General features: G+C 71.2%; 48 protein-coding genes and 2 pseudogenes (1 of these 50 only partly in view). 21 read left to right on the top strand and 29 right to left on the bottom strand.

Annotated features, from left to right (window positions below; genetic code table 11):
• Positions 1-557 carry the 5' portion of a TetR/AcrR family transcriptional regulator gene (locus BG482_RS21475; protein ID WP_069770691.1) on the bottom strand. It extends 103 nt beyond the left edge of the window, so 557 of the gene's 660 nt are visible here — the first part of the coding sequence; its start codon is at positions 555-557; its stop codon lies beyond the left edge, outside the window.
• A 74-nt stretch (positions 558-631) separates the two neighbouring features.
• On the opposite strand from BG482_RS21475, the gene BG482_RS21470 reads away from it, so the two are divergent.
• Positions 632-1960 (top strand): alpha/beta hydrolase, encoded by a 1329-nt coding sequence (locus BG482_RS21470; protein WP_069770690.1) that lies wholly within the window; start codon positions 632-634, stop codon positions 1958-1960.
• Positions 1961-2094: 134 nt separating this feature from the next.
• On the opposite strand, the gene BG482_RS21465 is transcribed toward BG482_RS21470, so the two are convergent.
• Entirely contained in the window at positions 2095-3363 is a 1269-nt protein-coding gene (locus BG482_RS21465) for a hypothetical protein (RefSeq protein WP_069770747.1), read from the bottom strand.
• Between the two features lie 377 nt (positions 3364-3740).
• On the opposite strand from BG482_RS21465, the gene BG482_RS21460 reads away from it, so the two are divergent.
• From BG482_RS21460 to BG482_RS45325, 5 genes are all read left to right on the top strand, one after another.
• Positions 3741-5108 carry a diacylglycerol kinase family protein gene (locus BG482_RS21460; RefSeq protein ID WP_069770689.1) on the top strand — a complete coding sequence of 456 codons (1368 nt, stop codon included), beginning with the start codon at positions 3741-3743 and terminating at the stop codon, positions 5106-5108.
• Between the two features lie 349 nt (positions 5109-5457).
• Positions 5458-5925, top strand: coding sequence for an SHOCT domain-containing protein (locus BG482_RS21455; RefSeq protein ID WP_069770688.1), 468 nt, complete (start codon positions 5458-5460; stop codon positions 5923-5925).
• Between the two features lie 321 nt (positions 5926-6246).
• On the top strand, positions 6247-6435 hold the full coding sequence (locus BG482_RS21450) for a hypothetical protein (RefSeq protein WP_069770687.1): 189 nt from the start codon (positions 6247-6249) through the stop codon (positions 6433-6435).
• 65 nt (positions 6436-6500) lie between these two features.
• Positions 6501-6794, top strand: a complete 294-nt coding sequence (locus BG482_RS21445; protein WP_069770746.1) for a hypothetical protein — start codon at positions 6501-6503, stop codon at positions 6792-6794.
• 105 nt (positions 6795-6899) lie between these two features.
• Positions 6900-7490 carry a hypothetical protein gene (locus tag BG482_RS45325; RefSeq protein WP_256096430.1) on the top strand — a complete coding sequence of 197 codons (591 nt, stop codon included), beginning with the start codon at positions 6900-6902 and terminating at the stop codon, positions 7488-7490.
• Between the two features lie 45 nt (positions 7491-7535).
• On the opposite strand, the gene BG482_RS21435 is transcribed toward BG482_RS45325, so the two are convergent.
• The 3 genes from BG482_RS21435 to BG482_RS21425 form a co-directional block, all read right to left on the bottom strand.
• Positions 7536-10169: a glycosyl hydrolase gene (locus BG482_RS21435; protein WP_069770744.1), complete on the bottom strand. Its 2634-nt coding sequence runs from the start codon at positions 10167-10169 to the stop codon at positions 7536-7538.
• A 165-nt stretch (positions 10170-10334) separates the two neighbouring features.
• On the bottom strand, positions 10335-11135 hold the full coding sequence (locus BG482_RS21430) for a hypothetical protein (protein WP_256096429.1): 801 nt from the start codon (positions 11133-11135) through the stop codon (positions 10335-10337).
• Complete coding sequence (locus BG482_RS21425) at positions 11132-12784, bottom strand: serine/threonine-protein kinase (protein ID WP_069770686.1); 1653 nt, start codon at positions 12782-12784, stop codon at positions 11132-11134. The genes BG482_RS21430 and BG482_RS21425 overlap by 4 nt, the downstream gene beginning before the upstream one ends.
• A gap of 190 nt (positions 12785-12974) precedes the next feature.
• On the opposite strand from BG482_RS21425, the gene BG482_RS21420 reads away from it, so the two are divergent.
• Positions 12975-13373 (top strand): nuclear transport factor 2 family protein, encoded by a 399-nt coding sequence (locus tag BG482_RS21420; RefSeq protein WP_069770685.1) that lies wholly within the window; start codon positions 12975-12977, stop codon positions 13371-13373.
• A 5-nt stretch (positions 13374-13378) separates the two neighbouring features.
• Here the strand turns inward: BG482_RS21420 and BG482_RS21415 are convergent, their stop codons facing one another.
• The 3 genes from BG482_RS21415 to BG482_RS21405 form a co-directional block, all read right to left on the bottom strand.
• Positions 13379-13939 carry a snapalysin family zinc-dependent metalloprotease gene (locus BG482_RS21415; RefSeq protein WP_069770742.1) on the bottom strand — a complete coding sequence of 187 codons (561 nt, stop codon included), beginning with the start codon at positions 13937-13939 and terminating at the stop codon, positions 13379-13381.
• 425 nt (positions 13940-14364) lie between these two features.
• A complete protein-coding gene (locus BG482_RS21410) occupies positions 14365-15525 on the bottom strand; it encodes an MFS transporter (protein WP_069770741.1) in 1161 nt (386 codons plus the stop codon).
• Positions 15526-15560: 35 nt separating this feature from the next.
• Positions 15561-15788 (bottom strand): Chromate resistance protein ChrB, encoded by a 228-nt coding sequence (locus BG482_RS21405; protein ID WP_176741437.1) that lies wholly within the window; start codon positions 15786-15788, stop codon positions 15561-15563.
• A gap of 19 nt (positions 15789-15807) precedes the next feature.
• Here BG482_RS21405 and BG482_RS41280 point away from each other — a divergent pair.
• Together BG482_RS41280 and BG482_RS21400 are read left to right on the top strand one after the other, a co-directional pair.
• Positions 15808-16098 (top strand): annotated as a pseudogene (locus BG482_RS41280) (hydroxyurea phosphotransferase); the annotation flags it as partial.
• Between the two features lie 130 nt (positions 16099-16228).
• The gene (locus tag BG482_RS21400; RefSeq protein WP_256096428.1) at positions 16229-16966 is read left to right on the top strand and encodes a flavodoxin family protein; all 738 of its coding nucleotides are present in this window, start codon (positions 16229-16231) and stop codon (positions 16964-16966) included.
• Between the two features lie 146 nt (positions 16967-17112).
• On the opposite strand, the gene BG482_RS21395 is transcribed toward BG482_RS21400, so the two are convergent.
• Positions 17113-18243 (bottom strand): S8 family peptidase, encoded by a 1131-nt coding sequence (locus tag BG482_RS21395; protein WP_256096427.1) that lies wholly within the window; start codon positions 18241-18243, stop codon positions 17113-17115.
• A 536-nt stretch (positions 18244-18779) separates the two neighbouring features.
• Between BG482_RS21395 and BG482_RS21390 the strand changes: the two genes are divergently transcribed.
• The gene (locus BG482_RS21390; protein ID WP_069770682.1) at positions 18780-20090 is read left to right on the top strand and encodes a glycoside hydrolase family 30 beta sandwich domain-containing protein; all 1311 of its coding nucleotides are present in this window, start codon (positions 18780-18782) and stop codon (positions 20088-20090) included.
• 68 nt (positions 20091-20158) lie between these two features.
• Here the strand turns inward: BG482_RS21390 and BG482_RS21385 are convergent, their stop codons facing one another.
• Together BG482_RS21385 and BG482_RS21380 are read right to left on the bottom strand one after the other, a co-directional pair.
• The gene (locus tag BG482_RS21385) at positions 20159-20914 is read right to left on the bottom strand and encodes a hypothetical protein (protein ID WP_141746649.1); all 756 of its coding nucleotides are present in this window, start codon (positions 20912-20914) and stop codon (positions 20159-20161) included.
• 543 nt (positions 20915-21457) lie between these two features.
• Positions 21458-22054 (bottom strand): hypothetical protein, encoded by a 597-nt coding sequence (locus BG482_RS21380; protein WP_069770680.1) that lies wholly within the window; start codon positions 22052-22054, stop codon positions 21458-21460.
• A 127-nt stretch (positions 22055-22181) separates the two neighbouring features.
• On the opposite strand from BG482_RS21380, the gene BG482_RS21375 reads away from it, so the two are divergent.
• Both BG482_RS21375 and BG482_RS21370 read left to right on the top strand, forming a co-directional pair.
• Positions 22182-22727, top strand: a complete 546-nt coding sequence (locus BG482_RS21375) for a PadR family transcriptional regulator (RefSeq protein WP_069770679.1) — start codon at positions 22182-22184, stop codon at positions 22725-22727.
• Between the two features lie 176 nt (positions 22728-22903).
• A complete protein-coding gene (locus BG482_RS21370) occupies positions 22904-23176 on the top strand; it encodes a DUF3253 domain-containing protein (RefSeq protein ID WP_069770740.1) in 273 nt (90 codons plus the stop codon).
• A gap of 359 nt (positions 23177-23535) precedes the next feature.
• Here BG482_RS21370 and BG482_RS21365 read toward each other — a convergent pair whose 3' ends face one another.
• Genes BG482_RS21365 through BG482_RS21350 form a run of 4 tightly spaced genes read right to left on the bottom strand, consistent with a single transcriptional unit; the run spans position 23536 to position 28334 of the window.
• Complete coding sequence (locus BG482_RS21365; protein WP_069770678.1) at positions 23536-24657, bottom strand: XdhC/CoxI family protein; 1122 nt, start codon at positions 24655-24657, stop codon at positions 23536-23538.
• Positions 24650-26773: a xanthine dehydrogenase family protein molybdopterin-binding subunit gene (locus BG482_RS21360; RefSeq protein ID WP_069770677.1), complete on the bottom strand. Its 2124-nt coding sequence runs from the start codon at positions 26771-26773 to the stop codon at positions 24650-24652. The genes BG482_RS21365 and BG482_RS21360 overlap by 8 nt, the downstream gene beginning before the upstream one ends.
• Positions 26770-27762, bottom strand: a complete 993-nt coding sequence (locus BG482_RS21355) for a xanthine dehydrogenase family protein subunit M (RefSeq protein WP_069770676.1) — start codon at positions 27760-27762, stop codon at positions 26770-26772. The genes BG482_RS21360 and BG482_RS21355 overlap by 4 nt, the downstream gene beginning before the upstream one ends.
• Positions 27759-28334: a (2Fe-2S)-binding protein gene (locus tag BG482_RS21350; RefSeq protein WP_069770675.1), complete on the bottom strand. Its 576-nt coding sequence runs from the start codon at positions 28332-28334 to the stop codon at positions 27759-27761. Before BG482_RS21350 ends, BG482_RS21355 begins: the two co-directional genes overlap by 4 nt.
• A gap of 246 nt (positions 28335-28580) precedes the next feature.
• Here BG482_RS21350 and BG482_RS21345 point away from each other — a divergent pair, with 246 nt between their 5' ends.
• A complete protein-coding gene (locus tag BG482_RS21345; protein WP_069770674.1) occupies positions 28581-29180 on the top strand; it encodes a TetR/AcrR family transcriptional regulator in 600 nt (199 codons plus the stop codon).
• Between the two features lie 81 nt (positions 29181-29261).
• On the opposite strand, the gene BG482_RS21340 is transcribed toward BG482_RS21345, so the two are convergent.
• Both BG482_RS21340 and BG482_RS21335 read right to left on the bottom strand, forming a co-directional pair.
• Positions 29262-30104 (bottom strand): hypothetical protein, encoded by an 843-nt coding sequence (locus tag BG482_RS21340; protein WP_069770673.1) that lies wholly within the window; start codon positions 30102-30104, stop codon positions 29262-29264.
• Between the two features lie 126 nt (positions 30105-30230).
• A complete protein-coding gene (locus tag BG482_RS21335; protein WP_069770672.1) occupies positions 30231-30644 on the bottom strand; it encodes a DUF4345 domain-containing protein in 414 nt (137 codons plus the stop codon).
• 90 nt (positions 30645-30734) lie between these two features.
• On the opposite strand from BG482_RS21335, the gene BG482_RS21330 reads away from it, so the two are divergent.
• Positions 30735-31343: a TetR/AcrR family transcriptional regulator gene (locus tag BG482_RS21330; RefSeq protein ID WP_069770671.1), complete on the top strand. Its 609-nt coding sequence runs from the start codon at positions 30735-30737 to the stop codon at positions 31341-31343.
• Positions 31344-31649: 306 nt separating this feature from the next.
• Here BG482_RS21330 and BG482_RS21325 read toward each other — a convergent pair whose 3' ends face one another.
• Together BG482_RS21325 and BG482_RS21320 are read right to left on the bottom strand one after the other, a co-directional pair.
• The gene (locus tag BG482_RS21325; protein ID WP_069770670.1) at positions 31650-32846 is read right to left on the bottom strand and encodes a flotillin family protein; all 1197 of its coding nucleotides are present in this window, start codon (positions 32844-32846) and stop codon (positions 31650-31652) included.
• A gap of 11 nt (positions 32847-32857) precedes the next feature.
• Positions 32858-33109, bottom strand: coding sequence for a hypothetical protein (locus BG482_RS21320; RefSeq protein ID WP_069770669.1), 252 nt, complete (start codon positions 33107-33109; stop codon positions 32858-32860).
• A 482-nt stretch (positions 33110-33591) separates the two neighbouring features.
• Here BG482_RS21320 and BG482_RS21315 point away from each other — a divergent pair, with 482 nt between their 5' ends.
• Positions 33592-33993 carry an excalibur calcium-binding protein gene (locus tag BG482_RS21315; protein WP_069770668.1) on the top strand — a complete coding sequence of 134 codons (402 nt, stop codon included), beginning with the start codon at positions 33592-33594 and terminating at the stop codon, positions 33991-33993.
• A 228-nt stretch (positions 33994-34221) separates the two neighbouring features.
• On the opposite strand, the gene BG482_RS21310 is transcribed toward BG482_RS21315, so the two are convergent.
• Positions 34222-34902 (bottom strand): bifunctional 2-polyprenyl-6-hydroxyphenol methylase/3-demethylubiquinol 3-O-methyltransferase UbiG, encoded by a 681-nt coding sequence (locus tag BG482_RS21310; RefSeq protein WP_069770739.1) that lies wholly within the window; start codon positions 34900-34902, stop codon positions 34222-34224.
• Positions 34903-35242: 340 nt separating this feature from the next.
• Here BG482_RS21310 and BG482_RS21305 point away from each other — a divergent pair, with 340 nt between their 5' ends.
• Entirely contained in the window at positions 35243-35485 is a 243-nt protein-coding gene (locus BG482_RS21305; protein WP_069770667.1) for a DUF6411 family protein, read from the top strand.
• A 99-nt stretch (positions 35486-35584) separates the two neighbouring features.
• On the opposite strand, the gene BG482_RS21300 is transcribed toward BG482_RS21305, so the two are convergent.
• Entirely contained in the window at positions 35585-37036 is a 1452-nt protein-coding gene (locus BG482_RS21300; RefSeq protein ID WP_069770666.1) for an amidase, read from the bottom strand.
• A 194-nt stretch (positions 37037-37230) separates the two neighbouring features.
• On the opposite strand from BG482_RS21300, the gene BG482_RS21295 reads away from it, so the two are divergent.
• Positions 37231-40239: a glycoside hydrolase family 3 N-terminal domain-containing protein gene (locus BG482_RS21295; protein WP_069770665.1), complete on the top strand. Its 3009-nt coding sequence runs from the start codon at positions 37231-37233 to the stop codon at positions 40237-40239.
• 198 nt (positions 40240-40437) lie between these two features.
• Here BG482_RS21295 and BG482_RS21290 read toward each other — a convergent pair whose 3' ends face one another.
• From BG482_RS21290 to BG482_RS21280, 3 genes are all read right to left on the bottom strand, one after another.
• Positions 40438-42162, bottom strand: a complete 1725-nt coding sequence (locus BG482_RS21290) for an acyl-CoA dehydrogenase family protein (RefSeq protein ID WP_069770664.1) — start codon at positions 42160-42162, stop codon at positions 40438-40440.
• 109 nt (positions 42163-42271) lie between these two features.
• Positions 42272-42829: a PadR family transcriptional regulator gene (locus BG482_RS21285; protein WP_069770663.1), complete on the bottom strand. Its 558-nt coding sequence runs from the start codon at positions 42827-42829 to the stop codon at positions 42272-42274.
• A 285-nt stretch (positions 42830-43114) separates the two neighbouring features.
• A complete protein-coding gene (locus tag BG482_RS21280) occupies positions 43115-43489 on the bottom strand; it encodes a hypothetical protein (protein WP_069770662.1) in 375 nt (124 codons plus the stop codon).
• A 371-nt stretch (positions 43490-43860) separates the two neighbouring features.
• Between BG482_RS21280 and BG482_RS21275 the strand changes: the two genes are divergently transcribed.
• Complete coding sequence (locus BG482_RS21275; protein ID WP_256096426.1) at positions 43861-45096, top strand: hypothetical protein; 1236 nt, start codon at positions 43861-43863, stop codon at positions 45094-45096.
• A gap of 134 nt (positions 45097-45230) precedes the next feature.
• On the opposite strand, the gene BG482_RS21270 is transcribed toward BG482_RS21275, so the two are convergent.
• The 4 genes from BG482_RS21270 to BG482_RS21255 all read right to left on the bottom strand — a co-directional run bounded on the left by BG482_RS21270 (position 45231) and on the right by BG482_RS21255 (position 51233).
• Positions 45231-47828, bottom strand: a complete 2598-nt coding sequence (locus BG482_RS21270; protein WP_176741436.1) for a SpoIIE family protein phosphatase — start codon at positions 47826-47828, stop codon at positions 45231-45233.
• A 112-nt stretch (positions 47829-47940) separates the two neighbouring features.
• Positions 47941-49401, bottom strand: a complete 1461-nt coding sequence (locus BG482_RS21265; RefSeq protein WP_069770660.1) for a nitrilase-related carbon-nitrogen hydrolase — start codon at positions 49399-49401, stop codon at positions 47941-47943.
• An 87-nt stretch (positions 49402-49488) separates the two neighbouring features.
• The gene (locus BG482_RS21260; RefSeq protein ID WP_069770659.1) at positions 49489-50151 is read right to left on the bottom strand and encodes a response regulator transcription factor; all 663 of its coding nucleotides are present in this window, start codon (positions 50149-50151) and stop codon (positions 49489-49491) included.
• Complete coding sequence (locus BG482_RS21255; protein WP_069770658.1) at positions 50145-51233, bottom strand: histidine kinase; 1089 nt, start codon at positions 51231-51233, stop codon at positions 50145-50147. Before BG482_RS21255 ends, BG482_RS21260 begins: the two co-directional genes overlap by 7 nt.
• A 700-nt stretch (positions 51234-51933) precedes the next feature.
• On the opposite strand from BG482_RS21255, the gene BG482_RS21250 reads away from it, so the two are divergent.
• From BG482_RS21250 to BG482_RS45320, 3 genes and pseudogenes are all read left to right on the top strand, one after another.
• Complete coding sequence (locus BG482_RS21250; RefSeq protein WP_141746648.1) at positions 51934-52578, top strand: hypothetical protein; 645 nt, start codon at positions 51934-51936, stop codon at positions 52576-52578.
• 740 nt (positions 52579-53318) lie between these two features.
• On the top strand, positions 53319-56012 hold the full coding sequence (locus tag BG482_RS21245; RefSeq protein ID WP_069770656.1) for an RICIN domain-containing protein: 2694 nt from the start codon (positions 53319-53321) through the stop codon (positions 56010-56012).
• 117 nt (positions 56013-56129) lie between these two features.
• A pseudogene (locus BG482_RS45320) lies at positions 56130-56225 on the top strand (keto-deoxy-phosphogluconate aldolase); the annotation flags it as partial.
• Between the two features lie 375 nt (positions 56226-56600).
• On the opposite strand, the gene BG482_RS21240 reads toward BG482_RS45320, so the two are convergent.
• On the bottom strand, positions 56601-57252 hold a 652-nt coding region (locus tag BG482_RS21240; protein ID WP_141746647.1), incomplete at its 5' end, for an aldo/keto reductase.

Genomic DNA, 57252 nt, shown 5'->3' with positions numbered 1-57252 from the left:
AGCGTGGCGTGAACGGTCGAGTGGAACGCGGCCTCGGCCGTGGTGGCGTCGAGGGCCCCGGCCAGTTCGAGGGTCACGAGCCCGTGCAGGGTTCCCCAGATCGACAGGGCGATCGACGTCGCGTCACCGGCGAGCACGGACGCCGTCAAGGCGTGATCGATCGCCGCGAGAAGCGGACGGATCGGGTCACTGGCGCCGATCCGCCCCGACGGGTCGAAGGACTGCACCCCACCGAACAGCACTGTGTACAGGTGGCTGTGTCCGCGCCCCCAGCGACGGTAGGCGACGGCCAGCGCACAGAGGTCGGCGAGAGGGTCCGCGGACGTCTGCACCGCCGCCAGGTCCCGGAACAGGCCGGCGACGGCTCTGTCGCGCACGGCGCTGATCAGCCCGTCCTTGCCGCCGAACAAGGAGTACACCGCCGTCGTCGACGCCTCGGCGGCAGCGGCCACGGAGCGGACCGTGACCGACTCTCGCGGACGGGTGGCGAGCATCTCGGTCGCGCACTCCACAAGCCGCTCTTTGACGACCTCGTCGTTTGTTCTCGGTCTCCCCACGGCCAGCAGCTTACCTCCTCTGATAACGTCGTTTTGAAACAGAGTTCTGAAACTGTCGGAGGTCCGCCGTGCCCATGTCCGCCATACGCTTCGTCCGCTTCACCGGACGCTTACTGTCGGCCCTCGCCGCCGTCGCGACGCTGGTCGTCGTCTTTCTCGCACTGACAGCCCTCACGGACGGGACGGGTTCGGGGGTCGCCGCGTGGTCGACGACCCTCGGGGCCGGGACCGCCCTCGCGCTGTGGCAGGGCCGGCGCCGCGCCGGGCCGACGCGGCTCATGCCGTTCCTGCCGGTGGTCGTCGCGGCGGCGTTGACGGCGACGGTCTGCGTCCCGACCGCGCCGACGGCCCGGCGGTACCCGCCCGACCTGCCCTTCGTGGTCACGCAGCACTGGAGTCTGAGCACGGGCAGCCGGGTGGCGGTGTACCACTACCCGCCCACCGGCTCCGGCCCCCGGCATCCCGTCCCGCTCGTGTACCTCAACGGCGGACCGGTCCGCGGCATCTCGCTCCTCGACCACCGGTTCCTGCGGCTCCTGGCAGGCCAGGGCTACGACGTCTACACCTACGAACAGGCCGGTGGCGGACGAAGCGACCTGCTCCCCATGAGCCAGTACACGATCTCCAGGTCGGTGCGCGACCTCGCCGCCTTCGTCGACCGTCTGGACAGGGGCAAGCCCGACGTCCTCGGATTCTCCTCGGGCGGGGTCGTGCTCACCCGAGCCCTGGCCGCCCCGCGCGTCGCCGCCCGCCTGCACCGGGCGGTCGTCGCCGAGCCCGGCCCCATGGACGGCCCCACCGCACAGATCACCGGGCACAAGGGGCGGAAATCCGCACGGGGCCTGGCGCCCGCCACGACCGGGCCGCGATCCACGCACGTCCCCCGGTACGGCGTGGCGTTCGGCCTCATGCGACTCGGACTCCTCAGTCCCGGCACCGGACTGATCGGACAGGCCGAAGGCGACAACGCCTTCACCGCCGCCGACCTCGGCAGCGACACCGCGTCCGCCTACTGCGCGCGCGACGCACACCGCATCCCCGCCGAGGACACCGCACAGAACTTCTCCTTCAGCCCCGCCGCCAGCCTGCGCATCCAGCAGACGGTCAAGGACTCACCCTCCATCGCCCCGCAGCTGAAGCGCTCCCGGACCCCCGCGATGCTGATGATCGCCGAGTGCTCCTCCCAGCTCCGCCAATGGGCTACCGCCGTGCTCGCCCACGACCCCGCCATCCAGCGAACGCAGTACATGCCAGGGGTCGGACACCACATGTGGAACGGCCTCGACGGCAACGACGACCGGGCCGTCGCCGTCATCAGCGCATTCCTCCAGGGCAAGCCGGCGCCCCTGCCGAACCACCCGACCCGCGACGAGATCCCCGCCTTCCTGCGTGACCACGAATGAGGTCGGAAGAGGTCCCGCAGAGGTCCGGACCGACCGGCCACAGGAAGGCCCTCCACGGTCCGTCCGAAGCGCCTGCCCGACCCCACCGCGACGACGCCTCGGCCGTCTGGCCCGGCCCCGGGACGAGCTGACCCTCAGGGAGCCGCGGTGGCGCGGGAGTCGGTGGGCGGAGGTGCGGAGCCGGTGTCCAGGAATTCGCGGATCGCGAAGGCCACCAGCACGATGACCGTGGTCCACACCACGACCATCGTGGTCGGGTAGTTCCAGGTGAACAGGACGATCGCGGCGACCGCCACGATCGTGACGCCGATCCAGTGCTTGAAACGGTGCACGAACCGCCCGACGGCCCCCAGTCGAAGGCCGCCGGAGAGCGCCACGCCGCGCATGGCGCCGATGCCGCTGCCGCACCCCTTGCGAACGAGGACGGCGGGCCGGGCCGGGCCGCTGAGGAACGCGCCGACGGCGGTGATGAGGGCGACGGCGCCGAGCGCCCGCACGGCGGCGCGCAGGAACTTGATCAGCGCGTCGTACACCGCCCCGGCGGCGGCCGGCGACGCGCCCGAGGGCAGATGGTCCAGGTACACGTCACGGAAAACCGTGAGCGTGATGCCGAGGATCAGCATGGCCGCGAACACCGCCAGCGCCACGCCGATCAGGGCGTGTCGGCGGTTGAACGCCGTGTACACCCCCGCCGCGGCCACCAGCAGGGCGATGACCGGCAGCCAGCCGCCCAAGATCTCCAGGACCCGCATGTAGGTCCTGACCTTGCCGAGGTCCTTCGACTGGACCACCACGAAGTTCGTGTGGACATCCGGGATCTTCGCGGCCACTGCGAGGCCGGCGCCGACCAACCGCTCCTTGACCTGCGCCACGATCGGCGCCACGTCGATGGCCACCTGGTCGTTCTCCAGCGAGACCGCACCGCCGCCTTCGCCCGTGAGGGCCTTGTCGACGGCCGAGTGCACCCTCCGGTTGCCCTCCACCCAGACCGTCTCGAAAGCACCGCTGGTGACAACCCGCTCCACGACGCCGCTGACCAGCTGCTTCAGGCCGCTCGTGATCGGGGCCTCCAGATGGCCGAACAGCTGGGCCGTCTTCGGCGGGACCCCCTTCTGCGACACGGCGTCCTGCAGCTGTTTGACCAACACGTCGACGTCGATCTGCGCCAGCACCACGTCGGTGACCCGGTTGGTGACCGCCTTCTGCACATCCGGATCGGAGGCCAGGGGCCCCACCGTGGCGACGTAGCGGTCCGTGTCCCGCACGATGCTGTTGGCCCAGACGGCGACGACGGACAGCAACGACAACAGGGCCGCGAAGAGGATCAGCAGGACGGAACCCGCGGACCGCAACGGGTGGTGCCGTGCCGCACGAGGGTGCGTGCCGCTCTCCAGCACTCCCATGCGGTGCCGCAGTTCGTCCAGTTCTCTGCGCTCCCGGTGCGAGAGCGGCTCGCCGCCTGTGTTGGCCATGGACACCAGCAGATGTCCGCGCCGCCGGACGCGCGAGGCGGGTGGGCCCGACGGGTGAACCGCGCCGGACGTGCGACCGGTGCGGTGCGGTGCTGCAATGGCACTGGGGCAGTCGGCACGAGCCCATGCCCGACCGGCCCGGGTCGCCCGATCCGGCGGCGCACGACGGGACCGCAATCGCCCTGAGGAGGGAGCGAACTCCGCGGTCATCCCCGTCGATTCCCGTGGTGTCGGCCTGGTGACGGACCGGTGACCGTGCCGGACTGGTGGCCGCCGGTCTCCGGAGCACCCCGCGCGCGGGAGGCCGCATGAAGACAGCAGAGCACGCGAGGAGACGTCCGGCTCCTCGCTGGTTCGCGCGGCTTGCCCTGGTCACGGGAACATCGGCGGCGGTGGTCCTGCTGCTGTTCGCCGGACTGCGGAGCCTCCTGCTGGTGGGCCTGGGACTTGCCGGGCTGGTGATCGCGGCCGCGGGCGTGTGGTGGGCGCTGGCGCGCACCGGCCCGGCCAGGGCGATGGCCGTCGCGCTGGCCTGTGCCGCGCCCGTCGCCGTGGTTGTGCTCTACGCGGTGGCCGGACTGCTGTGGGTCGCGCTGGTCTCGCTCGCGCTGTGGGCGCTGGCCGTCCTCTGCGGCCGGACCGCACTGGCCGTCGACCTCGCAGCCGACCGCGGGCCGACCGGCGTGCGCGAACACACGGTGGACGCCCCCCGGCGGGCCTTCCTCATCATGAACCCGCGCTCGGGTGGCGGAAAGGTCGGGGCGTTCCACCTGGACGAGAAGGCGAAGGCCCTCGGCGCGCAGGTCGTCGTCCTGGACCCGGACCGGCGTCAGGACGTCGTCGCGCTCGCCCGGCAGGCGGCCGACGAGGGCGCCGACCTGCTCGGCGTCGCCGGTGGCGACGGCACCCAGGCCCTGGTCGCGGGAGTGGCGGCCGAGCGTGGTCTTCCGTTCATGGTGATCTCCGCCGGCACCCGCAACCACTTCGCCCTGGATCTCGGTCTGGACCGCGACGATCCCTCCCGCTGCCTGGACGCGCTCACCGACGGCGTCGAACTCCGCGTCGACCTCGGACGCATCGGCGACCGCGTCTTCGTCAACAACGCCTCCTTCGGCGCCTACGCGACCGTCGTCCAGAGTCCCGCGTACCGCGACGACAAGGCCCGGACCGCCCTTCAGCTCCTCCCCGACCTGCTGACCCGTCACAGCGGCCCGCGCCTCACGGTCCGGGCGCGGGGCGCGGGCGGTGAGGCGGCCGTCGAGGCGCCGCAGGCCGTGCTGGTGAGCAACAACCCCTACCGGACGGACGACCCGGCGGGGCTGGGCCGTCGCGACCGACTGGACTCCGGCGCCCTCGGAGTGCTCGGCATCACGGTCGACAACGCGGCACAGGCCGCGGGACTGCTCCGCGGGACGCGCTCTCAGGGCCTCGCCTCGCTCACCGCCCGGGACGTCGTCGTGGACGCCGACGCCCCCAGCGTGCCCGTGGGCGTCGACGGCGAGGCCCTCGTCCTGCCGACACCGGTCCACTGCCGGATCGAACCGCGCACCCTCCGCGTGCGCGTGCCCCGTGACCGTCCCGGCGTCCCCCGCGGCAAACCGCCCATGAACTGGCGCCGGGTGGGACGGCTGGCGCGGACGATGGGACGGACCGCGGCGGGGCGTCTTCCCCACTGACGCCCGGAACCGCGGTCGGTCACCGACGCGATCCCGGCGTCCCCCGCCCGTCGGAGCCCGTGACCGGCGATCGGGGGGTGGTCGTCCAGGGAGTCTCCTCGTGTGCGGGCACAAGCGTCTCTGGCCGCAATCCCATCCTGCGGCCCGGGCACGCGCCGCAACACGCCCGGCGCCCACCGGGCCGCCGCGCGGTGACCGGGCGCAACCAACGGACGGACGGGCGGGGCGGGGCGGGATCGATCGCCCGCAGGATCACCCGCGAAGGGTGAGGCATCCGGCGCCGGCCTTGCCCACGCTGAGGTCAGCACCCAACGGCGACCGGGCGAGTGCCCGGGACGGAGGAGGAGCAATGAGTGCGCAGACCTACCTTGCGTACGACTATCCCCTGCTGAGCGTGTTCTGGAGCATGCTCGTGTTCTTCCTGTGGATCATGTGGTTCGTGCTGCTCTTCCGCGTCGTCGTCGACATCTTCCGCGACGACGAGATGAGCGGGTGGGCGAAAGCCGGGTGGCTCGCGTTCACCATCCTGCTGCCCTTCCTGGGCGTCTTCGTCTACGTGGTCGCCCGCGGCAAGAACATGGGCCGCCGGGAGATGGCGCAGGCCCGGGCCCAGCAGGACGCCCTCGATGCCCGCATCAGGGCGGCGGCGGGCGGCGGGGGCCGGTCCAGCAGCGTCGACGAACTCTCCCGGCTGTCCGAGATCCGCGCACGCGGCGACATCACGGACGAGGAGTTCAGCCGGGCGAAGGAACTGATCCTGACCGGCCACGGACCGGCCGGCGGCACGGGCGCCGCCACCTCCTCCTACGGGCGCTGAGCGGGCGGGCGGAACTCCGCGGACGGACGCCCGAAGCGCTCGCGCGGCTGAGCCCGGCGGGGCGCGAGGACCTGGCCCGGCCGACGGCGCACAGGACACCGTCCTGTGCGCCGAGATGCTGCGCGCGGGGTCATCGGGCCGGACAGTCCGCTCGCCGCCCCCTGCCGCGGAGTCACCTTTGGCGCGCTGCTGTTGCGCCCCAGTACGGATCTGCTCGCCAAGGGCCGGGGTCCGCTCGACGGCAACGCAGACGCCCGGAGCATCAACGCGCGAGCCCTGGGTACTCCGCAGCCCTCACCGTCCACCCCGCCCGGGAGAGTCATGACGCAGCAGAGTGAGAACGACGAGGGCAACCGATTCTGCAAGGCGTGCGGCACGCCGGCCGAAGACGGGAGGCTGTGCGGCCGCTGCGGCAGCGTCCTGGAACTCCCGGACGAAGCAGGGCTCGTCGACGACCAGGGCGCGGCGGTACGGCGCGACCTGGAAGGCCGCACCGATCACCGACGGTAGAGGCGAACGGAACGACCGGCCGAACCTGATCGGCTGAACAGCGAACATGGGGGTACATGGTGGCCATGGCACCGAAGACTGATCACCCGGTTTCCCTGCGGGCCGTGCGTCAGCTGCGCCGGATCCGCGCCTTCTACGCGGCGGGAGTCCTGTTGTGGACGGCCGCGGCGGCCTGGACAGGATGGACCCACCCCGCGAGCCGGCAGATGTGGGTCTCCGTACTCCTGCTGGCGGTCTTCACCGGCCTGCTGGCGGCGGCCTCACTGTGGCTGCAACGCCTCCAGCCTGCCGTGGCGAACAGGCAGGCGCACCGTGGCGCACGGCGACACGCGGTCGCCCCGCGCCACGCCAACGCCTGAGCCCGGCGGCCACGGCACCGCGCGAGCGCGGTGCCACGCCGCTCCGTCGCCCGAGACGGTGATGGGGCATGCTGGGAGCCGGACCGGTGGACCGGGAGGTGGCAGATGCGGTGGTGGGCCGCAGGACGGATCGTGCCCGTGGTGGTCGTCCTGGCCGCATGCGGCACGTCGCCCGGCGGGGGTTCGGACGGAGGGGCGGCCGAGAGCCGCTCGACCGAGCCGCCGCGCACCGCGCCGACGAGCAGCTCCGCTTCACCCGCCTCGCCCGCGCCCGGCTCCCCGAACTCCACCCGCGCCGCGAGCCCGGCGGGGCCGAGTCCGTCCGCGCCCGCCGTCTCGTCCTCGGCTCCGGCCGCCGCCTGTGTCGCGGGACGGACGGAGGTGAGCATCGCTCCCGGCGACGCGCCCCGACGGCAGCTGTGCGTGCGGCCCGGGACCGTGGTCTCACTGGTGCTCCAGGCTCGCAAGGATGACAAGCGGTGGACGGCCGTGCGCAGTTCCGCGCCCGTTCTCGTCCTGGTGTCCGGGTGGCGGGTGGACGCCGACGGCACCGCGCACGCCTCGCTGCGGTCCGCGGGCGCCCGCGGCGGCAGCGCCCGGATCACCACGCTGGCGAAGGCGCCGGACGTGGCGGGAGCGGCGCGGGTCGCGTTCACCCTCGACATGACCGTGACCCCGCAGACGCGGGAGGGGTGACCCCGGAGAACAACGGGGTCACCCCTCCTCGGCACGCGGTGTGCGTCAGCCGCAGTCGCGCACCCTGATGGTGTAGATGCCGCGGCCGTGCGTGGCCGCGTACAGGGTCTTTCCGTCGGGGCTCAGCTTGAGCTGGAGCACGGCGACCGCCGGGAGGCTGCCGACGCGCTGCCACTTGGTGCGGCCGGGCGCGCGGTAGACGACGCCCAGGTCGGTGGCGACGGCGAGGCCGCCGTTCGGCGTGACGATCGCGGAGTCGGTCGGCACGTCGGGCAGGTTCGCCGAGATGTCCTTCCAGGTGGTGCCGCCGTCGATGGACTCGAAGACGTGGCCGACGCCCGCGCCGGGGCCCTCGGTCCAGTGCCGGGAGAAGCCGTTGACGGCGAGGAAGACGTGGTCGGCGTTCTTCGGGTCGACGGCGAAACCGCTGAGGTAGCGGTTGGGCACCGCCCCGCCGACCGGCAGCGTGACATCGTGCCAGCCGGTGCCGTCCGCGTTGCCGACGGAGATGCCGCGGGCGAAGCCCTGGTTGTTGCAGGGGCCGCACCAGGCCGCGTAGACCTTGCCGCCCGAGGCCGCGACGGCGGTCGCGGTCCGGCCGGCGCCCAGGTCGTACACGCTCTTCCACTCGGCGCCGCTGCGGATGGCGTAACCGTGCGTCTGCACCCACACGTGCCGGCCGCCGGCGATCCACGTCGAGCTGCTCTTCAGGTCGGCGGCGAGCGGCGCGATGAAGCGGGCCTCGCTCGTGGCGTTGTCGGCGGGGGCGACGTTGTACGACGTGGCCTTGCTCGGATCGGCGACCCAACTGCCGTCGTTCACGGCGCAGTTCTGGGTCACCTGGACGGCGAGGTAGACGTACTCCTCCGCGATGTCGCAGCCGTCGGCCGGGTCGGTGAGCGTGTCGCCGCCGTCGCCGCCGAAGTTGGAGCCCATCACCTTGTCGTTGCTGCGCAGGACGGACTGACCGTTGTCCTGCAGACCGCCGGTGACGGAGAAACCGCCGTGGTCCAGGTCCTTGCCGACGCCGACCGAGTAGTACTGCAGGGTGTCGATCGTGCCGTCGTTGAGGGATGCCCAGTCGGTGGCGTGGCCGGAGGCGTCCTGGGAGCCGTTGACGGGGCGTTTGTAGACGCCGCCGTCGTTGCCGACGTACACGAAGCTCTTGCCGTGATAGCGGCCGATCGCGACGCCGTGCTGGTCGGAGTGGGTGGTCCGGTTGCAGTCGCCGGTCTGCTTGGCCGGGTCGATGGACCAGCAGGGGAAGGTGAAGTTCCAGTACGGGCCCACGGTCGACCAGGTGCCGCCGCCGTCCTTCGTCTCGTAGACCTCCTCGAGCCCTGCGTACACGTGCTTCGGGTCGCTCGGGTCGACGGTCAGGAACTGGTTGTACCAGGCCTGCACGCCGGGCATGTAGCCGGCGGTGGTCAGCGCCGAGCCGTCCGCGGCCAGCTGCTTGTAGTCGGCGATCTTCGTCCAGGGGCCGAACGGCGAGGCGGCGCTGTAGACGCCCTCCAGTCCGCTGTCCGGGTTGGACGCCGTCAGTTCGGGCGACTGGTCGATGGCGTAGTACCGCGAGCCGTCGGCGGAGCGGGCGAAGGTGACGTTGCCGACGTCGTCCGCGTCGGTCGGCAGGTCGCCGAAACCGTCGGTGATGCGGGTCCAGGCGCCGTGGACCTTGGTGTAGAAGCCGTTGTAGTCGTCGCCGCTGCGCCAGCCGACCGCGAGCACGACCTTGCTCGGATCCTTCGGGTCGATCGCGATGTCGTTGGCGATGTTCTTGTACGCGGCCGAGTCGTCGTTCGCCTTCGCGCCGCCCGGCAGGTAGTCGGGATGGGGCGCGTACTCCAGCTTCCAGGCGCCCTTGGGCGTCTTCGTGGAATGACTCCACACCCCGGCGCTGGTGGCGGCCCACACCTTGCCGCCGCCGAAGCGCAGCTCGTGGACGGTGGTGGACTCCAGCTCATCGCCGCCGACCCTGCTGCGGGAGGAGAAAGCGCCGTGACGGGGGTCGGACAGGACGTAGACGCCGCTGCCGAGGTAGGCGTCGGCGTTGGTGGTGGCCTCACCGGTGCCCAGCCACAGCCGCCCCGAGCCGTCGAGGGCGAGCGCGCCCGTGGACTGCGAGGGCAGCGTGTCGCTGATGGGCGTCCAGTGCCCGCCGCCTCGCCGGGACCGCCAGACGCCGCCGCCCGCGCTTCCCGCGTAGACGTAGCCGTCGTCGTCGGCGGCGATCGCGGCCATGCGGCCGGTGACGTTGCCCGAGCCGCCGCTGGAGTTGGAGTCGACGTCGCGGTAGCGGGGATCGTCGGAGTCGTACGGCAGGTCGGTGACGTTGCGCCAGTTGCCGCCGGTTCGGGGCAGGTTCCGCAGGCCGGTCCATGCGGCGCCGTACGCGCCGGGGGCGACGATGCCGGGTGAGGTGCGAGCCTCGGCGTATTGCTGCGCGCCCTCGGCGATCTCGTCCGCCTCATTGCCGTCGTCCCCGTCCTCGGCCTTCGCCTTGGGACTCATGGACTCCGCGAGCTGCGTGCGCTGGGCGGCGAGTTGTGCGAGGGCGCGCGAGCCGAAGGGTTTACCCCTGTCGGGTCTGGCGCCTGCGGGCGTCGCGACGAGTGCCGCGGTGGCGGTGAGGGCGCAGATCGTGAGCCATCGTCTCTTTCGGGTGGGTGCTGACACCAGATCCTCCGAAACCGGGGTGGTCATACAGCTGTCGTGCAGCACCCGATCACCGGCGTGCGGAACCGTCCGGCATTTGGACAAGTCTTGAGCAGAACCTTTCACGCCCCCGCCCACGCCCGTACGCGAACCGGGGGCCGCCCGTGACGCGAGCTCGACTGCCGGTCAGCGGCAGTCGTATGTGAGGTGGACGACGGCCGTGCGGTCGATGGGGGACAGGACGTGCAGTTCGGCCCGGGCGGCGTAGTGGCCCTTGCCCTGGAAGGTCCACAGCAGGTGCAGGCGTGCCTGCTTGCGGCCACGGACCAGCACTTCCCGCAGCACGCCCGAGGCCGTGCCGTCGCTTCGGGTCCAGCGGTACGAGAGCGTGCCCGGGCGGCCGTTCGTCGCGACGAGGCCGACGATGTCCGCGGTGTCACCGCATCCCAGAACCGTGGGCCGGGCCGCGACCCGCACCGCGTCCGCTGCGAGCGGCGGCCCGAGGCGCTGCCAGGCGAGGAGCGCGATGACGCAGATCAGGACCAGTGCGGGCAGGGCGTGTCTGCGCGGACGCCGACGCGAGGGGGCGGGAGGGGGCGGCAGGGCGGGCAGCGTCCTGTCGGTACGTCGTGCGACGGTGGCCGCGGTCACGCCCGGACCGAAACGCAGCAGGGCGCCTTCGACCCGGTCAGGCGTGGCCGTCCGGGTGGGCGCCCGCATCGGTGCAGGCGTCTTCGTCGGTGCCGGCGCCGTGGACCGCGTCTGCGTTCCCGGGGTCTGCGGGGCGGGCGGCTCGACGAGGGTGGCGTCCGGCTCGTACGGTCGCTGGATCCAGTGACTGGCCAGCACCGTGGCGCTGTACTCGGCGTCGGCGGGGCCGGGTTCGGCGCTCGGCGGGCGCGATGCGGCGGGACGGTGCGTCCCGGTGGGCTCGCGGTGCTCGGCGGAGGCGGGGGCGGCGAGGGTGTGGTCGTCGGGTGCGGTCATCGGATCTCACACTGTCTGGTCAGAAGCTGCTGCGAGCCGCCGCCGTCGGCGGAGGCGGGGTCGGTGGCGGCTCCTACGGCCCAGTAACAGCCCGCGTCGCCGAAGATGTGATCGACGGTGAGGGTGTACTGGGTGGCGCCGCTTCGGCGGAACGTCTGGGGCGCGCCGTCCTGTGCGCCGAGCCCTCTGCCGGTGTCGCTGGTGAACCACGAGACGGTGAGGGAGAGGGGGCCGGTTCCGTCCGTCGTGACGGCGATGGTCGCCGTGGCGGTCGTCGATCCCGTCTGCCGGAAGTCGGTCACCGCGACGTCCTTGACCGCGGGCGCGGGCGTCGCGCTCGGGGCCGCCGTGGTCGGCGTGGGCTCCGTGGTCGGCCCGCCGGTTGTCGTGTCCTGGGGTGCGGCCGTGGTGGCCGACGCGGAGGGCTCGCCGGCACCGGTGCCGACGGTCGCCGTGCCGGAGGCCGACGGGCCGGGTGACGCGGTCGCCGACGCGGTGGCCGTCGGGGAGGGAGAGGAGGGGGCCGACTCGGTCGGAACGGCGGCCCCTTCCGGATCCACGGCGGGTCGGGCACTGGTGGTGGCCAGGGCCTGGACGGCCTGTTGCGGGGTCGCCTGCGGAGCGTGCTGGAGACCGTAGGACAGGAGGACGCCGAGGAGCACGGCCGCACCGGACACGAGCATCCCCGGCCGGCCGGGCAGCCACGACCGCGCCCCGCCGTGGGCCGGTACGCGGCTCAGGACCGTGCGTGCGGTGTCCGTGGTGGTCCGCGGGGCGCTGCGGGCCGAGGGCAGCAGCAGCGGCACCAGCGCCACCAGCGCGGCGAGCCGCCCGCGGCCGCGCTCTTCCCAGTCGGACCCGTAGGCGGCGCCGGCCGCCGCCTCCAGTTCCCTGACGAACGCCTCGGCGTGGGCGGGCCGTTCCGCCGGGTCCTTGGCGAGGCCGCGCCGTACCAGGTCCCGCACCGGCTGAGGGGCCTCGGCGGCGGGGATCGGCGCATCGACGTGCTGCAGGGCGAGTTCGGCGAGGTTGTCGCCCGAGTACGGCCTGTGGCCCGTCAGACACTCGAAGAACGTGGCGGTGGCCGCGTACACGTCGGCGGCGGGAGAGGCGGGGGCGCCGGTCCACTGCTCCGGGGCCATGTAGGAGGGGGTCCCGGCCGCTCCGGCGCTGGCGCCGACGTCCGCCGCGATCCCGAAGTCGACGAGCCTGGACGATCCGTCCGGCACGACCAGGACGTTCTCCGGCTTGTAGTCGCGATGGACGACGCCGACGCGGTGTGCGTCGGCCAGACCGAGCAGCGATCCCTTGAGGACCACGAGGGCGGCCTCGGGGTCGAGCGGGGCCGCCCTGGTCAGCAGGGTCCGCAACGAGACGCCGTCCACCAGCTCCATCACGATGGCGGCGCCGTCCGGGCTCTCGACGTACTCGTACAACTCGGCGACGTAGGAGCTTTCCAGTCCGCCGAGGAGCCGCGCCTCCGCCCTGAACCCGTGCACGAAGCCCGGCCGGGTGCGCAGTGACTCGCTGAGGTACTTGACCGCGACGGGAACACCGGTCTCCTCGTGCACGGCCAGCACGACCCGTCCGCTCGCCCCTGCCCCGAGTTCCAGCGACTCGGTGTAGCCGGGCACTGCCCACGTGTCCATTCCATCCCCCCAAGGCGGCCGAACGGCCCGGGATTCGCCTCCGAGCACCGTGCCACGCGTGGGGAGACACATTTTCGGCCACCGCGGTTGCGGTGCGGTCCGGTGTGACGCCCCGGCTCTCGAGCCCGGCGGCGTCCGGACTCCCCCGGCGCGGTGGCGGCAGGAAGATCACGACGGGCATGATGAAGGCATGACCGACCGCGACGATTTCCTGGCGTGGGTCAGGACCGCCCTGCACGATGCGGAGCTCGCGCTGCACGACGGGGACGCGGCGCCCCGTCGGGCGCTCTGGTCGCGTGGCGAGCCGGTGAGCGTGCTGGGCGCGTGGCGCAACGCCCACGGTCAGCAGGAACTGGACAAGCTCTTCACCGCCCTGGCGAAGAGCTTCTCCGACTGCACGTCGTACGTCTTCGAACTGCAGGCGTACGACGTCGCCGGGACCATGGCCTACACCGCAGGCCTCGAGCACACCTCCGTCTCCGTCGACGGGGAACCGCGCACGTACACGTTGCGGGCCACCCAGGTGTACCGCCGGGAGGACGGCGAGTGGAGGGTGGCCCATCGTCATGCGGACACCGTGACCGAGTGAGGGTGTCAGTCCACGATCGCCTCGGCGCGGGCCGCGGGCGCCCGGTCGGCTGGGGCGCCGCCGAAGTTCCCCTCGACCTCCGCCTTCTCCGCTGCATTCGGGTAGGGGTTCGTGCAGGCGGTGCCCGCGCTGGAGCCGGACATCAGGCTGGAGCACGGACCGGGCTTGCGATCCGGCAGACCCAGGATGTGCCCGAGTTCGTGCGCGGAGATGCGGACGGTGTCGTAGCCCTCGTCGACGGCCTGACGTCCGATGTACACCGTGCCCCTGCCCAGGGTGGTGGGCAGGGCGCGCGGCCAGCCGTTGTCCGCGAGGACGCGGATGTCGGCCCGTTGCCCGGAGGCGGCGGGCCGGAGTGCGACGGCGTCGACGCTCTCGTTCCAGATCGCCGCGCCTCGGTCGACGGCGCTGCGGAACTCCGCGGAGCCGCCCGCGTCATAGGTCACCACTCGGGCGGCGGCCCGGGCGTTCGCCGTGTGGGGAGCGGCCGCGGCCTGGCCGCCGGTGAGGGCCAACGACATCAGACAGGCAGCGGCCAGGCCGCCGGTCAGCGTGCGGACGTGCATGATCGACCTCCTCGTGGGGGAAAGGCAGTCGTGCTCATGACATTCTCTGGGTTCCCTGCCCAGCCGAGGCGTGGACGAATCCGTCGATGTGCGCGATCCCCGAGCGTCCCGCGTGCCCCGGGTGCCGGCGAGGACCCGCGAGGGAGGCTCGGAGAAGAAGCGGGCGACGTCGTGGTCCGGCGGGATACCGTTGCCGCCGACGATCTCGCGGCTCCAGGCCACGACCTCGCGCCTCTGTGCGGTGACGAACGCCCCGGCCGGTGCGCAGTGCTCGTCGCGGACGACGCCGGCGGCCCGCGGGCGCGCGAGGTGCACGAGGTGCATGAGCAGGCCCCAGGACGCGGTCGCGTTGCCGAGGCTCTTGCGCCGCTCGGTCCGACGGCACTCGATGCCGGGACAGCCGTCCGGCGCCGGGTGTCCGGGCCTCAGCGTTCCCGTGCGGTCGTCCGCGGTGTCGCTCCGGGGCGGCGATGGACCAGGCCGAGGACCGAGCCCGCGGCGAGCAGGACCGCCAGCGCCGCGTAGCCGTGCGCGAGGGTGGTCGACGAGGCGATCACGGCGACGAGCAAGGGGCCGCCCGCGTCGCCGAGTTCGCGGCCGAGTTCGGCGGCGCCCATGGTCTGGCCGAGGCGCTCGGGCGGCGTGGAGGCGGCGAGGGCGGCGAAGCCGAGCGGGGTGATCAGCCCGGTTCCGGAGCCGATCAGGGCGGCCCCGACCAGGACCCCCGTCAGACCGGGCAGCGTGGCGCAGGCGAGACCGACGGCAGCGATCAGCAACCCGGCGCCCATGCCGCCCCGGGGAGTGAGGCGCCCCTCGTCCAGGGCCCGTCCGGCCCTGGGTTGTACGACGGCCGCGCAGGCGGCGAGCACCGACACGGCCGCGCCCGTGGCGACGGTACCGAGGCCGGCTGCCCGGCCGGAGACCGGCAGGAAGCCGACCCCGACGGAGAGCGCGGCGGTCGCCGCGGCCAGGGCCGACGTCGGAGCGAGGAAGGAGGGTCGGGCCAGGCGCCGCGCGAGGTCGAGGACCGTCTGGCGGGCTCTGGGCAGTGGCGCTACGTCGGGCACGGCGAGTGCGGCCCAGGCGGCGACGGCCGCGCCGAGTGCGGCGAGGACCGCGAACAGCAGGCGCAGTCCGCCGGCCCACACCAGGACGCCGCCCAGAAGCGGGCCCAGGGTGTAGCCGATCGACTTGTAGAAGCCGTAACTGCCGAAGGCCCGGCCGCGCTTGGCGGCCGGGTTGAGCCGGGCCACCAGGGCGGAGGCGGACGGGGAGAACGCGGAGGCCGCCGCACCCTGGCCCAGGCGGGCCGCCCACAACCACCCCGGACCGTCCGCCACCGCGTACACGGCGGAGGCGGCCGAGAACGCGGCGAGCCCGCCGAGCAGCACCGGACGGGCGCCGATCCGGTCGGCCAGAACGCCGAAGACCGGTTTGAGCAGGACCTCGGCGCCGTCGTACAGGGCCAGCAACCCGCCCAGCACGAGCAGCGAGGTGACGGCGTCGTCCGAGTGACCGCCGAGATTGGCGGCGATGCCGTGCGCCCCGAAGGCCGTCGTGAATCCCGCGGCGTACAGCGGCCACATCTGCCGGGCGGGGACGGCCCGCGTGTCCGCCGCGGTCACCGGTCCGGCTCCGGGGCTCGGCGCGGGGCGGAGAACGACTGCTCCTCTTCCTCCAGTTCGTCGAGGGCGAATCCGGCGGTGCGGATCTCCTTGGCCGGCTCGTCCTCGAACTTGCCGCGGCCGGCGCGGAATTCGGTCCGGCCGGCCGACCTCGCCGCGGTGAACAGCTCGCGCAGCCGGGCGGCGTGCTGCGGCGCGCGCCCCGGTGCTTCCAGCCCTGTCACGCGGAGAAATGTACCAATGGTCACCGGCGACCCGGGCTTCGTCCTCCGGCCCGCCCGGGACAGCCGGTGGGGACGACGTCGTGGCGCAGGGCGACGCCGTACGCGTCGTGCGGGGCCGCTTCGACCTGCTCACCGAGGCGCTCGGCCCGGACCGGGCGCGGGCGGCCGGCTGGACGTACGGAGGCCGCTGCGGGACTCCCTGTGGGACGTCGAGGACGTCAGGCCCTCTCTGGACCCGGCCGCCGTGACCGTGGCGGAGGCGCTCCGGAGCCGCTGCGCCGTCACGTCCGGCTCGGTCACCTCGCCGTGACCCCAGGGGCCGCGGCGCGTTCGGAGGCGCTGTGGTGGCGTCCGCCGGACACGGCCCGCAGGCTTGATCCGTATTCCGTATGCGGACGCGCCGCCGGGATCGGCATGGCGGCAAACTCATGGAGGATCGTGTGAGCGCTACGTCGCCCCCGAACGACACGCCCCCGGCCCGGTACGACGACCTGCGGGCCCTGGTGATCAACTGCACCCTGAAACGTTCGCCGGAGCCGAGCAACACCCAGGGGCTGATCGACCGCAGCGCCGCGATCCTGGGCGCCCAGGGGGTCCGCGTCGATGTGGTGAGGGCGGTCGACCACGACATCGCCACCGGTGTGTGGCCGGACATGACGGAGCACGGCTGGGAGGCGGATGCCTGGCCCGACCTGTACCGGCAGGTCATGGCAGCCGACATCCTCGTGCTGGCCGGCCCCATCTGGCTGGGCGACAACAGTTCGGTGATGAAGCGCGTGATCGAACGCCTCTACGCCTGCTCCAGTCTGCTCAACGAAGCCGGGCAGTACGCCTACTACGGCCGTGTCGGCGGCTGCCTGATCACCGGGAACGAGGACGGCGTCAAGCACTGCGCCATGAACGTCCTCTACAGCCTGCAGCACCTGGGCTACACGATCCCTCCCCAGGCGGATGCGGGTTGGATCGGCGAGGCAGGGCCGGGGCCCTCCTACCTCGACCCCGGCTCGGGAGGACCGGAGAACGACTTCACCAACCGCAACACCACCTTCATGACCTGGAACCTGCTGCACATGGCTCGGGTGCTGAAGGACCTGGGGGGCATTCCCGCCTACGGCAACCAGCGCACCGCCTGGGACGCGGGCTGCCGTCACGACTACGAGAACCCCGAGCACCGTTAGCGGCCCCAGTCCCAGTCCCAGCCCCAGCCCCAGCCCCAGTCCCGGCTCCGGCCACAGCCCCCAGCCATGGCCGGGGGCGTGCTCGGTCGGACGGGTGACCGGCCTCGCCCGGTCGGAGTCCGCCCGGTGCCGAGCGGCCGGGCCGGTCAGAGGCCGCCGGTGTTGAGCAGCCGGTTGGGAGTGTCCGAGCGCACGCCGTGCAGCACGCCGCGGGTGGCCGTGTGGTCGAGCCAGGTGTGGACCTCCTTGGCCGTGGCGTGCGGGTGGGCCGACAGGTACAACGCGATCACGCCGGTCGCATGGGGCGCGGCCCAGGACGTCGCGCCGCCGTCCTCCGTGGCCGTGCCGCCGCCGGCGAGGGCGGCGGTCACCTTCTGTCCGGGGGCGTACAGGTCCACGCATCGCCCGTACCCCGAACCGTAGGAGCCGCTGTCGTTCCACGGACGGTCGTTCGGCGTGGAGGCCGCCACGACGATCGTGCCGGGGACGCCGGCCGGGGAGTGCTTGCAGGCGTCGTCGTGGAAGTTGCCGGCCGACACCACCGTCGGGATCCCGGCGTCGACCATCTTCTTCACGGCGGCCTCCAGGACCGTCGACCGGTGGCCGAGGTTGAGCGACATGTTCACCACCGCGGGCTTCTGCGCGTGCGCGGTGACCCACTTGACCGACTTCACCAACGCGGCCTCGGCCGCGGCGGGGGAGCCGCCGCCGTCGCTCTCGCACAGGATGCCCTGGACCCGGACGAGTTCCGCCTTGGGCGCCACCCCGTACTTCGCGCCGCCGATGACGCCCGCGACGAACGTGCCGTGGCCGATGCCGTCCTCGCTGAAGCAGTCGCCGGAGTCCTTGGCGCCCACGAAGTCGGCGCCGAGCCGCGCGCGTCCGCCGAACTCGTGGTGGGCGATGTCCATGCCGGTGTCGATCACATAGACGTGCACGCCCTTGCCCGTGGCGGTGGTGGTGAGCTTCCCGTTCAGCGGCCGCGACCGCTGGTCCAGAATGTCCAGGTTCCACGGCACGTGGCGGGTGAGCGGAGCCGCCAGGCTGGGCGCCGCCCCGGACAGCTTCCCCACGGCTCCGGGAGCCCCGGGCGCCGCGTCGGACGACAGCCCCTCTCCGGCGGACGTCACGGGGGACGCCTTCCCGTGCGCGGACGGCGTTCCGCCGGTACCGCCGTTTCCGGCCACCGCGCCGGCTTTCCCGCCGCAGGCCGAGGCCCCGAGCACCGTCATGATGGTCATCACCATGAGACCGGCCTTCGTCACGTTCCGCGTCACGACGTCCCCCATATCCCTGCTTCGCACACAGTCAGCGCACAAGACGACCACGGCGGTCGAGCGGTTCCGCCGGTCATGCCGGTCATGCCGGTCACGCGGGTCACGCGGGTGGGCGTACGGCGAACCGTGCGCCGGCGCCGAGCGCGACGGCTTGCGCGGCACACCAGGGGCGGCTGCGATGGAGCAGGAGGCGGCTGCGACGGAAAGGCCGGGATGCAGCGACGCGGCCGTGGTGAGGAAGGCGTCTCCGCCGCCCGGCTTCGAGTCGTCGCCGCGACCGCGTCCGCCCCTCGTCGAGAGGCTTGACGGTGTTGAGGGTGGTCGTTAACTTTCGTGATGTCCGCAGTCTTGGACACTGTTCATGATGTCGAACGGCCTTGGCGTCCTGCCCGAGTCGCCGCGCCGGGCCGTGCGCGACATCGGCAGCACCTCCCGCAGAAAACCGGCACACGTGTAGGCACGGCCACGAATGGGAGCGCTCCCATGAAAGTGGGGCAAGTCCGTACCGGGATCAGCAGCCAAGAGGAGGAGGGGACATGACGCAGAGTCGGAACGAACCCGTGAACGGGGAGCAGCGATCGCCGAGCCGCAGGGCCGTCCTGGCGACGATGGGGGCCCTGCCGATCCTGACGACAGCGACGTCCGTCGCCGGGGCGTCGAAAGCCGTGGCCGCGACGCCGGCCGCCACGGTCGTCATCGACGCGGCGGCGCGACGGCAGACGATCCGGGGTTTCGGAGGGATGAGTCACTCCGCCTGGATCGGTGACCTCACAACTGCCCAGCGGGACACGGCGTTCGGCGCAGGTGACGGCCGACTGGGATTCTCTCTGCTGAGGATCCCCGTCCCCGAGGACCGGTCGGCCTGGAGCCGGGACGTGGCGACGGCGAGGCGCGCGACCGAGCTCGGTGCGACGGTCATCGCGTCGCCGTGGAACCCGCCCTCCTCCATGGTCGAGACCTTCGTCCGCGGCAGCCAGACCAATGCGCGGCGTCTCAGGTACGACATGTACGGCGCCTACGCCCGGCATCTCAACGACTTCACCACGTTCCTGCGGAACAACGGAGTGAACCTGTACGGCATCTCGGTGCAGAACGAGCCCGACTACGCACAGGACTGGACCTGGTGGACCCCCACCGAAATGGTCCGGTTCCTGCGGGAGAACGCCGGCTCGATCGGCACCAGGGTCATCGCACCGGAGTCCTTCCAGTACCTGAAGAACATGTCGGACCCGATCCTCAACGACCCGGCGGCGCTCGCCAACGTGGACGTCATCGGCGCGCACCTCTACGGCACGCCGTTCGCGAACTTCCCCTACCCCCTCTTCAAGCAGAAGGGCGCGGGCAAGGAACTCTGGATGACCGAGGTCTACTACCCCAACAGCACGGATTCGGCGGATCTGTGGCCGCAGGCGCTCGACGTGGGGGAGCACATCCACCGCGCCATGGTGGACGCCGAGTTCCAGGCGTACATCTGGTGGTACATCCGGCGTAGTTACGGTCCCCTGCGCGAGGACGGCAGGATCAGCAAGCGCGGCGCCTGCATGGCGCACTTCGCCAGGTTCGTGCGGCCCGGATCCGTGCGGGTCGAGGCGACGGCGAAACCGGCGTCGGACGTCTACGTCTCGGCGTACCGGAGCGGTGACTCCACGGTCGTGGTCGCCGTCAACAAGGGGGCCTCCGCGGTGAGTCAGCAGTTCAGCCTGGCGAACGGCAGGGCGTCCAGCGTCTCGTCGTGGCTGACCGACGCGAGCAGGAACGTCGCGTCCCTGGGCACCGCCGGCGTGTCGAACGGCACCTTCACCGCCATGCTCCCCGCGCGAAGCGTGGTGACGCTCGTGACCGCCTGATCCGGACATCTGGCGGGGGAGGCGCGCATCGCGAGCCCACGGAACAGTCGCTGAACCCGGCCGGCCGGTCACAGGAAGAAGGGCAGGTTCACCACCAGGGCGACGTAGGCGATGCAGCCGAGCACCAGGAGGATGGTCGACAGGACGATGTGGACGTGACGCCACGGCGTGGGTATCCCGGGGAATCGCTTCCTGAGCAGAGGCCAGGTGAGGAAACCGTGGTCCTGGAAGGAGAGGTGCAGCTCCTGCCACAACTCCCGGAGCCCTTCCGCGTCCCAGAACCGGGGATCGATGACCACGGGCCGATGGGTTGCCGAGGTGATCACGATGCGGCTCTTGTGCGGGCCGTCGATGGGCGCCGTGAGCGTGTGCAGCCCTGTCAGGGAGGTCACGGGCGTGTGCAGAACCTTGCGGTTCCACCGGTCGCGCACCGTCAGGAAGCCGTCTTCCAGGCGGATGCCGGCATTGGCCCAGCGGAGGCCGTTGAGCACGCCGACGCAGAGCAGCGGGAACACGACGGCCAGGATCCCGATCACCAGACCCTTCATGCCGGATCCCGCCGAATTGCCGCGTCCCTTGGCCATCAGGAGACCTATACGCAGCGCACCGATGGCGATGATGGGCGACCCCTTGATCAGCAGAGACTTGCCGGGCCCGTTGTCAGGCCTGACGGACACCCAGGGGAAATCCGCCTCGTCCGACGGATCCGTGGACGAGGCACCGTCCGATGATCGTATGGTCATGCGCATACCCTTCCGCTGTGCCGCGCCACCCGCTCCCCCGAGTGGGGCGGCCGGCAGGAACACCAGCCGGCCGAGGCGCACGCCAACGATCCCGGAACCCCCGGATCTGGGGCATCGGGGAAACTACGTAGACGCATGTGCAGGCACGGACCGTCGGGACGGGCCGCGGCTGTCCGCCCCACGTGGTGGCGGCGGCCCCTGCTCGGCGCGTGGGGCGCCGACAGGGTGTCGCACTGCCGTATGCCGATGCCGGCCTGCTGGTGGCGTGTTGGGGCGGCAGTGCGGGGGTGAGGTGTGGATCGGATACCGGACGGCCGCGCCCATCGCCTTCGCCGCCGCCCTGGGTGACCGCGACTGTGTCAGGTGTGGGCCCCGACCGTGTTTGCCTTCTGCACCTACGCCGTGTTCGGCGAATTCGGCCAGCCCGGCCTCGATCGCCTTGGTCACCGGTTCGGGGTCCCACGGCCCGGGCAGGCGATACGGATCAAGACCGATGACGAGGACGGGGGGAGGAGAAGCGGTGTCCATGTCTGGACGATACGGGTCGGGCGGCCCGCGCATCAGCTGATGATGCACAAGCCGCGGGGCGCCGATCCACCGACCGTGACGGTTCCCTGTCCGCGCCTACTTCGTGCGGTCCTGCGGCGCGGCGGCCGTCTGCCGGGCGGCGACGAAGCGGCTGCGGGCGATGTCGGGGTAGCGGATCGTGAACAGGATGGGCAGGACGATGCCGGCGATGGTCAGGGCCGTGCGGGCGCCGCCGTTGTGCGGCTGGTAGTGGTGCAGCAGCGCCGAGCCCGCGCCGGTGACGGTGAAGGCGGCCGCCCACACCGCGGTGATGGTCTTGTTCACGCTGAGGAACAGCGGGGTGTTCCAGTGCTCGGAGGGTACCGACGTCCGTGCGATGCCGAGGGTGAACGGCCGGCCGACTGCCAGTGAGCCCCATGCCGTCATCGCCAGCCACAACGAGGAGCCGGCGGAGGCGTAGTCCTCCACGAACGCGGAGTCCGGCGCGGCGCAGGCTACCGCCGTGGCGACGGCGAAGAACAGCGCGGCGCTGATCTCCACGACCTGCGCGTCCCACGGACGGCCGTCGGTGCGCTGATAGCCGATCAGCGCGACGGCGACGACGAGGCCCGCGCCGAGCGCGAGGCGGACGTCGGCGCTTCCGATGAGGACGCTGACGACTATCCACGGAAGGAAGCTGCGCAGGTACTGCATGGTCTTGTCCCCCTGTGCGAGTGGTCTCGCTCTGCCCGAACGGTCGATGTTCCTGCGATGACATGTCAAAGCTAGAAGGTCCGACCGTGACATGTCAAGACTGGAAGGTCGGGTCTACAGTGGAGCCATGAGCCTTCGCCACGCACTGCTGGGGCTGCTGTCCAACGGGCCGGGCAGCGGCTACGACCTCCTCGGCGCCTTCAAGTCGACCCTGTCCAACGTCTGGCCCGCGACGCAGAGCCAGGTCTATTCGGAACTGACCCGGCTGGCCGACGCGGGCCTGATCAGGGTCGCAGAGGAGGGGCCCAGGGGCAGGAAGACGTATGAGGTCACCGCCGACGGCCGCGAGGAACTGCGGCACTGGCTGCTCCAGGTCGCCCCGGACGGATACCGCCGAAACGACATCCTCCTGCGGGTCTTCCTCCTCGGAGCGGTGGAACCGGACGAGGCCCGGGAGTTCATGCGCCGCCGCGCCGAGATCGCCCGCAGCCGCAACGCCCGGTTCACCGCGATGGACGAGGAGACGGCCTGGGGCGACGACCCGCTCTCCGTCTACGGGCGGCTCACCCTCGAGTGGGGCAAGCGGTTCACGCGGATGCAGGCCGAGTGGAGTGAGTGGGCGGACGAGCAGATCGCGGCGGCGCAGGCCTCGACAGGGCAAGCGGACAGCTAGGGCCCGGGCAGGAGACCAGGACGGGGTCTCGGGATCGACGTCTTGCTCGCTGCCGAGGTGAGTGAGAGGTCTCGCCGGAGCGATCGGGTCGTCGGCGGCCGCCTTCCCTTCACGCGCATGTCGCGGTGCGGGCGCTGAGCGTGGCCTCGTCGCACCGCCCGGGCGATACTGGCCTGGTGAGCGGGAGCGAACGGCAGACGGGCCGGCGCTTGGAGCAAGCGATCTTGGAGTTGCTCGAACGCCGCGGCCCCTCCAGGACGATCTGTCCCTCGGACGCCGCGCGGGCGGTGTACGAGGGGGAGGACGACGGCTGGCGCGAACTCATGGAGCCCGTTCGCCGCGCGGCTCGCCGCCTGGTCGAGGCCGGCGAGGTGGAGATCACTCAAGCCGGCCGCCCCGTCGAGCCGACGACGGCCCGGGGCCCGATCCGTATCCGTCGTGTCCACTGAGGCCTGGCGCGGATCCCGGACCGAGACGGGCGGAGGTCACCGAGGGTGACTCGTCCCCGCCGTGGAGGCGGGGAGGCGGGGCGGCGGCCCGGTCGAGCGGGACGGGCGGTCTCCGCGGCCGATGGCGACGAACCGGTTCCGGACGGCCGAGGAGGCCGGCCCCGATCCGGGGCCGGGCGCCTTCCCGGGCCGAGCGACGGGTCGAGCCCGAGCGGCGGGCCCGCACCCGCGACCGGCGGGACCCGTCTCCCGCGTACGGCGGTGCGTTCGACGCAGCCTTCGCCTTCGCGACCCGTCGCAGCGGCCGACGTCCCGCGCCCTCGGCGGTCTCTTCCCCGAGCGTGCGGGACGTCGGCGGCTCAGGCGGAGTGCCGGTGATGGATCGGCCGGTCCGAACCGGTCAACGGCAGGCCCGTCCCGCCCCGGCGGGCGGCGACGATCTCCGCCGTGATCGACAGAGCGGTCTCCTCCGGCGTACGTCCTCCGAGGTCCAGCCCGATGGGCGACCTCAGCCGGGCCAGCTCATGCTCCTGCAGACCGATGTCGCGCAGTCGCCGTTCCCGGTCGGCGTGCGTGCGGTGGGAACCCATCGCGCCGACGAACGACACCGGCAACCGCAGCGCGACCTCGAGCAGCGGGACGTCGAACTTGGCATCGTGGGTGAGCACGCACACCACGGTGCGCGGGTCCGTCCGCGTGCCCCGCAGGTAGCGGTGCGGCCAGTCCACGACGACCTCGTCGGCCTCGGGGAAACGCTCCGGGGTGGTGAAGACGGGCCGGGCGTCGCACACGGTGACGTGATAGCCCAGGAACTTGCCGGCGCGCACCAGGGCCGCCGCGAAGTCGACGGCGCCGAACACGATCATCCGGGGCGGCGGCACACTCGGCTCGACCAGGAGCGTGAGGCCGCCGGGACAGTGCGAACCGTCCGGCGACAGCTCGACCGTGTCGGTACGGCCGGTGTCCAGTGCGGCCAGGCCCTGCGCGGCGGCGGCTCGGTCGAGGTCCTCGTGCCCGCCGAGCGCGCCCTCCCGGGAGCCGTCGGCGTGCACGAGCAGTGCGGCGCCGAGAAGGGCCGTGGGGCCGCGGACGACCCTGACGAGCGCCACCGGTTCGCCCCGTGCCGTGATCTCCAGGGCGGAACGCAGCAGCGCGCCGACCGGGCCGTCCGCCGTGAGCGGGGTGACCAGGACGTCGAGGACTCCGCCGCACGTGAGTCCCACGGCGAAGGCGTCCTCGTCGCTGTAGCCGAAGCGCTCGAGGGCGCTGTCGCCGGTCTCCAGCGCCCGAGCGCACAGGTCGTAGACCGACGCCTCCACGCAGCCACCGGAAACCGACCCGATGACGGTTCCCCGCCCGTCGACGGCGAGGGCGGCGCCGGGACCGCGGGGCGCGCTGCCGCCGACCGACACGACGGTCGCGACGGCGGCCTCACGGCCCTCGGCCAGCCAGTCGCCCAGCTGGGGCGCGAGGTCAAGCATCCCGGCCGCCCGCCAGGACGCGGTCGGGGCGGATGGGCAGGCTGCGGTGGCGCACGCCGGTCGCGTGCCACACGGCATTGGCGATGGCGGCGGCCGCGCCGACGATGCCGATCTCGCCGATTCCCTTGATGCCGACCGGGTCCTCGGGGTCCTCGTCCGCCACCCAGTGCGCCTCGACGCGCGGGACGTCGGCGTGCGTGGCCACGTGATAGCCCGCGAGATCCGCCCCGACGGGCCCACCGGAGACCGCGTCGCGTGCGGCTTCCTCGTGCAGGGCCATGGAGATGCCCCAGATCATCCCGCCGGTGAACTGGCCGCGGGCCGTGAGGGGATTGACGATGCGCCCCGCCGCGAACACGCCGAGCATGCGCCGTACCCGGACCTCGCCGGTGCCGGTGTCGACGGCGACCTCCGCGAACTGCGCGCCGAAGGAGTGCCGTTCCTTCCGTGCGAGCGCGGCGATCGCCTCGGTGGTGTCGGAGCGCGCGGTGATGCCCTCGGCCGGGATCGCGGCGCCCGGCACGAGGCGGTCGCGCAGTTCGCGCGCAGCGGCCATCACGGCCCATGCCCAGGACCGCGTGCCCATGGACCCGCCCGCGATCATCGCGGGCCCGAACGCGCTGTCGCCGATCCGCACCTGTACGCGTCCCGGCGGGACGTCGAGCGCGTCCGCGGCGACCAGGGTCAGGGCGGTCCGCGCCCCGGTGCCGATGTCGGCCGCCGAGATCCGTACGGTGAAGCGGCCGTCCGCCTCCGCGGTGATCGAGGCTGTGGACGGCGCCGCGCCGGCGCCGAAGGAAGCCGCCGCGGTGCCGGTGCCGAGGAGCCAGCGCCCCTCGCGCCGCACCCCCGGCAGCGGATCGCGCCGGTCCCAGCCGAAGCGGCGGGCGCCCTCCTCGAAGCAGGCGCGCAGATTGCGTCCGGCGAAGGGGAGTCCGGAGACCGGGCCCCGGTCGGGGTCGTTGCGCAGACGCAGCTCGATGGGGTCGATGCCGCACGCGTGGGCGAGTTCGTCGAGCGCGGCCTCCAGTGCGAAGGACCCCGGCGCCTCGCCCGGAGCGCGCATCCAGGTGGGGCTCGGGACGTCGAGAGGAACGACCTGGTTCTCCGTGTGGTGCGCGTCGGCGTCGTACATCACCCGGGCCACGCCGGCGCTCGGCTCGACGAACTCGTACACGGTGGAGGTACGGCTGAGCGAGCGGTGGTCCAGTGCGCGCAGCCGTCCGTCGGCGTCCGCCCCGAGCCTGACCCGCTGGATGGTGGGGCTGCGGTGGCCGGCCAACGTGAACATCTGGCGGCGGGTCAGGACCACACGCACCGGGCGCCCGGTGATCCTGGCCGCCATCACGGCGGCCACCTGGTGGGCGCGCACGCCCTTGCTGCCGAAGCCGCCGCCGACGTGCTCCGAACGCACCCGCACCGAGGCGGGATCGAGCCCGAAGAGGTTCGCGAGTTCCGCGACGACCCAGGTGGCGCCCTGGTTGGAGTCCACCACCTTCAGCCGGTCGTCCTCCCAGCGGGCGGTGGCCGCATGGGGCTCCATCGGGTGGTGGTGTTCTTCCGGAGTGGTGTAGGTGGCGTCCACGACGACGGCGGACGCGGTGAGTTCGGCCTCCAGATCGCCCTTGTCCGTCACGGCGGGCATATGACCGTCCGACGGGTGGGCGCCGGGATGGTCGCCGGTGAAGTCGACGTCGTGCGCGGCCTGTTCGTAGTGGACGACCAGGGACTCGGCGGCCTCACGCGCCTGCTCGGACGTCTCGGCGACCACCAGCGCCACCGGCCAGCCCAGGTGGGGCACCCGGTCGTTCTGGAAGACCGCGCAGGTCGGGTCCGGTCCGGTGCCGAGCAGGCCGATGTAGTCGGTCTTCAACGGCGGGGCGTTGCGATGGTCCAGCACGGCGAGGACGCCCGGCATGGCGAGGACGGCGTCCGACTCGACGTCCCGGATCCGGCCGCGTGTCACGGTGGACAGCACCAGCCAGCCGTGGGCGAGATCGGTGAAGGGGATCTCACCGGCGTAACGGGCCGCGCCGGTGACCTTGTCGCGCCCCTCCACGCGGACGTGACCGGTGCCGACGGCGCGGACGGGAGCGAGGGGCGCCTCGGTCGTCATCGGGCGGCCTCCTCGGCGAGCTCGCTCAGGACGGCCACGGTCAGGTTGCGCATCAGGGTCACCTTGAATCCGTTGTGCGACAGGGGCCGGGCCGCCTCCAGTTCGGCGTCCGCGGCGGCCGCGAACGACTCGGCGTCGGCGGGCGCCCCGGTAAGGATCCGCTCGGCGGCTCGGGCCCGCCAGGGACGGGAGGCGACCGCGCCGAAGGCCAGGCGCGCTTCCCGGACGACTCCGTCGTGGACGTCGAGCGCGGCGGCGACCGAGCCGACGGCGAACGCGTAGGAGGCGCGCTCGCGCACCTTCCGGTATCGGGAATGAGCGGCGACCGGAGCCGGCGGCAGGGTGACGCCGGTGATCAGTGCGCCCGCCGGCAGGGCCGTCTCGCGGTGCGGGGTGTCGGAGACCGGGAGGTAGAACCAGCCGAGGGGCAGTTCGCCCGGCCCTTGAGCGGTCTCGTAGTGCACCACGCCGTCGAGGGCCGCCAGCGCGACGGCCATGTCCGACGGGTGCACGGCCACGCAGTGCGAGGAAGCGCCGAGGACGGCGTGGTTGCGGTTCTCGCCGCTGACAGCAGGACAACCGCTGCCGGGGGACCGTTTGTTGCAGGGTGCGGTGGCGTCGGCGAAGTAGGCGCAGCGGGTGCGCTGGAGCAGGTTGCCGCCGACGGTGGCCATGTTGCGCAGCTGGCCGGAGGCTCCGGCGAGCACCGCCTGAGCGAGTGCGGGGTAGCGGGTGCGGACCAGAGGATGGGCGGCGAGGTCGCTGTTGGTGACGGTCGCGCCGATCCGTACCCCGCCGTCCGGAGTCGGCTCCACGCGGTCCAGTGGCAGGCCGCGTACGTCGACCAGCCGTCCCGGTCGTTCGACGCCGGTCTTCATCAGGTCGACCAGGTTGGTGCCGCCCGCGAGGTAGCGCGCATCGGGGTCGGCGTCGAGCAGTGCCACGGCGCCCGCCACGTCGGAAGCCCTCCGGTAGCCGAACTCCCTCATGCCGCAGGCTCCTTGTCTTCCGGTCGGGTGCCCCCGCGTGCCGCGGTCCCCGATTCCGCGGCACTGGCGACGGCCTCGACGATCGAGGTGTAGGCGGCGCAGCGGCACAGGTTGCCGCTCATGCGTTCACGGATCTCGTCCGCCGTCAGAGGCCGCGGGCCGGCGGGCCGTACGTCGGCCGTGGCGGCGCTGGGCCAGCCGGCGGCGTGCTCCGCGAGCATGCCGATCGCCGAACAGATCTGTCCTGGAGTGCAGTAGCCGCACTGATAGCCGTCGAGATCGAGGAACGCCTGCTGCACCGGGTGCAGCCGCTCGCCGTCCGCCACGCCCTCGATGGTGGTGATCTCACGCCCCTCGGCCGCGACCGCGAGCTGGAGACAGGCCACGGTCCTGCGGCCGTCGACCAGAACGGTGCAGGCTCCGCACTGCCCCTGGTCGCAGCCCTTCTTGGTGCCGGTGAGGTCGAGTCGCTCGCGGAGCGCGTCGAGCAGGGTGGTGCGGTGGTCGACGGGGAGCGTGTGTTGCTCGCCGTTGATGTGCAAGGTGATGACACTGGACGTCGGTAAGGCCATGAGAGCTTCTTTCGCGCTTCCGGAAAGCTGGGCGGCGACCGCCGGTGCCTGGCGGCTGCCGAGTACGTGGTGAGGCGGGGGAGGGGTGGGCGCGCGGGGACGGCGTTGAGGTGAACGCGGACTCCCGCGCGGGTCCGGCCGGGGCTATCGTGAACCCAACCGGACAGTCGTCCGCTGTCGGCAAACGTAACGGACAGCTGTCCGCTTAGCAAGGGTGGGGTTCCCGCGTACCCCGAGGAGAGTCGAGTGCAGTACGAGAAGGACGCGCCCCTGCGCTCGGACGCGCAACGCAACCGCGAGCGCATTCTCGAGGTGGCTCTGGCCGAGCTGACGCTGTGCCACGACGCGCCGCTCAGCGCGATCGCCAGGAAGGCGGGCGTGGGACAGGGGACCTTCTACCGCAACTTCCCCAACCGCGAGTCCCTCGTCCTGGAGATCTACCGCCACGAGATGCGCCAGGTCGCCGACAGTGCGGCCCAGCTGCTCGAACGGCTGCCGCCGGACCAGGCCCTGCGCGCCTGGATGGACCGGCTGGCCGAGTTCGCCATGACCAAGGCCGGTCTCGCCGACGCGATCCGCCTCGCCACCAGCAAGCCGGGCGGCCTCGCGAAACCGGCGAACACCCCCGTCACCGACGCCGCCGAACTCCTTCTGCGCGCCAACGACGCGGTGGGCTCCATTCGGCCGGGCATGACCCCCGACGACCTGGTCCTCGCCATCGGAGGCCTGTGGCAGATGGCTCCCACGGACGACTGGCGTCCGCGTGCCGCCCGGCTCCTCGACCTCGTCATGGACGGGCTGCGCGCCGGGGCGCCCGGGCCCGGCGACCCGGCTGTGCCGTCCTGACCCGAAGCCCTGTCGTGGGCGGTCACGTAGCGCCCTGCGCACGTGGCCGTGAGGCGGCTGCCCGGCGTCCCTGCCCGGGCCCTACGAGTGCTCGCCGAGCTGGAGGAAGCCCGCGAGCGAGAAGCACAGAGCGCCGGTGAGGGTGCCCCAGTTGGCGATGTCGGCGTTGACGAGGCTGCCGGTGGCGGGGCGGGTGTAGGCGGCGAGCGCCGAGACCATGAACAGCACGGACCCGAGTTGGTTGACGGCGACGATCCACTGCCCGAGATCGTGCGTCCGCACGGAGAACCGGCCATGGCAGATCTCGACCACGGCCAGATGGCCGGAGATCAGGAAGAGGGTGCAGCCGATCAGGTCGGGCGCCCAGATCAGCCGGTTGACCTGCTGCACGGTCAGACCCTGCAGGAAGGAGTCCAGCAGGTCGACGGCGAAGACGAGCGTCCCCGAGAAGAGGACGAACGCGCTCAGCCAGTCCACCCGCGTCGGCTCATAACTCCACCATCGCCAGTGGGGGGTGACCAATCGCCCCGCGCCGCCGGGAACGTGGCGCGGCGCGTCGATCACCTGGAGCAGTGAGACGTACCCGCCGAGAGTGAAGAACAGGCCGCCCACGAAGTAGATCGAGGCGCATTCGGTGGCGTCGCCGGAACCGAACTGGGCGACGGCGGCACCGGCCGCGAAAAGGGCTCCGCCGAAGACGAAGGCGAGGGCGGCGATGACGTTGAGCCGCCGCAGCCGGGTGAGGGAGACGGCGTCCGCGCGGACGGTGTGAGCGGGCCCCGAAGGGGAGGGACGGACGGAGAGCCTCCCGCGCCTGCGCGCGAGGCGGGACTCCCACACAGCGGTGCCGCCGTCGGGAAGGCGCCAGGTGAGCCGGGTGGTGAACGGTCCCGCGCCCTCGGCGCGCTGCTCGGATTGACCCACGGGCCGAGCCTAGAACCTCGGGCGGGGGGCCGCACGCGACGCACGCGCCCCAGGCGTAGCGGCAGACCACGGAAGGGCCGGTGTGACCCCGGGGGAGCAGGCCGCAGGCGGCGAAGCCGCCACCGCCTACGTGGCTACGGGGCTGACCGCCGACCGGGCGGCCTTCTCTCCGGCGTCCGCCAACCAGAAGAACAACGGCGACAGCATCAGTTCGACGGCAGCCAGCACCACCTGGAACCAGTGAGGCCACCCCTGCACGGCGAGCGACAGAATCCGGCCGAGTGCGCCCAGCAGCATCATCCCGGCCAGCCATCGCACGGCGCGTGCGGGGATCGGCGATCGTCGGGCCGCCCACAGCCAGCCGACGCCGTAGCCGGCGAAGATCGCGCCGAAGAACCGGCCGAGGCTGTCGACGGTCGGGCCTGCCGAGCCCGCGCCCGGGATCGCGGCGTTCCCGAGCAGCACATGAAAGAGCCCGATCGCCACGCATGCGTACCCCATGACCGACATGAGCCCCCGAAGAGCCGTGATCCGTGCCATGACAGCCTCACCACCCGGGTTAGTAGACACACGTCAACTAAGCTCCAGGTTACGGGCAGCTAGTAGACGCGTGTCAAGTAGCATGGGCGTGTGTCCCCCCGTCAGCGCCTCCAGCCTGCCGAGCGCCGCGCCCAGCTCCTGACCGTCGCCGCGCAGCTCTTCGCCGCGCACCCGTACGACGACGTGCTGATGGAAGACGTCGCCGAGCGCGCCGGGGTCTCCCGCGCGCTGCTCTACCGGCACTTCCCGAGCAAGCGCGACCTCTTCGCGGCCCTCTACCGGCAGGTTGCCGAGCAACTCCTCGCCAAGACCCGGTTCGACCCCGCCGACACGCTGGTCGAGCAGCTCACCGAGGGCCTGGACGCCCACATCGCATACTTCGCGGAGAACCGGAACACCGTCCTGGCGGCGAATCGGGTACTGGCCGGCGACCGCCTGGTCCAGACGATCATCGCCGACGAACTCGACGCTCTGCGCGAGGGGCTGCTCGGCGTGCTTCCGCACGGCGGCGACAGCACCCGCGAGGCCGTGTCGGGCGTTCTGAAAAGCTGGCTGGTGTTCGTTCAGGTGCTGTGCGTGGACTGGCTCTCCGAACAGAACTGCACGCGCGCCGAACTGCGCGACGTCTGCATCGGCGCCGTACTGGGCGCGCTCAGGCCCCTGCTGGACGAGGACCCCGCCCCCGACTGGCCCCGCTGAAGACGCGCCGACCGATGGGCGCCCGGCCGGTTGGAGCGCTCGGCCGTTCGGTCGTTCCGTCGCTCGGTGCCCTCGACTCCCGACAAGGGCCGCGTGCTGTCCGGCGCCGTGGCGGGGGCCTCGCCGCTCCTGAGGAGGGGCGAGGCCCGCTGCCCGCCGGCCCGCGCAAGCCGATCGAGCGCCGGTCCATTCCTGGGCGATCCGTTCACCGTGGGGCGTCCGGCGACCACGATCCGCCGATCGACGCTGCTGTCGAGCTGTCGAGCTGTCGAGCTGTCGAGCTGTCGAGGCTGTTTACGGCGGCTGTTAGTCGACGTCCACGGGGCCGTCGTTCGACTTCTTCTCCTTGCTGGTGGGCAGCTGGAGCAGGCCGTTGCCCTTGCTCTCGGAACGGTTGCCGGCAGGACGGGCGCTGTCGGAGTCCTGGCTGCCCAGGTTCTGGCGGACCGAGTCGAGGATCGTCAGGCCCTGGGACACGAGACCGGCGGCGATCTCGCCGAGACCGTCCGCGCCGTTCAGGACGTTGACGTTGGCGCCGGCAAGGCCGCCCGCGGCCTCCTTGACGATCTGCGGGAGCTGGTCGATCAGCATCCGGTCGAGCGCGACCCGGTCGTACGAGGCCGCTGCCTCCGCCTGGATCTTCATGCGCTGTGCCTCGGCGGCCGCGAGGATCCTGACCCGCTCGGCCTCGGCTTCGGCGGGCTTCACGACCTCGGCCACCAGCTGCTGCTGGCGCAGCTTGGCCTGGCGCTGGGCCAGCTCCGTCTGAGCGGCGAGCACCTCCTGCTGGGCGTGGGCCTGCGCCAGCGGACCGGCCTGGGCGGCCTGCGCCTGGGCGCGGTCCACCTCGGCCGAGTACGCCGCCTTGACCACGGCGGTCTGACGGGCGTATTCGGCCTGCTTGCGGGCCGCCTCCTGCTGCGCCTCGGCCGCGGTCTGGGTGGCCTGCGCCTGCGCGATCTGCGCCTGCCGCTGGATGGCCGCCTTGTGCGGCGCGGACATCGCGTCGATGTAGCCGGTGTCGCCGTCGTCGATCGACTGGATCTGCAGCGAGTCGACGATCAGACCGATCTTCGCCATCTCGGTCTTGGAGGTGTCCAGGACCTCCGCGGCGAGCTTCTGCCGCTCGGTGACGATCTCCTCGACCGTCATCGAGCCGATGATGGCCCGCAGATGGCCGGCGAAGATCCGGCCGGTGAGCACGGACATCTGCTCCTGGTCGGAGAGGAACCGCTGGCCCGCGTTGATGATGCTCTCGTGGTCGTTGCCGACTTTGAATGCGATGACCGCGCGGACGTGCAACGCGATGCCCTGTCGGGTCACGCAGGTCTCGGTGACCTCCGACTCGCACATGGACAGGGTGAGAAACCGGACCTTGCGGAAGACGGGGAGCACGAACTTGCCGTGCCCCGTCACCACTCGGAACGGCGCGCCCCCCAGTCCGCGCCTGCCTCCCGAGATCAACATCGCCTCGTCGGGGGCGGGGACGCGGTATCCGAACATGCTTGTACTCCTCAGCCTGCGCCGGCGGTGTCCTCGCCGAGCGCGTCCAATGGATCCACCCACTCGATGACGCCGACCTCGCGGCATCCACGCGATTCGATCACAAGCACCGTGGCGCCGATGGGCAGGGGCTCCTCCGACCAGGCGAGGAACGTCTCCGAGCCGCCTCTGACCCGCACCAGGACCTCGCCGGGACCCGCGGCTCCGCGCGTTCCGATGAGCACGTTTCCCGTGCAGCCGATCACGGCCTCGTCCTGCGGCATCACCGGCCGTCCTCCTCGTCCTGGCCCTGGCTTCCGACGATAGACCCAGTGCGGTCGCAGACCCAAAGGGTGGGAGCCTCCGGTTCACGCCGGCGGGACGGGACGGGACGGACAGGACGGACGGGACCGGGACAAGACTCCCGTCGTCTGCCACGGCATGCCTGGCAGAGTGCGGTCAGCTCCGGGAGCTTCCGGTCCTCGGGGATCGGACGGCGCCCCGCGGGTTCGGGGCCGAGGACGGCCTGCCACATGACCGCGCCGAACACCGCGAGGGCCTGTCATCCATCTCCACGCCCGTGCACGCGGCCCCGCCGACTACGACGCCGTCACTCCGCGGCGAGCCGCCCGCGGTGTCACCGAGCGGCGGCAGCCGCGTCACGTGACGGACGCTCACCTGCCTGGCCCACGTCCTCGCGCCGATACGCATGCCGTCTCCTAGCGTCGAGAGCGACGGATCACCCAGGGACCGGCAGGAGACGTCCATGTCATACCGTGCTCCCCTCGCAGGCATAGCCGCCGCGATCGTATGCATCACCCCACTGGCGGGGACCGCCCACGCCCAGGACCTCGATTGCCGCGACTTCGCCTTCCAGGAAGACGCCCAGGCGGTGTTCGACCAAGACCCCTCCGACCCGGACCGGCTCGACGAGGACCAGGGGCCGGACGACGGGATCGCCTGTGAGGCGCTGCCCCACCGCCCTGTCGCCGACGTGGGAACGGCCCTGCCCAGACCCGTCGTCACACCCACCCGCGGTGTCCAGGGCGGACTCGGCGGCGCGACCGACGCGGGGCCGTCCGGCCGGGACATCGGCCTCGGTCTCGGCCTCACCGCAGGGGCGCTGACCGCCGCCGGACACGTGGTGCTCCGCCGCCGGCGCAGCTGACCGACGAAGGACCATCTCGCACCGTGGCACCGTGGCACTGTTCGCCGGTCCGGCGAGCCGGTGGTCGCGCAGACGCCTTTGACGATCGGTGGACGACGAGGCAGCCGCAGCCGCGTTCCGCCGGAGCCGAATACCGGTCCCTCGGGCGGAGGCACTCCCACCGGACGCCGGTGCGGGGGAGCGGTCGTCGTATGTCGCTGCTGGGGCCACTGCGAGCGGCGGAGTCTCTCAGCGCAGCCGGCGGACGCGGAGCACCACGTCGTCCGTATGGTGTGCGCCCGCGCCGCCGTCGGGCGCCACACGCGGGCGTTGCTCGTCCACCTGCACCTCCCAGTCGTCGTCGAGCAGGGCGGCGACCATCGAGGGCCAGACGTAGTCGGCCGGGTCGAAGCCGCTGTCGTGCGCGTCCCGGGTGTCCATCCCCGCGTGGTGCACGAGCAGCAGCACGCCGCCGGGTGCGACAGCGGCGAGCAGTGCCCGCTCGGCTGCGGCGTCGGGGGTGCGCAGCAGGGCCGGGTACTGCGCGGAGACCAGGTCGAAGGAGGCAGGCGGGAGCGCTGCCTCGGTGAGCGCGGCGTGCACCCAGTGAACGGCGACGCCGGCGTCGCGCGCGTGCCCGGCCGCCCGCTCCAGTGCCACGCCCGACACCTCGAGCGCGGTCACGTCCCAGCCGGCACGTGCGAGCCAGACGGCGTCCGCGCCCTCGCCGCAGCCGACGTCGAGCACCCTCCCGGGTGTGAGTCCGGCGACCTCGGCCACGAGCGCACCGTTGGGCCGTCCGCTCCACAGCTGGTGTCGGTCGGCGTATCGGTTGTCCCACTCCGCCCGCACCGCGGGGTCGCCGACGTATCCGTCGGAGGGCAAGGGGATGTCGGAAGCGGGCGATCCTGCTGCGATGTCGTCGGTCACGGCCCCACGGTCGCCCACCGGGTCCCGGTCCGCCACTCTTGTTGCCGATCCGGCAAAAACGGCGTCCAAGCGCGCCGCACGCGACCTCGTCGAGGTCGGGGATCCACGGCTCGGGACGGTGGGAGCCGGCACCGCGGCCCGCCGCTGCCGGAGTCCGGGGAACTGCGGCGCGGGCGGAAACGGCCGTGTGCCGGGAGGCGCCATCTGCTCCCCGGGCGCGCCGGCCGAACGCCCCCTGGCGTGTCCCGCGCCGCAGCGGGCAGTCGGTCGGTAGCGAAAATGCCAAGTCCGTGTTGCGGCACGGAGTCGAACCCGTACAGACCGGCCCAGGAGTCTCCCCATGATGATCGTCGGCGTGATCGCCTTCTGCGTGGTCCTCGCGATACTCGCTTTCGTCGTCCCGCGACTGAGCAGGCACCCCCAGAACGGCGCGCAGCGCGGCCTGGGTTGGGGATCCCGTGCCGGTTCCAAGGCCCCTGGCCCGCTGGGGCGCCTGTTGAGCAAGCCCTTCCAGTCCAGCTCGCGGGCCGTGGGCCGCAGTGGTTCCGCGGGCCGCCGGGCACGTCGTCGCATGCCCTTCTGACCGACCGGTGGCCCGGTGCCCGCGAGCGGCGCGCCCTGCTCGCGGAGACCGTGCCGGAGCACGCTGCCGACGGCGGCGGCGGACCGGCGGTAGGGCGCGCTACCCCGGTGTCCGGAAGCCGCCGATCTTCTGCTCGAGCAGTTCGGCCAGCCGCAGCGGGGTGCGGTCCTCGAACATCGGGCCGATCAACTGCACTCCCACCGGCAGACCCTCGGGGGACCCGCCCGCGGGTACGGCGGTGGCAGGCAGACCGGGCATGGTGGCCACGCCGGCCCAGACGAGCTGGTCGAGGTACGGGTGCTCGACGCCGTCGATGTCGATCCGGCGCGTCGTCAGATCGGGTTCGTGGTCGTGCGGAAACGCGGGAGTGGGGGTGACGGGACACACCACGGCGTCGAACTCGGCGAAGAGCTGCCGCCAGCCGTGGCGGTGGAGTTCGCGGCCGTCGTTCGCCTCGATCCAGCCGCGGTGACTGGACGCCATGCCGCGCAGCCGTGCCGCATCGAGACTCCGGTCGTCCGCCCCCAGCGCGGAGGCGTGGGTCTGCAGTCGCTCGTACACTTCGACCGGAAAGCGTGCGGCCACGCCCGAGAACCACAAGTGCATGTAGAGGATCGCGGCTTCGGTCAGATCCGGCAGCAGCGGACTGTGTCGCTCCACCCGGGCGCCGCCTTCGGCAAGGGCGTCGGCCACCCGATTCACGCCGGCCCGCACGGCGGAACCGGTCGGAATGAGCGGATGCTCGTCCAGGACCAGGACGCGGAAGTCGCAGAGCCGCTCGTGGCGGGCGGGCGGGAGCCTCAGGTCGTGCGCCACGCCGAGGGTCAGTGGGTCCGGTCCGGCCATGACGTCGAGCAGGAGCGTGAGGTCGCGGGCCGTGCGGGCCATCGGCCCGACGACGGCGAGATCGGATTCGGCCGGGAACGCCGGCGCGGGCGGTGGGACCATGCCGCGGCTCGCCGCCAGTCCGAGCGTCGGCTTGTGGGCGTAGACACCGCAGAAATGTGCGGGAGTGCGCAACGAACCGCCGATGTCGGAGCCGATGGACAGCGCGCCGAATCCGGACGCCAGGGCGGCCGCTGACCCACCCGAGGATCCACCCGGCGTACGACCGTGATCCCACGGGTTGTTGGTGGTGCCGTAGATCTCGTTGAAGCTCTGTATGTCTTGCAGTCCCATGGGCACGTTGGTCTTGCCGAGCACCACCGCGCCCGCGGCTTTGAGCCGGGACACCTGCACCGCGTCCTCGGCCGGCACGTGGTCCCGGTGGAACGGCATGCCCCAGGTCGTGGGCAGCCCGGCGATGTCGTAGGACTCCTTCACCGTGACCGGAATGCCGAGCAGCGGCCGGTCGTCACCGCGGGCGCGCGCCCGGTCGGCCTCGCGTGCGGCAGCCCGGGCGCGGTCGAAGTCCGGCACGCAGATCGCGTTGATCGTCCTGTCGTCCCGCTCGATACGGGTGATGGCCTCGTCGGTCACGTCCGCCGAGGTCACTTCACCGGCACGCAAGGCAGCCGCGAGTTCTTCGGCGGACAGAAGGTTTCTCTCCATGCTTCGGACCGTATCGACCGTGCGAAGGAGCCACGAAATGGTCTTTCGCACAACGGATTTGGGCGCTGGTCGGCGGCCCGGTGCATGACCGGACCGGTGCGGCTGACGTGACGTCTTGACGGCTGTGCGGGGCGTTAGTTGACTCACGGCGTGATCTAAGTGCTGAGTGAACCCCGTGAGCCGAGGGAAGGTCCATGCCGAGAACCGCTCTGCTCCTCTCCACCGCCCTGCTCGCCGTCGTGCTGTCGCCGACGGCGTCCCAGGCCGCCGACGACCCCGCGCCGGTCCCCGTCGACCGCTTCGAGGGCGAGGTCCCCTTCGCCTCCCAGCCGGCCGAGGGCATCTTCACCTGGGGCGGCGACAGCGACGATCCGCCCGCCCTGCAACTGACCGCCCGCGCCGACGCCCCCGAGGGCCAGAAGGTGCTCACCGGCGCCTACGACATCAGCGGCTACGGCGGCTTCACGCACGACTTCGCGGCCGACCGGCCCGCCCACGACTGGTCCGCCCGCCGCGGCGTCCGCTTCTGGTGGGAGGGCCAGGACTCCGGCAAGAAGGTCCCCTTCGAGATCAAGGACGGCGGCGCGAACGGCGAGGCCTCCGAGCTGTGGACGACCTCCTTCACCGACGACTTCAGCGGCTGGAAGCAGATCGAGCTCCCCTTCACCGACTTCGCCTACCGCACGGACTACCAGCCCGTCGGCGGCATCGACCATGTCCTCGGGCTCACCCAGATGTGGGGGTACGCGCTCACCCTCCCCGTCGGCGTCAAGGGCCGCTTCGCCATGGACGACGTCGAGCTGTACGGCAGCGCCGACCAGGCGCTGCGGGCGAGCGTGACGACCGACGCCGCCGTCTACCCGGTACGGGAGGGCGGCACGGCCGCCGTCGCGGTCACCCTCGCCACCACCGGGTCCGCCCCCCTCGACGGACCGGTGACCGTCGCGTACACGACCAACGGCGGCACCGCCGATCCCGGCCGGGACTACACGCCGGTCACCGGAACGCTCACCTTCCCGGCCGGAACGGCCTCGGGGGCGACGCGGACCGTCAAGGTCCGCACGCTCCGGGACAAGGCCGGTGAGCCCGCCGAGACCATCCCGCTGAAGCTCACGGTCACCGGCGCCAAGGCCCCCGCCGAGACACCGCAGGTGGTCATCGACGCAGGTGGACTGCCTTATCTGGACCGCAAGTCGCCGGTCCGCAAGCGGGTGGCCGACCTGCTGTCCCGCATGTCCCTCGAGGAGAAGGCCGGGCAGATGACCCAGGCCGAGCGCGGAGCTGTGGGCGAGGGGGCCGACGTCGCCGCGTACGAGCTCGGTTCGCTGCTCTCCGGAGGGGGTTCCACACCCACGCCCAACACCCCCCAGGCCTGGGCGAAGATGATCGACGGCTTCCAGCTCCGGACCCGGGCCACACGGTTCCAGATCCCGCTGATCTACGGCGTCGACGCCGTGCACGGCCACAACAACCTGGTCGGCGCCACGATCATGCCGCACAACATCGGCATCGGCGCGACCCGTGATCCCCGACTCGCGCAACGAACGGGCGAGGTGACGGCAAGTGAGGTCCGCGCCACCGGAGTCCCCTGGGACTTCGCCCCCTGCCTGTGCGTCTCCCGCGACGAGCGCTGGGGCCGCTCCTACGAATCCTTCGGCGAGGACCCGGCACTCGTCCAGTCCATGGAGACCGTCGTCCAGGGGCTGCAAGGCCGCGCCGACGGTCGGGATCTGAAGGACGACGACAAGGTCCTCGCCACCGCCAAGCACTTCGTCGGCGACGGCGGAACCGAGTACGGCTCGTCCACTACGGGGACGTACACCATCGACCAGGGCGTCACCGAGGTCACCCGCCGGCAGCTGGAGGCCGTCCACCTGGCGCCGTTCCGAACGGCCGTGGACCGGGGCATCGGCACCGTGATGCCGTCGTACTCCTCGCTCGACGTCCTCGGCGACGGCCAGGGCCCGGTGAAGATGCACGCCCGCGCCGACATGATCAACGGTGTGCTCAAGGGGCGTATGGGCTTCGACGGGTTCGTCATCAGCGACTGGAACGCCATCGACCAGCTCCCCGGCGACTATCCGGCCCGCGTCCGCACGGCGGTCGACGCGGGCGTCGACATGATGATGGTGCCGTACGGCTACAAGGACTTCACCTCGACCCTGATCGACGAGGTGAACGCGGGACGGGTGAGCGGCAGGCGGATCGACGACGCCGTCTCGCGCATCCTCACCCAGAAGTTCCGGCTGGGTCTGTTCGAGCACCCGTACGCGCAGACGCGCAACGCCTCCGAGATCGGCGGCGCCGCGCACCGGGCCGTCGCCCGTCAGGCGGCCGCCGAGTCACAGGTGCTGCTGAAGAACAGCGGCGGGCTGCTCCCGCTGCGGACATCGCAGAAGGTCTACGTCGCCGGGTCCAACGCCGACGACCTCGGCAACCAGACCGGCGGCTGGACGGTCACCTGGCAGGGCGCCTCCGGCGCCCACACCCAGGGGACCACCATCCTCGACGCGATGCGCAAGGACGGGAACGTCACCTACTCCAAGGACGCCTCCGCGCCCATGACCGGCTACGACGTCGGCGTGGTCGTCGTCGGCGAGACTCCGTACGCGGAGGGCGTCGGGGACGTCGGCAACGGGCACTCCCTCCAGCTGTCGGCCGCCGACCGGGCCGCCGTCGACAGGGTGTGCGCGGCCATGAAGTGCGCGGTGTTGATCGTCTCCGGACGTCCCCAGCTGATCGGCGACCGGCTCGGGGCCATCGACGCCCTGGTGGCGTCCTGGCTGCCGGGCACGGAGGGCGACGGCGTGGCCGACGTGCTCTACGGGAAGCGGCCCTTCACCGGCCGGCTCCCGGTCACCTGGCCCCGGTCCGAGGCCCAGCTGCCGATCAACGTCGGCGACACGGCGTACGACCCGCAGTTCCCGTACGGCTGGGGTCTGACGACCCTGACCAAGGCGCCGGCGGGCGGCGCGGCCACGCTCCGCGCACTCGGCGTCGCGGCCGCGGCGGCCGAGCGGGCCGGGGCCGACTCCGCGGGCCGCGCGCTGGTGAGCCGGGCCCGGCTGATCGTCCAGCAGAAGGTGGGCACGGATCTCACGGCGGCGGTCGCGACACCGTTCTCCGACGCCGACCACCTCTCGCTCACCGGACGGTACGCAGCGGCCGTCCGGAAACTGAGCGAGGCCTACCGGGCCACCTGAGAACCCGCCGTCCGCGCGGGAGACCGGGCAGACGAGGCTTCGGGCGGCGGGGGCGACTCATGAGGCCCGCCGTGCGGATGCGCGGACCCGAAGCCCACCCGGTCCGTCGCTGACGGGCGCTGCGATCCGTCGGGCGGATCGCAGCCGTCGCCGGTATCTCCGCCGCCCCGCGAGGCGGTCCGAGGCCGGGTCGGGGCCTCAGGGCTTCATCTCGTACGCCCCTGACAGAGCCTCGACGCGTTGCCAGACGCGCTCCGAACGCGCCGCGTCGACGACCGGACGGCGGACCGCGCCGAGCGCCCAGAGCTGCTGCTCCCCGGTCGCGGAGTCCTTGCCGTGCAGCTCGACGGCGTGTGCGGAGAAGTCCCGCACGAGGACGGCGAACAGCTCGTCGAGCACATCGTCGTCGAGGCCCGTGAGGGCGGCCTGCTCCAGGACCAGCTGCCCGTGGACGACGAGCGCGAAGAGCTGCCCGACGGCGAGGAGCAGGTCGAGGTCCCGGCTCTGCTCCTTGTCCGGCGCGGCCTTGAGCACGAAGTCGCAGAGCGCGTCGGCCTGCTCCCGGAACCGGGCCACGTTGGACAGGTGGGCGTACGCGTCGAAGGCCGGCCGCCAGTCGTGAAAACGCACCGACCCGAGGCCGCGGGCCGGGCCTTGGCGGAAGAGGAACTCGTCGTCGGCCGCGTCGAGGCGGGTGGCGACGGGCTCGTAGGGGACCGGGTCGAGGAGGTGGTTGCGCATGAACTTGAGGATCAGCGCCAGGTTGACGTGGACGGTGCCCTCCAGCTTCGGCAGGCCGCGGATCTCGACGGCGGCCTGGGCGAAGTAGTTGTCCTTCTCGAAGCCCTTGGCGGCGATGACGTCCCACATCAGGTCGATGACCTTCTCGCCCTCGGTGGTCACCTTCATCTTGGTCATCGGGTTGAAGAGGAGGTAGCGGCGGTCGTCGGGGCCCGCGGTGCGGAAGTAGTCGACGGCGCGGTCGCTGAACAGCTTCATGCCGACGAGCCGGACGTAGGCGTCGGTCAACTCCCGCCGCACGTGCGGGAAGGCGGTGACCGGACGGCCGTAGAGGATGCGGTTCTGCGCGTGGGTGACGGCCTCGTACATCGCGTGTTCGCAGATGCCGATCGAGGCCGTGCACAGGTTGAACTTGCCGACGTTGACCGTGTTGAGGGCGGCGTCGAACGCGGCGCGGCCGGTGTGCAGCACGTCCTCCGGGCCTACGGGGTAGCCCTCCAGGCGGAACTCGCTGACGTACTTCGACGAGTCGACGACGTTCTTGACCACGTGGTACGCCGCATGGCGGCTGTCAGCGGCGAAGAAGACGTATCCGTCGGGTCCTTCCACGTCGGTGCGCCGGCCGAAGACGGAGACGAGTCCGGCGGCGTTGCCGTTGCCGATGTAGTACTTGGAGCCGGTGGCCCGGAAGCCGCCCGCGCCGTCGGGCTCCAGAAGCATGTCGGTGGAGTAGATGTCGGCGCCGTGGGCCTTCTCGGACAGGCCGAAGGCGAACACCTCACCCTGGGCGAGCAGTTCCGCCGCGCGGGCGCGGGCGGCGGGGTTCTCGCTCTGCCAGACCGGGCCGAGGCCGAGGATGGTGACCTGCCACGCGTACCAGTAGTCCAGGCCGTAGAAGCCGAGGATCTCGTTGAGGGCGGCTATGCGCGCGGTGTCCCAGCGCTTTTCGTCCTCGCCCGGTCCGGCGGCGGAAGAGATCGTGAGGAACGTCGCGAAGAGGCCCTCCTCGGCGGCGAAGGCGAGGAAGTCGCCGAGCCAGGCGCGGGTCCGGTAGTCCTCGATCAGCCGGCGCTTGCCCCGTTCCTCGAACCAGTCGACGGTGGCGCGCAGCAACCTGCGGGTCTCCGGGTCGAAGTGGGCGGGGTCGTACGTCCGCGGGTTGAAGAGCAGCGTGTCGGCCATGGGTGCCGCCTTTCGGCTGAGGAAGGAGGAAGGGGGAAAGTGACGGACAGAAGGACGAGTACAGGTAGGGGTAGAAGTACGGGTATGGGTACGGGCCCTGCTCGGCCGGTCAGCGACCGGCGTCGAAGCCGGCGAGTGTGGCGAGGACGTCGTCGAGCCAAGCGATCATCATCCGCTCGTACGCCATGCCGCCGCGCAGCACGACGTGCTGGAGCTCCCGCTCGGCGTCGAGGGGACCGCCTGCCGCGGGCTCCCCGAAGTCACGGGCCTCGCCCGCGAGGTAGTGGGCCAGGCGGTCCGTGTGCGCCTGACGGTGCCGCTCGACCTCACCGATCAGGGCGGCCGGATCACCGAAGGCGGCGCCCCGGACCTTCACCGCCAGGTCGTGCCGCACGCTCTCGGGCTCGGTCGCTTCCTGGAGCCACGCGCAGAGCGCTTCCCGCCCCGGCCCGGCGACCGTGTACTCCTTCTTGTCCGGTCGCCCGGACTGCGGGACGTCCCGGACGTCGACCCAGCCATCGCTCGTCATGCGTTTGAGCACGCGGTAGATCTGCTGGTGGGTGGCGGTCCAGAAGTACCCGATGGACCGCTCGAACCGCCGGGCCAGCTCGTAGCCGGAGCCCGGCTTCTCCAGCAGGGAAACGAGGATCGCGTGCTCGAGCGCCATGCGCACGATCTTCCTATGCACCTCGTTGCATAACAACGTCGCAGCCGTGAGACACGGCTCACCCGAGGCGGGTCGCGCGGGTCACCGCGGACGGCGGCATTTCCGGGGCCGGTCGGCAACCCGGCCGCGCGAGCCCAGCCGCGGCGCCTCGCCGGCAAACGGGTCGGCTGCGGTCTTCGCGGGGGCAGCAAACGGCGCGGTAACTGCCCAGCCAGGCGGGTCGAGTTACCCGGGAGGCTCACGCGCCTCCCGTGCGCGCCCGGTTCGGCCGGGATCCGCTCGCTCTCACACCGCGGGGTCGATGTCGATGCAGTCGAAAGTGGTGAATCCGGTGCCGCTGTCGTCGGCGAGAGTCACCGTCAGCCGGTAGGCCCCTGCGGCGAAAGGCCCTACGGTCGGATTCTGGAGCGGACCGGCCTGGCCGGGTCCCAGTGCCGGCTCATCGAAGCTCTCATCGAAGACCACCGGGTGCTCCGCGTCGTCCGTCCCCGGACAGCCTTCCGGAATGCTCGTGATCACCAGCCGGTCGGTGAAGGCCGCCACATCGACGTCGCTCGCGTTGACCGCGCTCCACTGAACCTCGAATGAATCGGTTTCTCTGATCTCCGTCGCACTGGGAACGATGGGATGTTCGGAATCGGCGAAGAAGATGCTGGCCATGGGTCGATCCTCTCGGTGGTCGCCGCTCCCTCCAGTCTGAGTGATGCGGGTGGTTTGGCAACTGCAAGACCTGCTTGCCCGGCGCACCCACCGCACGTCAAGGGCACTGCTCGCAGATGGAGTTCATGGAGCTCGACGAACAGCCCGAAGAGGAACCGGGTTTCAACCAGCCTCGAAGGCCCATGAATTGCAGGCGGGGTCGATCCGACTGGTAGCACCTCCGCGACGATGCTTCCATGAAGAGTGAGCTCGTCTTCCCACCGGCCGTCCACACCTGGGAGGCCCCCATGCCGGCCAGTGTCTCCATGCTGGACGAAGCGGGGCATGGGACTCGGGGTTGACCTCGAAGAGGAGCGTTGCTGGAGGTCGGGATGGCCAACGGGAAAGAGTTCAACGGTTCCGAACGCCCGACGAAGGCCAGGGGAAGCCTCTCCGTCCTCGTTCTCGTGTGGATCGCCTCGCTCTTTCTCGTGCGTGCCTCCGCACCCGACTCGTCGAAGCACGATCACCCGTACCAGCCGACCAGGCGTAAGAACGTCGTCCAGTTCCCTGAGTCACCCAAAATCCTGTTCAGGACGCACAGGACGGCTTGGCGCGAGCGAGCTGCCGCACGCATCCTCTATCTGGAACAGCAAGCAGACCGTGAAAGGTGCCGAGCGGTAAAAAGCCCAGCCGAGCAGTGTCAACGGGAGGAAACGCTGGAGGGGATCTCGCGGCAGCTCGAAGAGGCGGGCAATGCCATCACCGCACGGAGGCGTCTCTTCTCCGGAGCCGCGGCCCTGGAAAGGACCTGGGCCAATGTGCGCGCGACCGACGTGATGCTACTGACGCTGTGTGCGGAAGAAGACCTGAGGAGCCGAAGCACTGACGTCCTGAGCCACGTCCAGCAGCATCTTCGGCCGGGCAACCCGCTTCGGGTGAGGACGGAGGCGGTCGAGGAGCGCCTGGAGAAGAAAAAGCCCCGACCGGAGGACCGCGAGCTCCTCGTTCTCGCTCTGAGTGCCTCGTACGACGCGCTGGACGCTGAATTCAGCAGAGTGCGCAGCCTCAGCGTCATTCTGCGGATCGCCACCTTCTTCGTTCTTCTCGGCGCCGGTGGACTCGCGGTCTGGGGGTGGTCCTGTCCCCATTCCCTCAACATGTGTTTCATCCCCAAGAGCGGGGGCCCCATTGCCTGCCCCTCCGGAGAGGTTGTGCAAGCGCACCATGTTCCGAGTCGTTACGCCCAGCCCGACGACGTTCTCGTGATCGAGGCGGCAGGGCTGGCCGGTGCCGCGCTCACGGTCATTGCTTCCCTGCGCCGAATTCAGGGAACCAGTACTCCTTACATGTTGCCGCTTTCGGCAGCTCTGCTGAAATTTCCGACCGGCGCTCTGACGGCTTTCATCGGGGTGCTGCTCATCAAGGGGGCGTTCATTCCCGGCCTGAGCGCTCTGGATTCCAGTTCGCAGATCATGGCCTGGGCCGTCATTTTCGGCGCTGCGCAGCATCTTGTGACCCGCTTCGTCGACGCCCGGGCCCGCGAGACCCTGTCGGACGTGGGCCGCGCGCCCACCGATCCCGAACCGGCCGCCCCCGGGACCGGACCACGCTCCGCAAGGAACTGAACAAGCGGCTGTCCCGACATTGCCGGGGCCGCACCGGAAAGTCTCGTTCCGCGGTCGGGGCGTGCGAGGGGCGTGCGATGTGCGCGGGCCCGGCTGCCCCACCGTCAGGACCGAGGGCGAAACTGCGGGGCGTCTCAGGGTTTCGGCAGCGCCTGCTCGGCCCAGATGACCTTGCCCTGGGGCGTGTAGCGGGTTCCCCAGCGCTCGGTCAACTGCGACACCAGGAAAAGGCCGCGGCCGCCTTCGTCGGTCGTCGCGGCGTACCGCAGGTGGGGCGAGGTACTGCTGCCGTCCGTCACTTCGCAGATCAGTGTGCGGTCGTGGATCAGCCGCAGGTGTATCGGCTCGCAGCCGTAGCGGACAGCGTTGGTGACGAGCTCGCTCAGCACCAGTTCCGTGCTGAAGGCCAGTTCGGACAGGCCCCATTCGTCGAGCTTGCCGGTCGCCGTGGCGCGTACCGAGCCGACGGCGGCCGGATCGGGTGGCACGTCCCACTCGGCGATGCGGTCCGACGGCAGCGCATGGGTACGGGCGATGAGCAGAGCCACGTCATCGGTGGGGTGGTGGGGCAGCAGTGACCCCAGTACGGCCTGACAGCTCTCCTCCGGCGCACGCTCAGGGTGACCGGCCAGGGCTTTGCGCAGGAGTTCCATCCCTTCGTCGAGGTCGCGGGTCCGGTCCTCGATGAGACCGTCGGTGTACAGGGCGAGCTGGGAGCCTTCGGCTATGTCCAGCTCAGCGGTCTGGAAGGGCATGCCACCGAGCCCCAGCGGCGGACCCGGCGGCAGGTCGGGAAAGGTGACGTTCCCGTCCGGATCGGCCAATGCCGGAGCCAGGTGCCCCGCACGTGCCATGGTGCAGCGCAGCGTCGTGGGGTCGTAGATCGCGTACAGGCAGGTGGCGCCCACGACGGCGGCGGGATCGTCGGTGCGCGCCTCGTCCTGGTCGATACGCCCCACCAGGTCGTCCAGGTGACTGAGCAGTTCGTCGGGCGGCAGATCGAGCGTGGAGAAGTTGTGGACCGCGGTCCGCAGCCGTCCCATGGTCGCAGCGGCGTGCAGACCGTGGCCGACCACGTCGCCGACGACCAGCGCCACACGGCTCCCCGGCAGGGGGATCACGTCGAACCAGTCCCCGCTCACACCCGACTGGGCCGGCAGGTACCGGTAGCCGACGTCGAGGGCGCTCTGCTCAGGCAGGCCTTGCGGGAGCAGGCTGCGCTGGAGGGTGACCGCGAGGGCGTGCTCGCGTGTGTAGCGACGGGCGTTGTCGATGCTGACCGCGGCACGAGCAACCAGTTCCTCCGCCAGCGAGAGCTCCTCCTGGTCGAAGGCGTCGTGCTCCTCGGAGCGCCAGAAGTTGACCATGCCCAGCACGACCCCGCGGGCCTGGATCGGAGCCGCTATGAGCGAGTGGATGCCATAGTCCACTATCTGTTCGGTGCGCTCCGGGTCCTGCAGATGCCAGCCCGTCGCAGTGGACAGGTCGGTGACCAGTTCGGAGTGGCCGGTGCCGTAGCCGCGTGCCTGGGGTGTGGAGGGAAGGAAGTCGATCAGCCGGTCCTTCTCGTAGAGCGGTTGATCGTCGCGGATGCCGCATACGGCGACACGTCGCATGCCCTTTGCCGTGGTGGCGGGCTCCTCCCCGTGCAGTACGGCGTCGGCCAGATCCACGGTGACGAAGTCGGCGAAGCGGGGGACGGCGATCCGGGCGAGTTCGTCGGCCGTCTGGACGACGTCGAGGGTGGTGCCGATGCCCAGTCCGGCGTCGTAGAGCAGCTTCAGCCGCTCACCGGTGATTTCGGCCCTGCCCGACGCGGCCCGCAGTTCCGTGGAATCGCGCAGGGTCACCACGGTGCCCTTGGGGCCCGCACCGTAGCCTGTGGACCTCTGGTTGACCACCAGCAGCCGCGGCCCGGCCAGATGCACCTCGTCACTGGCCTCCCGGCCGGCGCTGAGCAACGACATGATCTCGGGTTCGAGGTGCGACATCTGGGACACGTGCTGTCCCTCTGCCTCCGGGGGCAGCTCCAGGAGTCGTTTGGCCTCGTCGTTCGCCAGCAGCAGCCGCCCCTCGTCGTTGACGATGAGCACCCCTTCGCGCACGGAGTGCAGCACCGCGTCGTGGTGCTCGTACATGCGGTTCATCTCGTTGGGGGCCAGGCTGTGCGTCTGCCGTCGTAGCCGCCGGCTCACCAGCACCGTGGCGGCGGTGGCCGCGACGAGTGCGCCCGCCCCGGCCGTCAGGATGATCGGAATCTGCCGCTCGACCAGGCCGGTCACGTGCTTGACCTTCAGCCCGGCGGAGACGAGGGCGACGACCTGGCCTCGGGCGTTCCGGATGGGCACGGTGGCCTGGACTTCCTGGCCGAGGGGGCCGTGCACGCTTTCGGTGTAGACCCTGCCCGCCAGCGCCGGCTCGATCTTTCCCACGAACCGCTTTCCGATCCGGTCCGGCAGGGGATGGGTGTAGCGGATTCCTTTGGTGTCCATGACGACGACGAAGTCGACGCCCGCGGACTTGCGTCCGGCCTCGGTCTGCGGCTGGAGGATTTTCGACGGGTCGGGCGCTCGCAGCGCGGACAGCACGCCCGGCGAATGCGCGAAAGTCTGGGCGACGGCTATGGATCTTCGTTTGGCCTCGGCGTTGGTCTGCCGTTGCGACTGCAGGACAAGGGCGAAGACGGCGAATGCCACGAGCAGCACCACCAGTGTCACCTGCATGAGGAACATCTGGCCCGCGACGGTTCGGGTGCTCTTCCGCACCAGTGACCGAAGACGCGATATGTGATGATCTCGGGCAAAACGGGCTTCCATTCGGCCTTTCTAGCACTGGTCGCCCCGTCTAGTCACGGGTCTGCCTCGCACGCGCTGTCGCGGACGCCCGTCGCTGCGCCACGTGACCTGGCCTCGAATTCCCCTGAACGCGCCACCGACCGACGGCCACGGGGGCGAGCAGCAGCATGCAGAGCCAGGCGAACCAGTCGCCGAACCGGTCGTAGACGGTGGCGCCCGCCGGGGCGGGAAGGGCAGCCGTGACCGTGGTGAAGCCGTCCTGGCCGGTGACGCGTTCGGCGAGCACCCGACCGTACGGATCGCTGACGGTCAGCCTCCCGGCGCGTGATGTGCGTGCCACGGTCAGGCCGTTCTCCACACCGCGGGTGACGGCCATCCTGCTGTGCAGCCGACCGTCCTCGGTGAAGTCCCACGCGGGCGCGAGGAGGAGGGTGGCGCCGTGGCCGCGGTAGCCGCGGACCAAGGCCGGGAAGTCCAGGTCCTTGCAGATGATGAGGCCGTGGCCGGGGGCGACGAACGCCCACCCGCCGCCGGGCCGCAGGTCCTCCTCGGCTCCCGGGATGAGGTGGTGCTTGAGGTACAGAACCGGCTCGCCGCCGTGCGCGCGGAACCCGAGAGCGGCGTTGTAGGACGTCCCGGCGCGGTCGAGTACCAGCCCGACGACGATGTCCTGGCGCTGCTCGACGGCCAGCCGCTGGATCGGCCCGGCGAGGACCGGCAGCGTCCGCTCGTCCGCGGCGAACGTCTTCTCCGGGAGGACCACCGTGCTCGTCGAGCGGGGCAGAGCGCGGATCCGCGTGACGTAGCGGTCGAGGAGGTGCCTGCCGGCGGTGGTGGCCAGGTCGACGGTGTCGTCGGGGCGGTCGGTGTCCACCAGGGCGACACGGGTGGTGGTGACGGGGTGGGGCTGCCCCAGCCGCCAGGTGCCGTAGCCGAGCGGCAGGGCGAGGACGAGGGCGGCCACCACCAGAACCCGGACCCTGCCCTGCGCCCATGGCGTCGCTGCCACGGCGAGGGCCGCCGGGAGGCCCATCACCAGGAACGTGATCCCCCACGGACCGGTCAGGGAGGCGGTCTGGAGCACCGGCCCCACGTCCGCCTGGGTGTAGGCCAGGCTCAGCCAGGCGCCGTGGGGCAGGGCCAGCGAGAGAAGGTACTCCAGCGCGACCCAGCCGGCAGGAACGGCAGCGGCGGCGGTGAGCGGACGACCGTTCAGCAACAGTCGGCGATATGCCCAGGTCAGCAGGGCGAACACCACCGCCTGGCCGAGTATGACGGAGCCTGCGGCCGGGAGCGGCATTCCGAGGGTGCCGAGGAAGTACGGCCACATCCTGCTCTGCCCGAGGAGCCAGGCGAGCCCCGCGGCACAGCAGGCGACACGCGCACCCACTCGCGGGGCCAGCCGGAGAACCGGCAGGGGTGCGAGCCAGGTGAGCCAGGGCAGCGGGTGCAGGCCGGTGCCGAACAGCAGCAGTACGGCACTGACGAAGGTCGAGACGATGACGGTCATGGGGCGATCGTGTTCCGCGCGGCTGCCCCGGGGCGTCCCTCCCACGAGCGCTTTCCGCCCTCACTCCCGCGAGCCATGGGCTACGGACTACCGGTTCCCCGGTGCGACAAGACCGGACTCGTAGGCGAACACCACCGCCTGGACGCGGTCGCGCAGGCCGAGTTTGGTGAGGACGTGGCTCACGTGCGTCTTGACGGTGTGCTCGGTGACGACCAAATCGACCGCGATCTCCGCGTTCGACAGGCCACGGGCGACGAGCCGTAGCGTCTCGGCCTCCCGGGCGGTGAGCTGCCCCAGCCGGGCCGCAAGACGAGGGGCGACGCCGTGGCTCGGTCGCCTGACCAGGTCCTCCACCAGCCGGCGGGTGACCGCGGGGGCGAGCAGCGAGTCGCCCGCTGCCACTGTCCGGACGGCCCGGGCGAGTTCGTCCCGTCTGATGTCCTTCAGCAGGAACCCGCTGGCCCCCGCCCGCAAGGCGTCGTAGACGTACTCGTCCAGGTCGAACATGGTGAGCACCAGGACCCGGGAAGGCAGCGCCGCACAGATCCGTTCGGTGGCCTCGATCCCGTTCATGATGGGCATCCGCACGTCCATGACCACCACGTCGGGCCGCAGTGCGTGCGCAGCCCGGACCGCGGCGGCGCCGTCGCCCGCCTCGCCGACCACCGTCATGTCGTCCTGACCGTCCAGGATCGCGGCGAACGCCGCTCGGAACAGGTCCTGGTCGTCGGCGACGAGAACGCTCAGCATGCGGCTCGTTCCACCGGAAACCGCGCGAGGACGGTGAACCCCCGCGGTCCCGGCCCGGTGCGCACCGTGCCGCCGCACGTCGTCGCGCGCTCGTGCATCCCGATGATCCCCAGGCCCCCCGGTCGCGGCGTGCCGCCCCGGCCGTCGTCGGCGACCTCGATCTCCAGATCGCCGCCCCAGCGGACCCGTACGGACACGGAACCGGCTGCGGCGTGCTTGCGCACGTTCGTCAGCGCCTCCTGGACGATCCGGTACGCGGCGACACCGACCTCCGGCGGGACCGTGCGCGGCGCACCCTCCACGGTCAGCGTCACCGGAAGTTCAAAGGCCCGCACGAGGTCCCCGAGCGTGGCGAGACCGGGCTGTGGCGCACCCGCCGGGATCTCCCTCAGGACACCGAGCAGCGCACGCAACTGGGTCAGGGTGGCCCGTCCGGTGTCGGCGATGAGGTCGAAGACCTCGGTCCGGGGGTCCCGGGGGTCCGTCGCGTCGGCCTCGCCCCGCCGGGCGAAGGGACCGGCCTCCGCCTGGACGACCATCAGACCGACCGAGTGCGTCACGATGTCGTGCATGTCGCGGGCGATGCGGGCGCGTTCCCGCAGCACCGCCGCGACTCTCTCCTGTTCGAGGCGCCGGGCGCGCTCGGCATGCTCCGCAGCTTGTGAACGGCGTGCGTGTTCGGCTGTGCCCAGCGCGAACGCCGCGAGGAAGGCCGTCCCCATGAGCGGATAGACGTCGGTGTTCTCCTGCGGCAGAGCCAGCGAGAGGTAGACGGCGGCCACCGTGATCGGCAACGACACCAGCCGCACCAGGGGACGGCTCAACGCCGCAACCGTGTACACGCCCACCAGTGGTCCCCACGGCAGCAGCAGCGGCTTCTGCCACAGCACCAGCGCGGTCATCGCCGCACCGACCACCAGGGTGACCGGCACCGGCGCCCGGCACCGCCACAGCACCGGTACGGAAGCGAACAGTGCCGGCAGTACCACCCACCAACGCACGGGTGGAAGCAGCACGGGGACGACCGTGGCCAGGGTAACGGCCAGCGCCACCAGCGGGTCGACGATCCGTGGGCTTCGCATGCCGTTCAGTGTCCTGGCCGACGGGCCCCCGCACCTCACTCGCAAGAGTGAGAAGCGGGCTCCACCGCATCCCGCTCACCGCACCCCGTCGCGCTCGCCGCCCAGCGAACAGACCGTCGGCTCCTGGAACCGGTCCTGACCGCCGTGCCGCCCGGCGCCCGCACCCGGGCCCACCGCCTGACGCCGCCTCCTCCGTCAGTACGGCAGGAGGCGTCCCGACGGCGTCCTGCGGTCGATCTCGTCCCTCGAGGGCGAGGCGGGCCGACGACTCACACGGACATGAATCCGGGCCTGACGATTCATGACGGCCTCCTCGTGATGTGCCTCCGGTGCGTCCGGTCTGGAGTACATGCCCCGCACCCGACTCCTCCACCCCTTTCAACAGGTGGCGGCAGACCTCGGATTCGTCGGCCGGCGATGCGCGGGGGAGCGGAGCCAGGGCAGGGCGAGGATCCCGGACGGCCCGGGGCGCACCTGCGACATTGCCCGCACTCGCCCCCTGGCCGCTCCGAACGGTGTGCCGAGCCGGAGCAGTTGACGACGATCTCCCGTTCCGCCGCATCCACGGCGGGGACGACTCAGTGTTTCCCCCGATGTATCCGGCACCGCGCTTTGCGAGGATGGCGACGCCGTTGGCCGCAGGCCGGTACTGACCGGCGCCGAGGGGAAAGAACATGGGGGCGTAGTGAGGTTCACGGGAATGGGCATTCGTGCGGCGAGCCGGGGGACGGGCACGGTGCTCGTGCTCGTCGCATTGGCCGGGTGCAGCGTCGGCGGTGAGGACGGCAAGGCCACGGCCCAGGCCGCAGGCACGCCGTCGGCGTCCGCCGAGCCGACACACGGGACGGGTGACTACCGTCCGCCGACGGACCTCTGCTCGAACGTCGACTTCGGCCCGCTGACCGCCGCCGTCGCGCCGAGAGCAGGCTCGCCGAAGGGGGAGAAGACCGGCTCGGATCCGGCGACCGCCAGCGGCGCGGCCTGCCTGCAGGGCTTCAAGACGGCCGGGGCCAAGACGGACGGCCGTTCCATCGTCTACTGCTCCGCATGGAAGAACGTGGCAATCGCGATCAAGCAGCACTCATACCGGCTGTCCTCCGCGCGGCGTGAGGCCAAGGGACCGGTGGTGCTGGAACCGGGATTGGGCCGCGCGGCGTTTCGCTACGAGAACGTCAAGGACTCCGCGCCGTTCGCCACCGACCTCCGGCTGATGGTCCGGGACAGCAACCTGGAATGCGAGGTGCAGGTGCAGAGCCTGAATCTCCTGACGGATCAGCAGATCAAGGCGGCCTGGCCGGCCATGGCGCAGACCGCCCGGGCGCTGCTGCCCAAGCTTCGCCCCTGAACTGAGCTGACCTGAACCGACCTGAAGGGCGGCCTGATCATCCGCAGGGCCAGGGCCAGGGCCAGGGCCTGTGCCGGTCGGCCCGCCCTGTTGTGTGACCTCCCAATGTGACGTTGCCAGTTCACGCCTCATAGGTGACAGCAGCAATCGGGCACAGGAGGTCAACATGCCGCGTACATGCAGGAATGAGGCCCCCTTCTCGTCGACGCGTCGGTCATCCAGGGCCGGTACGCCGAACTGCCGGCCTAGGAGCTTCGGCAGACGATGACGGCCTTGGCCGCCGACACGACAGCGCCCTTGCCCGGCTGCTGCGCGACACCGTCCACACCGGCGCGTCCCGCTACGACCCGCCCCGCGCGACCGGTGACCTGGCTGCTCGCCCCTCCGTCGGCCGGCCCTCGAACTTGGCCACGAGCCCGACACCTGGCCTTGCCCCTTCCGTGTGAGGTAGGGATTGGGGACGACGGAAACCCCGAAATGAGTACTACTTATCTAGCGCGAGTGGTCTCGGCGAGTCGACGGTGCGGGCCGCGGTGAACAGTCGAACGTCACGGTGATCTCGCTGCCAGCTGCAGTGATTCGTTACTGCCGGTGGTCAGTGCCCCGTGACCATGATGCGTCCGTAGGTCATCGGTGGTGCACCAGAGGGGAAAATAGGCATGCCTATCATCTTGACCCGGATGCCTTCTTCCTCAATAAATACAACTCATACAGGCGGGACTTGGAGGAGGACACCACAGATGAGACCCCTACGCATCGGCGCGGGGACGGTCAAGGCGCTCGCAGCGGCAGCCGTCGTCTTCACGGCCGTGCTGCCCGCTCAACCCGCCTACGCGGCCACGACGAACTTCTACGTCGACCCCGTCAACGGCAGCGACGGCAACCCGGGAAACAGCACCGCCGCAGCCTTCAGGACCGTACAGGCCGCGCAGACCGCGGTCCGCGCCCGCAACGCGAACATGTCCGACGACATCGTCGTGAACCTGCGCGGAGGCGCCTACCCCCTCACCGCCCCGGTCGTCTTCGGCACCGGCGACTCGGGCACGAACGGCCACACGGTCGTCTACCAGGCGTACAACGGTGAGACGCCCGTGATCACCGGCGGCCAGGCGATCACCGGCTGGACCGCGGCGGCGAACGGCGAGTACAAGGCGCCCGTGGGCGGCCTCACCTTCCGGCAGCTGTACGTCAACGGGGTCCGTGCCACCCGGGCCCGCTTCCCCGACGTCGGCTCGGACTTTCAGCTGCAGGGCAGCGACAACACCAACAAGCTGCTGAAGGTGCTCAGTTCACAGGTCTCCGACTGGGGCCAGCTCGGCAAGGTCGAGATGATGCTGGAAACGCAATGGGGCGAGAGCTATCTGCGGCTGAAGTCGATCACCTCCGGCAACGGCACCGCCAACGTGTCGATCCAGGACCACGAGGCGGGCATCCTCTTCCCGCGGCCATTTCCGGTACTCTCCAACGGCTCTCCCCTTCACTTCGAGAACGCCCACGAGTTCCTCAACGAACCGGGCGAGTTCTACGTCGACACCGCCGCGCAGACCGTCTACTACAAGCCCCGCCCCGGCGAGGACATGTCCACGGCCACCGTGCAGGCGCCCACGCTCAGGACGCTGTTCGACGTCAAGGGCACGAGCCTGGACAGTCCCGTCCATGACCTGCGCTTCTCCGGGATCACCTTCACCCGGACCACGTGGATGGAAGCGACCGACAACGGCTACCTCAACGCCCAGGGCGGCAACTACAACATCTCGGCCGACAGCTCCAACAAGCAGTTCGTGGGTCGTCCGCCGGCCGGGGTCCAGGCCGCGAACGCCGACCGTCTCTCCTTCACCGACAACACCTTCACGCAGATGGGCGCCACCGCCCTCGACCTCCACCACGGCGTGCACGACAGCACCGTGACCGGCAACCTCATCTCCGACATCGCCGGCAACGGGATCACGGTCGGAAAGTTCTCCGATCCGACCGTGGAGTACCACACCGTCTACAACCCGCCCGCCTCTCCGGCCGGTGAAGACGCCCGGGAGGTGGTCAAGAACGTCACCGTCAAGAACAACCTGATCACCCGGATCGGCGAGGACTACCTGGGCACCGCCGGCGTCAACGCGGGCTTCGTCAACAGCACCACCATCGACCACAACGACATATCCGACACTCCGTGGGCCGGCATCTCGCTCGGCTGGGGCTGGCAGTCGGCGGCCAACGCCGAAGGCAACAACAGTGTCAGCTACAACCGCCTCGGCAACGTGATGAACCGGCTCTGCGACTCCGCCGGCATCTACCACCTCTCCAACGACCCCGGCACGGTCATCAACGGCAACTACATCCACGACGTGGTGCGTGGCCCGGCCGCCTGCGGCTCAGCCGTGGCGGGCGTCTACCTGGACGAGGGGTCGGACAACATGACCCTTTCGAACAACGTGCTGTCGCACACCGACGGATTCATCAACCAGAACCGCAACGGCACCCACGTCACGCTCACCGACAACACGACGTCCGGCGACTCGGTCATCAAAGCCTCGGGGTTGGAGCCCGCCTACCAGGGGCTGTCGGCCAGGAACAACCTGGCGCATCACAAGCCGGCGTCCTCCTCCTCGGTGTACGGCTCCGCCTGGGGGGCGGCCAAAGCCGACGACAACGACGGTGCCACCGGCTGGTCACCGACCGGGAGCGACACCTCGGCCTGGTGGCAGGTCGACCTCGGGCAGGCCCACCAGCTCGGACAGTTCTCCCTGACGACTCGTCAGGAACTTGACCAGCCGGCGACCCGCAGCCAGTTCGAGATCCGCGGCTCCAACGACCCGTCGTTCGCCACCTACACCGTGCTGGGGCGCCAGGGCGCCACCACACTGCCTTTCACCTCGACACTGACGGGCGACATCGACGTCCGCCAGAAGTTCCGCTACCTGCGGGTCGCCAAGACCGACGGCGCGTACTTCTTCATCACTGACTTCAGTGTCCAGCAGGCCGGCGGGGCGCTGGAGGACGCGACCAGTACCCCGAACATCGACCCCTCGACGTTCTACACGATCAAGAACGTCAACAGCGGTCAGGTGATGGACGTGTACCAGAGCTCCACCGCCGACAGGGCGAGCGTCGTCCAGTGGCCGAGTACCGGGGGAGCCAACCAGCAGTGGAACATCGTTCCGGTCAGCGGGCAGCTCTACCGGATCGTGAGCAGGAACAGCGGCAAGGTCCTCGACGTCAACGGCTTCAGCCATCGGAGGGGGACCACGCTGCAGCAGTACTCCTTCGCCGGCGGCAACAACCAGCTGTGGTACTTCGAGCCGACCACCGGTGGGTTCGTGATCCGCAACTTCGAGAGCAGGCAGATCCTGGAGGTGGGCAACGGATCGACGGCGAACGGCGCCGCCATCGATCAGTGGATGCCCCTCGATCAGGCAAACCAGGCTTGGACGATCCAGTGACAGGGTGACCCGATGCGGAGCGGCAGTCGGTGGGGCCGGAAGGCGACGGCCTTCCGGCCCCACCGTTCCCGCCCGCTCGCCCTGCCGAAGCCGCCCCTTCGCCGGAGGGGCGGCTTCGGCGTGGCCGCCTACCTGCGGTCGCTCGCCGGACCGCTCCCGCAGGTCCGGTTCTGCCCAGGGGCGACGGGCGGGATCGGCCCGGTAGCCGCGCCACCCGCCCGGTGCGAGCCCCTCAGGGGTGGGCGTCCGAGGTTCCTGCGAAACACGTCGCCGACGCTGCACCCCCGGCCGCCGACCAGGACGCGGGCACGCATGCGGGGACGGTGCCGGCTGCTGTCGCCGACACCGTCCCCGCGGGTCCTTCGTTGGTCTCGGCCCTTCCGCGTCACCCGCGACAGCGCACTGTGGCGGCTGAGCGGGGTGCACGGCTCATGGCCGTGGAGAGGCCGTATGAGTCCACGTCGAGCAGCTCCTCGACGGTGGCCGCCCAGTGGTTGTCGCCCGGCCGGTCAGGGGCCGGGGAGGGGGGAACTCCTTTGGTGCGTGCGATCCCGGTGCGCCGCTCCCGGTCCGTGCGGCGCCGCACGATCAGCCGGTCGGCGGACGTCGGCTTCCGGAGGGGACGTCGGACCTGATCAGCCCTTGGCGCCGGAGGTCGTCCCAGAGAGCCTCGGGGACGGTGCTCCGGTGCAGTTCCACGTTCCGCGTCACCTGGTCGGGGCCGCGCATACCGAGGGTGACGTTGACGACGCTGGGGTGGGTGTGGGGGAAGGCGATGGCGGCGGCGGGGAGGGTGGTGCCGTGTGCCGCGCAGACGTCGGCGATGGCCAGGGCTCGGGTGAGGAGGTGTGGTGGGGCGTCCTGGTAGTCGTATTTCATGCCTTCGGTGGGTCGGTCGCGGGAGAGGAGTCCGGAGTTGAAGACGCCGACGGCGACGACGCTTTTGTCGTGTTCTGCTGCGGCGGGCAGGACGTCGTCGAGTGCGGACTGGTCGAGGAGGGTGTAGCGGCCGGCGAGCATGACGACGTCGGCGGGGGTTTCGCGCAGGAAGCGGGCGAGCATGGCGGACTGGTTCATGCCGGCGCCGATGGCGTCGATGACGCCTTGGTCGCGCAGTGCGGCGAGGGTGGGCATGGCCTCGTCGGCCGCTTGGCGCCAGTGGTCGTCGGGGTCGTGGAGGTAGACGATGTCGAGGCGGTCCAGGCCGGTGCGTTGCAGGGTCGCTTCGATGGAGCGCAGG

This window comes from Streptomyces sp. LUP30 (assembly GCF_001746365.1).
Taxonomy (GTDB): Bacteria; Actinomycetota; Actinomycetes; order Streptomycetales; family Streptomycetaceae; genus Streptomyces.
The sequence above is the reverse complement of the archived record's forward strand: the minus strand, read 5'-3'. Positions and strand labels throughout refer to the sequence as shown.

Bases quoted from the DNA above. Each gene is read 5' to 3' on its own strand.
- BG482_RS21470 (WP_069770690.1), top strand. From the start codon at position 632: ATGTCCGCCATACGCTTCGTCCGCTTCACCGGACGCTTACTGTCGGCC.
- BG482_RS21465 (WP_069770747.1), bottom strand. From the start codon at position 3,363: ATGGGAGTGCTGGAGAGCGGCACGCACCCTCGTGCGGCACGGCACCAC.
- BG482_RS21460 (WP_069770689.1), top strand. From the start codon at position 3,741: ATGAAGACAGCAGAGCACGCGAGGAGACGTCCGGCTCCTCGCTGGTTC.
- BG482_RS21455 (WP_069770688.1), top strand. From the start codon at position 5,458: ATGAGTGCGCAGACCTACCTTGCGTACGACTATCCCCTGCTGAGCGTG.
- BG482_RS21450 (WP_069770687.1), top strand. From the start codon at position 6,247: ATGACGCAGCAGAGTGAGAACGACGAGGGCAACCGATTCTGCAAGGCG.
- BG482_RS21445 (WP_069770746.1), top strand. From the start codon at position 6,501: ATGGCACCGAAGACTGATCACCCGGTTTCCCTGCGGGCCGTGCGTCAG.
- BG482_RS45325 (WP_256096430.1), top strand. From the start codon at position 6,900: ATGCGGTGGTGGGCCGCAGGACGGATCGTGCCCGTGGTGGTCGTCCTG.
- BG482_RS21430 (WP_256096429.1), bottom strand. From the start codon at position 11,135: ATGACCGCACCCGACGACCACACCCTCGCCGCCCCCGCCTCCGCCGAG.
- BG482_RS21425 (WP_069770686.1), bottom strand. From the start codon at position 12,784: ATGGACACGTGGGCAGTGCCCGGCTACACCGAGTCGCTGGAACTCGGG.
- BG482_RS21420 (WP_069770685.1), top strand. From the start codon at position 12,975: ATGACCGACCGCGACGATTTCCTGGCGTGGGTCAGGACCGCCCTGCAC.
- BG482_RS21415 (WP_069770742.1), bottom strand. From the start codon at position 13,939: ATGCACGTCCGCACGCTGACCGGCGGCCTGGCCGCTGCCTGTCTGATG.
- BG482_RS21410 (WP_069770741.1), bottom strand. From the start codon at position 15,525: ATGTGGCCGCTGTACGCCGCGGGATTCACGACGGCCTTCGGGGCGCAC.
- BG482_RS21390 (WP_069770682.1), top strand. From the start codon at position 18,780: ATGACGCAGAGTCGGAACGAACCCGTGAACGGGGAGCAGCGATCGCCG.
- BG482_RS21380 (WP_069770680.1), bottom strand. From the start codon at position 22,054: ATGCAGTACCTGCGCAGCTTCCTTCCGTGGATAGTCGTCAGCGTCCTC.
- BG482_RS21375 (WP_069770679.1), top strand. From the start codon at position 22,182: ATGAGCCTTCGCCACGCACTGCTGGGGCTGCTGTCCAACGGGCCGGGC.
- BG482_RS21365 (WP_069770678.1), bottom strand. From the start codon at position 24,657: ATGCTTGACCTCGCGCCCCAGCTGGGCGACTGGCTGGCCGAGGGCCGT.
- BG482_RS21360 (WP_069770677.1), bottom strand. From the start codon at position 26,773: ATGACGACCGAGGCGCCCCTCGCTCCCGTCCGCGCCGTCGGCACCGGT.
- BG482_RS21355 (WP_069770676.1), bottom strand. From the start codon at position 27,762: ATGAGGGAGTTCGGCTACCGGAGGGCTTCCGACGTGGCGGGCGCCGTG.
- BG482_RS21350 (WP_069770675.1), bottom strand. From the start codon at position 28,334: ATGGCCTTACCGACGTCCAGTGTCATCACCTTGCACATCAACGGCGAG.
- BG482_RS21335 (WP_069770672.1), bottom strand. From the start codon at position 30,644: ATGGCACGGATCACGGCTCTTCGGGGGCTCATGTCGGTCATGGGGTAC.
- BG482_RS21325 (WP_069770670.1), bottom strand. From the start codon at position 32,846: ATGTTCGGATACCGCGTCCCCGCCCCCGACGAGGCGATGTTGATCTCG.
- BG482_RS21320 (WP_069770669.1), bottom strand. From the start codon at position 33,109: ATGCCGCAGGACGAGGCCGTGATCGGCTGCACGGGAAACGTGCTCATC.
- BG482_RS21315 (WP_069770668.1), top strand. From the start codon at position 33,592: ATGTCATACCGTGCTCCCCTCGCAGGCATAGCCGCCGCGATCGTATGC.
- BG482_RS21305 (WP_069770667.1), top strand. From the start codon at position 35,243: ATGATGATCGTCGGCGTGATCGCCTTCTGCGTGGTCCTCGCGATACTC.
- BG482_RS21300 (WP_069770666.1), bottom strand. From the start codon at position 37,036: ATGGAGAGAAACCTTCTGTCCGCCGAAGAACTCGCGGCTGCCTTGCGT.
- BG482_RS21295 (WP_069770665.1), top strand. From the start codon at position 37,231: ATGCCGAGAACCGCTCTGCTCCTCTCCACCGCCCTGCTCGCCGTCGTG.
- BG482_RS21290 (WP_069770664.1), bottom strand. From the start codon at position 42,162: ATGGCCGACACGCTGCTCTTCAACCCGCGGACGTACGACCCCGCCCAC.
- BG482_RS21285 (WP_069770663.1), bottom strand. From the start codon at position 42,829: ATGGCGCTCGAGCACGCGATCCTCGTTTCCCTGCTGGAGAAGCCGGGC.
- BG482_RS21280 (WP_069770662.1), bottom strand. From the start codon at position 43,489: ATGGCCAGCATCTTCTTCGCCGATTCCGAACATCCCATCGTTCCCAGT.
- BG482_RS21275 (WP_256096426.1), top strand. From the start codon at position 43,861: ATGGCCAACGGGAAAGAGTTCAACGGTTCCGAACGCCCGACGAAGGCC.
- BG482_RS21270 (WP_176741436.1), bottom strand. From the start codon at position 47,828: ATGTTCCTCATGCAGGTGACACTGGTGGTGCTGCTCGTGGCATTCGCC.
- BG482_RS21265 (WP_069770660.1), bottom strand. From the start codon at position 49,401: ATGACCGTCATCGTCTCGACCTTCGTCAGTGCCGTACTGCTGCTGTTC.
- BG482_RS21260 (WP_069770659.1), bottom strand. From the start codon at position 50,151: ATGCTGAGCGTTCTCGTCGCCGACGACCAGGACCTGTTCCGAGCGGCG.
- BG482_RS21255 (WP_069770658.1), bottom strand. From the start codon at position 51,233: ATGCGAAGCCCACGGATCGTCGACCCGCTGGTGGCGCTGGCCGTTACC.
- BG482_RS21250 (WP_141746648.1), top strand. From the start codon at position 51,934: ATGGGCATTCGTGCGGCGAGCCGGGGGACGGGCACGGTGCTCGTGCTC.
- BG482_RS21245 (WP_069770656.1), top strand. From the start codon at position 53,319: ATGAGACCCCTACGCATCGGCGCGGGGACGGTCAAGGCGCTCGCAGCG.